Raw genomic sequence first — 57,086 nt, forward strand, 5'->3', positions numbered from 1 at the left:
AATATATTATATTGGTTTAATATAATTTGGTTAGGTGTTAACAGTAAGGGTGAAAATGTACTGATTTTCAAATCATGATTATTATTTGTATTATTAGGTGTTGCGGTCATAGCATGGGGGTTATACCTGGTCTCGTTTCGATCCCAGTAGTGAAGTCCTTTTGTGTTTTGTTTGTGTACTATGGTTTTCTATGGGAATTTCATTTCGCTGCAAGCCTTTTATAATACAAATTTACTTATTTACTTATTATTTTTATCATTCTCATAAATATAATGAGTTTTGCGGTCATAGCATGGGGGTTATACCTGGTCTCGTTTCGATCCCAGTAGTGAAGTCCTTTTGTGTTTTGTTTGTGTACTATGGTTTTCTATGGGAATTTCATTTCGCTGCAAGCTCATTATAATTATATACTTATTGAATTATCTTTATTTTTATTAACTAATTATTTTTTGATTTTTTCTTAATAGTGGAAAACTTATTTTTGTATTTTATTTCATATCTCTTAAATGGATATAAAAGTATTAGCTGAGCAATCAATTTTTGATTGATTTTTTTTTATTTTTCGAGTTAAGCAATGCTCAAAGTAGGGAATTGTTTTTAATCAATTTTATTTTAAGAAATAGTTAAATAGTATTTTTTATATAGTAATTAATGTCGCATCATTTTTATGACCAATGCCTTCGGTCCTTTTATGAGGGAAGTTGATACTGTCTATGATTAGAAGAAACCCAGCATTGGATAGGCTGCCAGTTTCGAGGGTTGCTCGAGGAGCTAAGGGTATTCTAGCAATGATTCAAGAGAGTTAGTATACTGGCAAAATCTTTTATATCTCTTTTTTTTGTAAGTATTATTAGTTAGATTTAATGGTGTTTTTTTACACAGCCGCACTTTGAAAATATTTATTATTAATAAAATTGAAATTATTTAATCTAAATTCATTGCAACGAGGTGAGTTTTCCATGGTTTTCACTATTGGGATATCAAATAAAGAGTTCTTCCAAGTTATTAAGTAGGGTATTAATACTTTCAGTCTTTTCGGGTCTTATGCTCATGAGGCTAATGAAAATAGTGATTTGGATTTTGTAATGGATAAAGATGAGTTAAGATGCTTGCAGTATGTTTCTTTAGTTCAGGATTTGGAAAATGAGTTTGGGGGTCATGTGGAGGGGTCAGTAAAGGAAGTTCAAATAAAAAGTTTCTTGTATACTGATTTTGTTAACTTAATTATGAATTAAAAATTTATTATGTCTTATAATTTATTGAATGTTAATTTATATAATATCATTCAATATATTGAATAACTATTTATATAAAATAACTCAATATATTATCAAAGAGGTGAATGTCATGAATCCCGATAATGAAGATTCAGTTTATGATTTTTTACAAAGTCAAATTACGGACACTCCATTATCCCTAAACAGTGAATTATCCAATAATAGAGTCAAATTTAATCATAGGGATGATTTTGATGAAATAAAAGGGTTTATTGATGAATTTATTGATGGAAATAATGTTAATAGATATATTGTATTGCCCGGCCTTAGGGGTGTTGGAAAAACAACTATTCTATTTCAGGCATATGATTATCTTTTGAATCAGAAAAATATCAATCCTGAGCAGATATTATATTTTTCATGTGAAGAATTAAATAAAATAGAAGATTGCGATATCTATGATATAATCAAATATTATCTGAAGACATTCCATAATTCATCACTTCAGACACTTGATGAAAAAATATTTCTGTTAATTGATGAATCCCACTTTGACAGGGAATGGTCAATTTCAGGCAAACTGATTAATGATAAATCAAAAAATATTTTCATGATTTTCACAGGTTCATCAGCAATAAATCTGGAGTATAATGCTGAAGCTGCAAGAAGAATGATTAGGTATCCGATAACACCATTAAATTATTCACAACATCTAAAATTAAAATACAATTATCCAACTGATATTTCCAATGATTTGGTGGATTTACTTTTCAATGGTAATGTTGATAATGCAATCATAAAAGAAAAACAGGTAAATAAAGATTTGTTGAATTTAAAGAATTATAATTCAATGGATTGGGATAATTATTTTAAGTTTGGCGGATTTCCATCAGTTATGCATGATACAAATCACAGAAGTGCATCAAAAAAATTATATTATTCTGTTGAAACGGTTGTGACAAAGGATCTGGGAACAATGAGTAACTTAACTGCCAATATGCAAACTAATGCATTGAGGTTAATGAAATTTTTAGCAGAGAAATATCCTGGTGACATTTCACAAAATGCACTTGCAAATAAAATCAAAACATCAGCAGGAAGTGTAAATACAATAATGGACTTGCTTGAAAAGACTCATTTGATATTTCATATAGAGCCGTATGCAGGTGCAAATGCAAGAGCAAAAAAATCATGGCAATATTTTTTTGCAACACCGAGCATAATGCATGCAATTAATCTTAAATTCGGATTTTCATCTATACAACAGAGTGAATATGAAGGAATAATGCTTGAGACATTAGTTGGATCAGGTCTGGTCAATCTGAAAAATAGTGAAAGGTTCTTTGATTTTGGCATATTCTATGACACGCATAAAGTGAAAAAACAACGTGTTGATTTTATAATAAAAAAAGATTTTGATGAGGTAATTCCAATAGAAGTTGGCCATGGTGATAAAAGTACCAGTCAGATTAATGATGCAATAAGGCGATATAAATCTCCGCATGGGGTTGTCATATCGGATACAACCAAAACAATTAAAAAAGTGGATAATGTAATATTTGTTCCAATAAAAACTTTTTCATTAATGTAAAATGTTAATTTGGGAAATATTTTGTATTTCCCAATTCCATTTTTATATAGTATATTATGGTATCGTGCTAAAAGTACTAAATATTTTGTATAGTATACGGGCAAAATCCCTTTTTACTATCTAATTTTACTTTTCAAATGTTTATTATTTATGAAATTAATTAATGATGATGGCACTTAGAAATCTGGTTTGTACGGTGATTTGGAAATAACTGTGAAAGCTGAATAACTTGGTGAAGAAATGGTTGAAGTGAAAAGTTCACTTGAAACAGTATTTTCCTGATAGACCTTAAAAAACTAAAGAAAAGGATATTTTTTAATATGCATTCATGTTCTGAGATAAGTAAAGAACATGCCAAAACCGGATTTTAGAATTTTTCTAAAATTCTAGCATATACTGCCTTTAAATCGTCGTCTGATTTTTCATAAATTCTTTTTAAAATTAATTCCGGAGTACTTTTAGCGAGGAAATTCATTTTAGGGGTTCTATCTACGATTAAATTATAATTTTCATCTAATCCTTTTGCCTCGATACCGTCAACTCTAATGTCAGTATAGTTCATGAGTTCTCTTGCCATATGGGTAACAATTATTCCATATGAATCTGATTCTTTTATCATATCTATGAATGTGGATATGATTTTAACTGCAGCATCCAGTTCGGTTATTCCTTCCAATTCATCTAACAGTACTAATTTTTCACTTTTTGTGGTAACGATTGGTATGAATACATTTAAGAATGATTCGAATGCTCCGGCATCAAGTGATCTTTTTTTAGAGAAATGATAAATCTCATCAAATAATTTGATTTTCGCACTTTTTGCACTTACTGGAAGTCCCATTTGGGCCATTATGGATATTTGTGTTAAGGTTTCAAGAAGTGTTGTTTTACCTCCGCTGTTGGCCCCTGTCAATAGTGCGATATTTTCGTCTTGTGTTAGCTGATAATCAATTGTTTGAACAAAATTTTCATCTTTTTTAAGTGCAAGTTCTAAATGCAACGCTCCATTTAATTCTATTTCTTCACTAAATTCTGGTCTGCATAAATCATATTCGTATGCAAAGCTGCCTAAACTAAATTCATAGTCAAATTTAATTGCATCTCTAACTTCTTCAATAGCTTTATTTTTAATAGAATTTAATTCTATGGATGCATTTCGTTTAATGTCAAAAATATCATTCTCTTTTTTAGATGATTGTTCAAGCGTTACTCTTTGAATTTCATCATCATCAATTTTAATCGGGTATGCTCTTAAAAATGGATCAAAACTTAACCCTGTTTTTTCATGTATGATTTCTTTTCTTTTACTTATAATCTCATCAAATATTTTACTAATCTTTGGCGGGAAGTTGTTGTTTAATAAGTTAAGAATTTCATCTCCTTCAAGGTCTACTTGTTTAATTGAATTTTCCAATTCGTTATCCATATCCTCTTTTAGAGAATAAACAAGTTTTTCAACATCCACTTCTCTTTTATCAATAATATTTAGTTCATCAATAATCGGAATAATTTCTCCCAGTACGCTTTTTTTATTCCTGATTTTTTGTATTTCATGAACTCTTGAAAACAAATCTTTATTTTGTATAAAAAAGTTTATTGTCTTTTCTGGAACGATTTCATAATCATTATCTTCAATATTTATCATTACAAGATTTGGCATACCTTCAAAATCGAGTATTCCCTGTGAATAAACGTAAAATACCAAATCATAATTCATAAGTTCTTCTCTAAGTAAAGGTGAATCGTTGGCAGTAATGATTGGATAATATTGATTCAATCCTAAATCCGTAAGATATAAATTGTCCTCGTCTGTTTCAACAAGAATGACTTTGCTTGGATCATATTCTGGTTTCGGTTCTTCGATTTCTTTTAAATTTTTCATTAATCCTTTTAATTTTATTATTGGAAGCTGTGAGACGTGCTGTTTTGCCTTCATCACAAAATCGAGCTGTGAATTTATTTTTTCAATATCTTTTGATGGTGAAAGCAATAAAATTCTATTTTTTGAATATGAAGTGTTGGAATATGCCAGCATTTTATTGATAATATCTTCATAAAGCTCTATTGCCCTGTCACTTTTTATAAATTCGCATTTGGGATTGTTTAACAATTGATTCATTATGTCGATGGCTTTCCTCTGACTTATTCCTTCGATATTAATTATTCTTTCAACATCAACATTATCAACAATTTTTTGGAGTTCTTCTTCACCTCCAACACTGTTTATAATCTTTTTTGAGATTTTATCTCCAATTCCTTTAATATTTTGCAAAGACATTTTTTCCATTTGCATATTCACCAAACCCTTTTTTTATATATGATATTTTTTTTAATATATATTCAGCATTGCCAAGAGCATTTGAAAAGTAATATCTAATAGTTGGCAGTCGTGTTTTTAAGACTGTGTTTTTTCAATTCTTTCTCATAGATGCTGCCGTTAAGTGCATTGTTATAGATATCAATCATTTTGCAATAATCATCGTCTTTGTATCTTCCATCAATTGCAAAATTATTGTATCCGATGTTTTTTAGATGGTTTATTTCATTAATCAAACAAAGTTCTCTGTCGTCAAATATAATCAATTCTTCTGAAGAAATACTTTTATGAATAGGATATTTGCTGCCTTTCGAATCTATTAAATGATTCTTATAATTTTTTTCATGTTCATCTCCATAAAGCAGAGGATATCTTGTTTTCATAAGTTCAACAGAGCCCTGAACCAGTATCTCAATTTTACTGGGTGATTTGCAATGTCTGATTATGTCTTCATAATCTTTTTTAGACAGCTCCGGCGATAATGTTACGATTTTATAATTTCTAAGGCTGTTTATTGTTTCATTATTTGCAGTGTTCATAGAATAGGACGAATATTCTCCATTAAAATTATTGCTCATAACGGGCAAATTATAATGCATCTTTTTTAATATGCTTTTTACTTTATTGAATGCTTTAACTAATTTGTCATGGGTGATATCCGGCCATTTCCAGATTAGCTCATAATTTTTATCATGGGATATTTCATAGGCTTTTTTAATAAAATTAATCATGTAATTAAGGTTATAATTCTCATTTGAAATAATCAATGAATCGTTTTCATTTGGGATTTCCAAATAAACTCTTTTCACATTTTCAATATTCTTTAAATGGTTTAGATTATTTGTATAAAAAGAAATATTGTGGCCTGAGTTCTTGTGTTTGTTTTCAGATGTTTTTAGCTTAATTTTTTTATTTTCGTGTTTGTATGAGCTAACAACTTCCAATTCTAATTTTTCAAATAAGTTTCTTCTAAGTTCATTAATCTTGCTGATTGGAATAAACAAGGTTCCGTCATAATTGATATTGGTCTGGATAATTTCATATGGGTAGTTGTCAGTTTTTTGAAGCTGTTTTTTAACGGTATCTGCAGAAACACATTTTTTAAGAGGCTTTTCAAATGGAGTGTTTCCAACAACCTCGCATTCAAACTGCTTTCTATTGGCAAGGGTTAATTTTCCTTTTAATAGGGGGAATTTATTTTTCATTGAAAATGTAATTATTAATTTTGATTTAACAAAACTTGATCCTTTATTTTCAATTTCTTTTGCTTTTTTAATTATTTCTTTTCTTTTTGTCAGATATACGTCAGATTCTGTTAAATCGAAAGTGCTTTTTTTATTTTGCCATACTTTTTTAACAACTAAAACTTTATTTTTTCGTGTTAGGTCTTTAACTGGTTTATTTTTACCGTTCTGGTAATGATTTAATGTTGTAATTAATGGATTTTGGGATATTTCAAATCCGTAATCTTTATTGTTTTTAATAAGGAGTAAACCGTCTCCATTTCCAGGAATGTCTTCAATTGAATCATTTAACCTGATTGCTATTTGGTTTTTCTTTGAGTCTATTACATGACCTATTTTTAATCCAATATGTCCTGCTTTAAGGCTTCGTTTTGGCGAATTGTTGAAATGCCCTTCGCAAAGTCCTCTATTAAATACAAGGTTTATTTCTTCACTTCTATGTTCCTTGCCGCTTTTTAATTTATTCAACGCTTTTCTGTAATTGCTGATTACAATGGCTAAATATTCCTTGTTTCTCATTCTGCCTTCAATTTTAATACAGCTGATATTTAGCTCTGAAAGGTCTTTTAATCGATTAAATAAACTCAAATCGCAAGGGGATAAATAATAATCTTCTTTTTTAATTCCCTCTATTTTGTATTTTTGTCTGCAGGGTTGTGCACAGGTTCCTCTGTTTCCGCTGCGCCCTCCTTTGAAACTGCTCATTAGGCATTGGCCTGAATAGGAATAGCATAATGCTCCATGAGCAAATACTTCAAGTTCCATATCTGTGTTAAGAGATGCGATTTCTTCTTTTCTCATCTCGCGGGGAAGCACTATTCTTTTTATTCCTTTGCTTTCAAGATAGTCCAGTTTCAACTGATTTTCACAGTTCATTTGCGTTGACGCGTGAACTTTCAAGTTTGGCAAATATCTGTTAATCAGTTCAATTAATCCTAAATCCTGTACTAAAACGGCATCTACTCCAATTGCATATAACTTTGAGAGATAATTAATCACATCTTCCAGTTCATCTTCTTTTATTAATGTGTTTACAGTAACATAAACTTTCACATTATGCATATGGGCCATATTTACTGCATCGTTAATTTCATCTAGCGTGAAGTTGGTGGCGTATTTACGGGCTCCATACTTTTTTCCAGATAAATAAACAGAACTGGCGCCGGCGTTTATCGCCACTTTCAAATTATCCATTGACCCAACAGGTGCAAGTAATTCGGGAATTCTCATTGTTAATCCTCGTGTAATCTGCCTTCAATATAATTGCCTTTGTTAATGTAGGATTGTGAAAAGTCCATTATTTGGTATTTGTATTCGCTTAATTCTTCCGGAGTTTTATTTTTAAGGCTTTCGTTGTAAATTGACAATATCTGGCTTGTATATTTTTCATCAGAATATCTGCAATCAAGAATTAATGAATCAAGCCCTAAGTTTTTAATTTCATTCATTTCTTCAATTAAACATAAACAGTCCTTGTTGATAATGTGGCTTTGTCTATTGTAGTCGAAAAATACTTTGTATTTGAATTTTTTCCTTTTTTTATCTTCTAGAATTGCATAATCAGCATCATTTGAAATTATAAAGTCTTTTCCATCATTTAAATTAGTAAAATCGTCTTTACTTACGATTACTTCTAAATTTCCATTGACAATCATTTCCAAATCAATATTTCTGTCATGGTTTTTAAGTACTAATTCTTTAATTTCATCACTTGAAAGTTCAGATGATAAAATTAATGATTTAAATCCGGCTTCATTTAAATTGCGAACACAGAAACTGTTCCACACATTCAAATTATGATTTCCATAAATAGGACAATCAAATATTTCGCTCATTGCCGGAAAATCCCCCATTACAGAAATTATTATGCCTTCATCTTCAAGCTCTTTTATGATTTCACTACATCTTATTGCGTCTTCTTGTGAAATAAATGATGATAATACCCAGACAAATTCAGTTTGCGCAGCCATCAAACTTCCTTTCTTTAAAATATCTTTAATATTTTTAAAGTAATCCTCAGGGTTATTGTAATGGCAGGTTCCATCAAAATAAATTCGCTTCAACTCAAATCCTGATGTGGCTTTAATCTGTGAGAGGCTATCAATGAATATGGATAACTTCGGTGTTTTCTGTTTAATTTTGCCTTTGTCATTTTCATAGTCCTCTATAAACTTAGTCAAATTTTTTCTCACGGATTTTACTGATTTCTTTGTTGGAGTATAGTGATTTTTTAACATTTCAGTTGCAGTATTTAATATTTCTCGTCTGATTTGATTTATTTCACTAATCGGTATGAAAATGTCATTCGGCATATTGTTAAAACGGATATTTTCAATATAAAATGGGGTTTCACCAGTTTTTTTAAGCTGTTTTTCAATTGTTTCCTTGGAAACAGGTTTATTTTTGGCTTTTTCAAATTTATCCAATGTTTTGTGTCTGAAATTAATTAATTCATCATTCAGGTAATACTCAACTTTAGTAAATAGGTTTAGCTTTTCATCCCATGTTAGGGATAAGTTAATTCCGATATTATTTTTAACGGTTTCCTTTTCAAATTGTTTTAGATACTCGTGTGTTGATTTTGAATAGCTTATAAATACTTCAGTTCCGATTTTGACAAGACGTGTTGTGTCTATTATGATTTCATTTTCGTCCTGTTTTATGATATTTTCTAAATAAATGCCTTTAATCTTGCCATTGTATTTAAATGCAATTCCATCTCCAGGTTCTAAAATAACTGGGATTTCTTTGTTTTTAATTTCAATTGTGACTTTTGTACCATCTATATTTGTTATATCTCCGATGTATAATCCTTCATGTCCTGAACTGCCTCTGCCCATTACATCTCCTGGTTCATCTCCCATCACATATCCGTTTGTGAAGTTTCTGTTAAATACGAGGTGTAGATCTTTTTTATAGTCTCCGGGATTTCCGTCGATGAGGTTTCTGTAACTGTTTACAATGGTTCCGATATAGTCTCCAGACTTCATTCTCCCTTCTAATTTGAGGGATTTGACTCCTGCATTGGAAATTGCTTCTAAATTATTATATGTGGCTAAATCATGTGTCGAAAGCAAATATCCGTTTCCGATATTGTATCCTCTGTATTTTAGACGATATTCTCTTCTACATGGCTGAGCGCAAGCTCCTCTGTTTCCGCTTCTTCCGCTATTGTAAGATGACATGTAACATTTTCCACTAACGCAGTAACATAATGCTCCATGACCAAATATCTCAATATCCATATCGATATTGTCTTTTTTAAGCTGATCATGTGTTTGTCTTATTTGTCCAATATTGATTTCTCTTGGCAAAACCACTCTTTTTATATTGTTTTTATAGGCCCATTTAATCGAACTGTAATTGTTTAAACCCATTTGTGTTGATGCATGAACTTCCAAATCAGGAATTAAAGTTTTTAAAAGCCAAATCAATCCGAAATCTTGTACAATTACTGCATCAACTCCGATTTGATATAATTTAAACAAATAATTTAATACATCAACCACTTCAAAGTTATTTACTAATGTATTAACTGTTACGTGGACTTTGACACCATTTAAATGAGCATATTCAACTGCTTTTTCTATTTCTTCCATTGTAAAGTTCTTAGCATATGCTCTTGCCCCATAATTTTGCCCGGCAATATAAACTGCATCTGCACCAGCATTAACTGCGATAACTAATACTTCATATGATCCGGCGGGAGCCAATAATTCTTCTAAAACCATTTTATTTTTACACCTTGTGTTTTATTCATTGATATCTTTATAATTAATTATATATTAAATTTAAAACATATTCTATTTTATGTATATTGTATTTGAAGGAATTGATGGTGCTGGAAAATCAACTCAAATTCAATTATTAAAAGAATGGCTTGAAGCTAACGGATTTAGAGTTGAAACATTAGTGGAACCAACAGATTCTGAAGTTGGAAAACTAATTAGGAAAATATTGCAACGTCCAGACGCAACAACAGACAGGGTTCAAAAAACATTAGGTCTTCTTTTTGCAGCGGATAGGATGTTAATTATGGACAAATTCGATGATAAATCGAAAATCATTATTTCGGACAGGTCATTTATTTCAAGTTTAGCATATCAAAAACCTGCTGATTGGATTGAAGTTTTAAATAAGTATGCTAAAAAACCGGATTTATTGATTTTGCTTGACTTGGATGTTAAAAAATCAGTTGCCAGAACCTCTGGTGAGGATACCTTTGAAAATGAGGAGTTTTTAGTTGAAGTTAAGGATAATTACTTAAAACTGGCTGAGAATTATACTCATGAAATAATAAATGCGAATAATGGTGTAAATAAAGTCTCTTCCGATATTAAAAAAACTGTGGCGCCATATGTGGGGTTATGCCCTGACTGTATACAATAAATAAAAAATAAAAGAGTTTAGTCTCTTTCTAACTCTTTTAATCTTTCACGAATTGCATTTTCTAAGAATTCTTTTGCTTTTACAAGTTCGTCATATTCTCCGATAATTTTAGGTCCGAATTCGGTTTGTTCTAATTTTATATCGAATTTTTCGAATGCATGAGCAAGCATCTGTTCGCCAACACCATTTGGCAAACCCATTTCAAATTCTTCTTTTTCTTCAACCATTTAATTTTCCTCCATGTATTTTCTTACAGGGGCAAAGAATTCAATTAAGAAATCTTTTATCCCGTTTTTCAAATCCATCGGATGTAAGTTGCCTTCACCAAAGTCTTTAATCAGTTCGTCATGAGTAAGTTCTATGTCTCCACCAAATTTTTCAGGTCTTTTGATGAGCAGCTTTTCCTGATTCGGATAAACAAAAGTTTCTGCAATTTCAATCATAGGATTTCCTTCAATTTCACCCTGAGGGCAGTAGCTTTTATTGATTTTTTTAGCAATTTCTTCAGCGGAGTCATCTACTGCAATATAGTTTCCTTTACTTGAAGACATTTTTGCATCTCCGTCAAGACCGTGCAATAATGGTGTGTGAATACAGACCGGCACATTTTCACCAATTTTTTCTAAGTTTTCACGTGCCAACATCTGAATTTTTCGCTGTTCCATTCCTCCAAGGGCAATATCTACATTAAGTGCCGCCATATCGACAGTTTGCATAATTGGGTAAACTACACTAGCTACTTTAGGATTGTCGTCTGCACGACTTACCTGATCCATACTTCTCCTTGCTCTTTTTAAAGTAGTCATAGTGGCCAGTTTATAAACTTTATCAGTATAATCAGGGTCTAGCTGGAATGTTGAACCGTAAACATATTCTGTGGTTTCATCAAGACCAAGAGCTTGGAAACATTTTTTATTGTACTCTGCTGTTTCTGCAATTTCTTCAACAGTTCCTTTTTCATTTAAAAATGCATGGTAATCTGCTAAAAGGATTTTAATTTTAAATCCTAATTTTTGCAACTGTTTAAGTTTTTGTACAGTTACTGCATGTCCTAAATGTATTTTTCCGGAAGGTTCATAACCTGTATAAGCTATAGGTTCATCTTTACTGAGCACTTCATTTAGTTCTTTTTCATCTATAACTTCCAAGGTTCCTTCTTTGATTAACTGAATTTTTTCTTCAATATTCATTTTATCACTTAGTTTAGTAAATATGTGCAATTATCAATTTTTATAAGTTTTATTTCATCTCCAATATTATAATCTGCGAATTTTTCTTTCATTTCTAAATCAACAGCCCCATAATCGGCAGGATCTAAGATTTGGATAATGCTTGGAGACATTGAGATTATTGTTGTTGTTTGAATATCTGACGCTTTTTTGACAAGTGAAATTTTTTCTATATTCTTTAAAGGAATATTCTGCTTTTTGTTTGTATCAATATCTTCTCCAACAATCCTGTTTTTATCGATATTGTTTACTTGGATTATCTTATTTTCATATTTAACAAAATCATTAATTTCAAATTCAGGAATTCTAACTGAAATCCAAATTCTGTAAAGTCCTTTTCCGGTAGACTTATCTTCGCTAATAAGTCTTGGTGATTCCTTAATTACTCCACCAAACTCTTCTTTTAAAGCTTCAGCAACCTTTCTGCCGCTCTTTAAAGAACCGATGTAATAATCATAACCTTCTTTGAGTTTTGCAATTTGAGGACAGTAAGCCAGTTTGTCGCTTTTGTATTGTTTTATTAAGGTTTTTTCAACAATATCATCAGCTTTTTCATATTCTTCTTTTTTTATTTCTCTTTTATCTGCTCTAAATTGAATAACTGATTCGTAATAGCCGGACTGCAATTTGCTGCATGTAGGACAAACTGTTTTTAAGATTTTAACTTCAGTTTCTTTGGTCTCTTCAATTTGAGTTTTTTGAACTTCACCAACAATCTCTACGTAACATTTTGCTATCGTACCTTTCATCTGATCGATTTCAAGATTAATAATTTCATTTGAAACTTCATCAGCAATTTTTATGTTTCTCTCAAGTGCTCTGTAGATTATTTCTTCTTCGGGAATGTTTTCTTCACTCCATTTTCCCTCTTCAAGTTTACTGTTGCAATGGCTGCATATTTGAACTTCAATTCTTTTTGGCAGTTCAATCATCTGGAAATCTTTTAAAAAGCAGTCAATACAGATGTTGCCGACCATTTCTTTATCAGTACTTCCGCACTCCGGACAAAACATGGTATCAATAAAAATAAGTAAAAAAAGGTAAATTATAATGTTTTTAAAGGCGCTGTAGCACCGCATGCAGCACATTTAAGTAGGAATATTCTACCTTCTCTAATAATTCTTGTATCTGGTCTGTTACATTCGTGGCAAATTACGTATTTGTCCACATAATCTTCAATTCTTTCATTAATTAAATAATGAGTAAATTTACCTTGCAAAATTGCTCTTTGACCTTCAATATTTCCTGCTGTACCTAATTCCCTCATTATGAATTTTAATAGGTGTTGAGGGTCTCTATTTAGGCCTTCTGCAACGTCTTTAAAGTTTTTAATAAATGTTCTATTACCTTGGATATCTGAATAAGCTTTAGGAATTTTGAATCTTTTGTGTTCAAATACTTCAGGAGGTAATTGGTCAATTGCTCTTTCTAATAAATCTTCGTATTTTTCCATTTTATCTCTCCGTGAAAATTAGTATAGGTATAATATATTAAATTTTATTTTAATCCTTTATTAATGTATTGTTGGTTGGGTCTTGTTGAAGTTTCATCTTCGGAATTTGGTCAATTAATCGATGTTGTAAACCAGTGTTTTTTTGTCTTGTTTATTTATTATGTGGTCTTAAGCATTTTATTTTATTTCTTCATGAACCTTTTAGTTTTATTGTGCTGAATAGGATTTTTATATTATTCTCTTTTAAATGAATTTCTTTTTGATATGTTTTAAGACTTAATCGTTACTGTCTGCAGTATTTGAAGAGGGATTTGGGAAGTATCTAATCTGGCGATTTCCTTCTTCTCCCATCAGGGTTATTTGTACTGTATGTTTTGTATGTTATTGTGGATTGGTGTTTGCATTTTTTTTTTAAGATTCTTATTGGTGTTATTTCAATTTTCAGGTTATTTTTAAAGATTTTTGCTTATTATAAATGGAGCATTATTGCCGTCGAAGTAATATGAATCAGGTTATATTGAATTTTATAAAAAAAGAATAGGTTTTTAGACTGGACGTCTAAAAATCCGTTATTTGATTATGTATTTATGTTTAGTTGTCTACGAGCCTGAAGTATCCGTTAGTCGGCTGGTAAATAACTCCTTTCTGGATTAGGTTTTTAATAATCTGTTCGGTTTTATCTTCACTTAATCCATATTTGTCGCTCATATTGGATATTAATACATTTGAAGGAGCTTGTCCAGCATATTCTTCCTCAAGAAGTTTGATTTCATCAGTAACTCTTTGTATTTTGTCCCTATCTGATTTAGGTGTTCCTCCACTTACGATATCTGCGTCGATTTCTCCAGTTTCAGGATCAACACCAACTTCTTTAAGACATGCCATTTGCAGTCTCACAGCTTTTTCAGCATCTTCCTTATCAACAGTTTCTTTAAGTTTAATTTTAGCGCTGGCTTCTGAGAGACGGATAATAGCTTCAAGTTGTCTTGCAGTAATTGGAACCGGGCCCTGTTCATCAGGATTGCTGTTCCTTGTGCTTACATAGAACTCTTTTAAAACTTCATTTGCTTCATCAGTTAATTTTGGATTGATGTTCTTACGGGCATATGCAATGTATTTTCTAAGCAATTCAGGTTCAATTTCATAATTAACAGTATTTTCCTGGTGAGTTTTTAAAATGTGTTCTGCTAATTTTGAATCGTTTTCTCTGCTTGGCTTATCTTCAATTACAAAAATTAAATCGAAACGGGAAATAATCGGAGCAGGAAGATCAATCTGTTCTGCAAGAACTTTGTATCTGTCAAATCTTCCAAATTTAGGGTTTGCAGCAGCAAGCACGGAACATCTGGAATTTAATGTTGCCATAATTCCTGCTTTTGCAATACTTACTGTTTGCTGTTCTAAAGCTTCGTGAAGTGCAGACCGGTCTTCGGACCTCATTTTATCAAGTTCGTCAACACAAACGTTACCTTGGTCTCCAAGCACTAATGCACCTGCTTCAAGTGACCATCCGCCAAGCTCGTCTCTTACAGCGGCAGCTGTTAAACCTGCGCCGGTTGTACCTTTACCACTTGTATAAATACTTCTTGGCGCTAATCTTGAGACATATTTTAATATTTGTGATTTACCGATACCCGGGTCCCCAACAATAAGAATGTGGATGTCTCCTCTTAATTTAGTTTCATCTTCAAGCTGTTTTGCAGATCCTCCGAATAATTGCAGAGCAATAGCTTCTTTTACATCCCTGTAACCTCTGATTGAAGGGGCCGTTGATTTGATGATTTTATCGTAAATGTTGGAGTCTTTTGATAATTCAATAATTTTTTCCTCATCTTCTTCTGAGAGGTGCAATTCTTCAAATTCCTGTTCAAGAGGTTCAATGTAATTTACATAAATATAATTTTTAAATTTGCCGCTTCTCTCTTCTCTAAATGTTTTTAATGTCCCTGTGATTCTTACTTTGTCTCCGGGATTTAATTTATCTACTAAATCGTCTTCTAAAATCATTAACATTTGTTTAGGCTCAGTTCCTCCGGATAAATTCTCTAACGGTTCTTGCATTCTTGCAGTTTGTGTGTCAATGTATCGGGATTCCTCTTGAAGCAGCCTAAATGACCTTCCACCACATTCGCTACATAATGAAGGTTCTATTATTTTATTCCCTGAGCTTTGTTCAACTTCATGCAACCTCATACATCCTCTACATTCGAAAACACCGGTTTCAATACGTGGTCTTATTTCATCGGTTTTTCTCACAATTCCGTCTGCTGAAACAAATGTTCCAATATATTTGCTTAAAAGATTTTTTAATGGGATGATGTTACTTAGATTTTCAAAACGAATGTTGATATCTGCGTCCTTAACAAGAGGGTCAATATTTTTTATAGCTATTTTGGCAGCTTCCATGACCTCTTCCGGTTTGTCGATTAATAAATCAGCCAAGTCGGGATCAAATATTTCCAATGTCCTGTAATCCACATTTAGCGATCGTTCATCAGGATATTTCTCAAGTATTTTAAATACATCATCTTTATAAGATGTGGCAAAAAATTCTTCAAATTTTGCAATTGATGTTTGTGATTTAGTAGTCGAATTCATTATCATATTATTTTTTTTTCATTGTTAAAAAAAATTTTGTTATTGGTGTTGCATCAATAAAAATTTATATACTAAGAATTTATATACTATAATCTGATAATTTTATTAAATTATGTGAGGATAATATGAGAAAATCTAGACTAAGTTTATTTAAATCTACTTCTATGATGATTTCTGTTGTTGGAATCATAATGATAATATCAACAATTATTGTAGTGGCGTATGTAGGATATAGTATAGTTTCATCCAGCATTACAAACGATATATCCTCTGGAACACAGTATGATGAACTTGCTCAGCTTAAATCAGAATATCAGAATTTGTCTGTAAAATTTGATGATATTAAACCAACTTATTATGCTGGCGGTTCTGATGATGTGAAAGTTTATAATGATGCTAAATTGGAGCTGACACGGGCAAATTCAGCAATTGAAAATGTTCAAAGTGCTTTAGATGCAAATAAACCATCCAACGATGTTGACAGCAGAATTGTTTTTGCTAAAGAAAAACTCAAAGCAGCTCAAGATGCTTACAATACTTTATAATATTATTTTTTTCCTCTTTTTTTATTAGGCATATATTCTAAGCCCACAACATACATTTCAGAACTTTTTTTACGTGATGATGCAGGTTTGGTTGTTCGCACATGTCTGAATTTGCCTTTAATGGAATCCAGCATGTTTTTATATTCTGGCCCCTGAAATACTTTCATTACAAGATTTCCTTTTTCCTCCAGGATATTTTCAGCTATTTCAATTACAACATTAACTAAATCAATTGATCTGAGCTGGTCAATATTTTTGATTCCGCACAGTGAAGGTGATGCATCAGACATTACTACTTTGGCCTTTCCTCCAATAATGTCCATAATTTTTCCCTGAACTTCGGGGGTTGTAAAGTCTCCCCTAATTCCATAATAGTTTTCTTCATGGAATTTTCTAAAGCTGTTTAAGTCCACTCCTACAACAATTCCTTCTTCGCCAACTTTTTCCAGGGCAACTTGTGACCATCCTCCGGGTGCGGCTCCAAGGTCAACAACCGTATTTCCTTCTTTTATGATTTTGTATTTTTTATCAAGCTGTTTGAGTTTATATGATGCTCTTGAACGGTATTCCTCTTTTTTAGCTTTTTTATAATAAGGGTCATTATGTTTTTCCATTTGCCATTTACTTCCCATTCTAATCCCTCTCATATTGGTCAAAATCAAGGGCACTGCAGACAGGTGCTCCAATTTTAACTATGTCTACATCCACTTCTTTTTCATTAATTTCAAGTAACATTACAGTCCTATCTGCAAGTCTCGGCACAATAGGGCTTCCAGGATTTAAAAGCAAAACATTTTCAATCTGTTCGATTTTTGGCTGGTGTGAATGTCCTGAAACTAAAATGTCCGCATTTAGTTCTCTTGCAAGATACAATAATTGTTGAGTATCTGCTCTTGGATAAACTTCTCCATGTACCAAACCGATTCTCAATTCTTCCACTTCAATTATCCTGGCTTTTGGGAGTTTAATTCCATTCACCCTATCCATATTTCCCTGAACTGCCATAACTGGAGCTATTTTTTCTAATTCTTCTATAACTTCCGGTGAAGTTAAATCACCGGCATGTAATATTAACTCAACATCTTTAAATGAATCAATTACTTTTTGGGGAATTTCTTTTGCCCTGTCTGGAATGTGTGTGTCTGAAATTAAACCAATTAACATTATTTTTCAATCCTTTTTTTTAATTTATCTATTTGTATATTATCCTTTTTAATTATATTTAATTTGTACAATAAAGTTCATGCTAAATTCAAATACAAAATATTATAAATTCAGTTAAATATATATAATATTATCATTCTTTTTAGGAGAACGATAAAATGGGCAAAGTTAAAAAGGAAGATATATTGGATATTTTGGCTAAGTATGACAAAAACGAAATAACAATCGCTACTCTTGGAAGCCACACTTCATTACATATTTTGCAAGGCGCAAAAGAAGAAGGATTTAGAACAGCTATTGTTTGTGAAAAAGGAAGGGAAGTTCCATATCAAAGATTTGGAGTTGCCGACGAGTATATCATTGTCGATGAATTTAAAGACATTGTAAACGAAGATGTTCAACAAAAACTTAGAGACATGAACGCTATTGTAATTCCTCATGGATCTTTTGTTGCATATGCCGGTTTGGATAATGTCGAGGACAAATTCAATGTCCCTATGTTTGGAAACAGAGATGTACTTAGATGGGAGGCAGAAAGAGATAGGGAAAGACAATTGCTTGTTGAGGGGGAAGTGAGAATACCATTCAAATATGACAGTCCTTCCGATATCGATAGGCCGGTAATGGTCAAATTCCCAGGTGCAAGAGGTGGAAGAGGTTACTTTGTTGCATCTTCTACTGAAGAGTTTTATGAAAAAATCGAAGCTATGAAATCACGCGGATGGTTAGATGATAGTGATGTAGAAGCAGCTCATATTGAAGAATATGTATCTGGTTGTAACTACTGTATACATTATTTCTACTCAGCATTGGATGATACTGTTGAGTTAATGGGTATGGATACAAGATATGAATCCAGCATTGACGGTTTTGTCAGAATGCCTGCTAAAGATCAATTAGACATTGATTTAAGCCCATCTTATGTTGTTACTGGTAACCACCCTGCTGTTATCCGTGAATCTTTATTGCCTCAAGTATTTGATATTGGTGATAAATTAACCGAAAGCGCTAAAAAATTAGTTGCTCCTGGATTAAACGGTCCTTTCTGTATGCAAACTTTGGTAAATGATAATTTGGAAGTAATCTGTTTCGAAATTAGTGCAAGAACTGATGGTGGTACAAATACATTTATGGATGGATCTCCTTATTCATACTTAACTTATGGAAAACCTGTAAGTATGGGTAGAAGAATTGCTATGGAAATTAAAAACGGAATAGAAAGAGATGAATTGGAAAAAATAATAACATAAAACTGTTATTATTTTTTATTTTTTTATTTTGGCGTTGTAAAAATCCTTATTTTCATTGAATTTGAGTTAATCTGTAGATATATTTCTTTATGTTTCTTATTGCGGCGATCGCAATTTGTGTGTCGAATTTTGGACCTCATTGAGCTGCGAAATTGAGCATAAATTTGCTGTTTACATCAAAATTAAAATATAGTTTTTTACGTGGATTTTTCGTTCTTTTCGTCTTTTATTATGGAGTAATATTTGTCTGCGTAGTCATTTGTGAAGCCACTTCTGTCTAAGGCTATTATTTTGCCATTTATTTGATGATTTTGTAATATTAATTTGTTTAATTCTTGTAATATTGATGTTGGTAGTCTTTGAAAGAAGTTTTGGAGTGTTGTATGGTGTGAAACCTTTTTTAAGTGTATATATTTATGTATTTTATCAGAAAGTTCTAATAAATCAGTCATTTGTCGGTATGTGTTTTTTGTGTAGATTTTTACGGCTAAAATTGTGAATAATGCTGGTTGTGTGAAGTCATGCTTTGAAAAATGGTTTGAATACTTGTTTAACATCATTTTTGAGTATTTAAATGCATATTTAATGAGTTTTAACAGTATGTTTTGTTTTATCTCTTTGTTAATTTCTTTAATTTTTTTGAGTGCCGGCTTTTCAAAACCAAAATCCGAAAGAGTTAATTGCTTTGAAAACAAACTACTAACTCGAGAATAGGTATTTTTGCAGTTAATAATAATATTTATTTTCCGTTTTACTATATATGACTATATATTGCTCATTTTTTTTTTTTCAATCGATGTGGAATTTAATGTGTAAAATAAAATACAGAGATTAAGATTATTTTTTGAAAATAAAAGTAAAAATAGAAAAGAAAAATGTTTTGTTAAAATCAAATAGGATTTCTACAAAGCCTTTATTTTTTTAAAATTTTATTTAAAAAACCGGTTTCAGGTTCTGTTTGTTTGTCATTCTTTTTCTTTTTCTTGTTTTTACCAATATTCTGTTTTTTTTCGTATTCTTCAATTGCTTTTACACGGTTTCTTTTAGTCCATGCACCAACAAAACCAACAAATGCACCTACAGCAATAACCACAAGTGTTACTGCCATTATTCCGTTTTCAGTTGTAAAAAATCCTTCCTGAAAAGTTCCCATATAACCTTGCAATGTTAGCACTACAATTGGTGTTGAAGCAAGAGCTCCCATTACGGTACCGGTTTTAATATCTGGTTGTCCGTATCCTGCATATAGAAGTCCCATTGCTGCAAACGGATAAAACCAGTCCCAATATTGAAATCCAAATAGTATAAATGCGGAAGCTATTGCTGCTCCGAAAATCAATGATTTCACGTTTAATTCTGATAATAAATTCATGCTTTTTCTCCAACTTATTTTTTAGAAGCTATTGCTCCTCCTACTGCTCCAGTTATTCCCATTACGATTCCATAGTATATTAAATAACCTAGGACTATGATTATACTGGCAATTCCTGAAATGGTAAATCCAGTTAATCCTCCGAAAATACTGAATAAACTTCCACCTAATGTTGCAATTAAAACAAATAATATTGCGCTAACTATGGTTCCTAGTGCTCCTGCGACTGAAGCATTCCAGAATCCTCCAATTGTCCCTTCACGTGCAATGAATCCTGTAATAAATCCGACAATCAATAATCCGACAAATTCATATTGTGCAAAAAATGATTTGACCATTACGGCCAGTATAAAACCTGTTATTATTGCGCTCCATTTAGTCATAATATCACATTCTATATAATTATTTGATATTAGTAATAAAAGTATTTATTTTTTCTTGGGGGTTTTCAATATCTTTTGATGTTAAAAACATTGTTGTAACTGGTTTTTTGCCAGTTACTTCGGAGATGTTTTCAAGTGCTGAGTCGTATCCTCCTCTGATGCATGTGCAGAATGATGCCATTTTTTTAATTTCCTTATTGTATTTCATTAAATAAGTATAAATTGGTGTTGCCATATTTGAAGCCCAAACAGGAGTTCCAATAATTACTAAATCATAATCTGAAGGATTTTTTGAAATAGGATTGATTTCACTTGTTCTTCTCATGGCAGCATTCATTCCTCCTTTCAAATATCCGATTGCACCTTTGTACCTGTTATTGTCGGTTATTTCTTCAATATCACAATTTAGTTTTTCCTGAATGATTTCAGCTATTTTTTTAGTTACATCGGTTCTTGAGTAGTAAACTAGTAATGTTTTCATATTTCCACCTAATAAATGTCTTTTAATTTGTCTTTAATTTGTTCAAGTATTGCTTTGTGCATTCTTTTAGTAAATTCTCCACGGTCATTTTGATTTAAAACATCTAAATATCCCTGTGAAACCAGATTAAATGCAAAGGGGCTTGGTATTACAGTATTTATGGTTTTTATTTCCAATTCTCCTGCAGCAATCATGTTTATTACTTTCAGAGCATTTTTAATATCCATATAATCTTCAAGGGCTTCTCTTCTTGCTTCTTTTAAAATTGAAAAATTATCATCCATGTCCTGAATAAATTTTAATAAGATTTTTCCACGAACCTGCTGGCGGCCTACAGACTTTGATTCTCCTTTATATTTTCTCAAAGTCATAAGAGACCTTCCGGCACAATGTCTAAACCTTGAAGCTAATGTTTCGGTTTTATTTAAGGATTTAATTAATATATTTTCAAAATTTTCAGGAGTCAATTCTTTAAATGATTCCAAACCCCCTATCTTTCCATCTGAACTTAAATAAAATCCATTGTCGGTAACTGAAATTGTTACATTGGTATTGTATTTATGTGCAACAACATAGGCAACAGCACGGGACAGTGCATCATTGACTTTTCTTCCGAATAATGAATGGAAAATGACAAAATTCCTGCCCCCAAATCCTTTATAATATTCAATTAGTAGGAGGCGATTGCTTGGGATTTTGGCATATTTGTACTGCTCTACAAAATACTCATAAATTGAATTGGCTGCAAAGTCATCAACATATAAATAATCAAATATAAATTCCATTATTTCTTCTTTAGTTCTGCGATACTCGAATTTAGTCTCCATATGGGATCTGAAGCGTTGAATGTCCATTGCAAGGTCAAAAGATAAAGGCAGTTGCTGTGAGAACCATGAGGGTATTGTCGGAGGTCCACTTGCAGGAGTGACATTGATTGTCATTCCTTTCCCGTAATTGAATCTATATGTTCTGCCTCCTAAAACAAAGACATCTCCTTTTTTTAACCGCTCTAAAAAGCTTTCTTCAATTTTTCCGACTGTTTCTCCATCACATTTAACCAGAACTCCTGAAGTATCAGGTATCGTGCCAATATTTGTGGAATAAATCATTCTTGCCAGTTTGCCCCGTTTTCCGAAAGTATTTTCTTTATAGTCTACCCAAATCTTTGCATAAACATATCTCTCTTCAAGTTCAGGATATTCTCCTGCCAGATAGCTCAATACGTCTTCGTAGTCATCTTTTGTGAGATTTCTATAACAATAGCTTTTTTTAATCACATCATAAGCATAATCAATATCCCATGGGTTTTCAATACTCATTCCATAAATATGCTGGGCTAAAACATCTAAACAGTTGGTGGGAATATTTATTTTATCTATTTTTCCTTCCTTCGCGTTTTTAAGCAAAACAGAACATTCGACTAAGTCGTCACGATTTGTCACGATGATTCTGCCTTTGGACTTTGCCTGCAACTTGTGTCCGCTTCTTCCAATCCTCTGAAGGGCTCTTGCAACAGATTTGGGAGAATTTATTAAAACAACCAAATCAATGTATCCAATATCTATTCCAAGTTCAAGAGAGGTGGATGAGAATACTGCTTTAAGTTTTCCTTCTTTTAATTTGTTTTCCGCTTCCAGGCGAACTTCTTTTGAAAGTGATGAATGGTGAGCCATTATATTTGAATCATTATAATTCATCGGATACATCTTCTTTAAATTATAAACAAACCGTTCTGTTCCGCTTCGGGTGTTTGTAAAGACTAATGTCGTGTTGTTTTCCTGAATCAGATCATCCAACAAATCATACATTCCAAGACGGGTATCCTCTTCATCTGCAAGCACAATATCACTTACCGGAGACATTACTTCCATATCAAGATCTTTTAAGTAATCAATATTGACGATTTTGCAATTGCGCCCGACATTGTATTCATATCCGACAAGAAACTTTGCAACTTCCTCAAGAGGACTTACAGTTGCAGAAAGTCCGATTCTGGTGAACTGGCCAACTAAATGCTGCAGCCTTTCTAAAGATAAACTTAAGTCAACTCCTCTTTTATTTTCGGCAAGTGAATGTATTTCATCAACGATCACGTATTTAACGCCACTTAATTTCTCCCTGAACTTCGGAGCAACAAGTAGGATAGATAATGTTTCAGGTGTTGTAATTAATATGTGGGGTGGCTTTTTAAGCATTTTCTGTCTTTGATATTGTGTGGTGTCTCCAGTTCGTACAGCTTTTCTAATTCCCAATTCTTTTCCAGCAGCTTTCTCAATTCCCCTTAAAGGTTCTTCTAAATTTTTTTCAATATCATTATCTAATGCTTTTAGAGGGGAGATATAAATGCAGTATACTTTATCTTCCAATTTGTCTTCTTCAGCAAGGGTTGCTAACTCGCTAATGACTGATATAAAAGCAGTTAATGTTTTTCCAGACCCTGTCGGTGATGAAATCAGTATATTGTTCTTTTTGTGAATATCAATGATTGATTTTTTCTGTGAAGGTGTAAAATCTTTGAATTGTGAGTCAAACCATTTTCGTATCCAGGGATGCAACACCTTAAAAATTTCTTTTTTGGAATAACTTTTAGTCTGCTCTTCAATCATTATTGTTCCTCATTCTTATTAATGTTTTAGTCTTTTAATTTTCATATTATTTAATGATATTTGCCAGGAATGGTGATGAGTGTAATTTAAATAATGTTGAGGGGTCTTTTTTTAAAAGATTATATACTACTTTAAATCTAAATTATTAACATGTCTAATTTAAGTTTTGATGAAGCTCTTTTGAACTTGTCAGATGAAGATGTTAAAGTTAGAAAAGAAGCTATAGAATCATTAGTCGGAATCACTGACGAAAATGCTATTGAACCGTTAATTAAAGCTACTACTGATGATAATGCACAAGTCAGATTCAAAGCTGCTGAAATTTTAGGTAATATGGGTAATTTGGCAGTTGATAAGTTGATTGACGAATTTAGTAATGCCGAAGGTAAAGATAAAAGATTTTTAACATTTGCCCTTAAAGAAACTGAAGATGATAAAGTCATCCCTTATTTTGTTGAAGCAACAGATGATGATGATTTCGGAGTCCGAAAAGTTGCCGTACGTGCTTTGGGTGAACTTCAAGTTGCTGGTGAAATTGAATCAATTGCAAAATGTCTGAATGATGACGACTGGGGTGTTAGATTAGCAGCTATTCAGGCTTTGGGTGATCTTGCAACTGAAGAATCAATCAAATTAATTAAAGACGCTAGAAAAAGTGAAGATGATAAAGACTTTAAAAAATCATGCAATAAAGCTATTAAAAAAGCTGAAAAAAGACAAAAGGCAAAAGCCTCTGGAAAATCAATTGTTAAAGTCATTCCGATGAGCACAATTAAAGAAATGGAAAAAACTAATGTTCAAAAAGCAATTAAGGAATATGAACGTTATGTTGATGCAAAACAGGATAAAGATGCCGCGTACAAAAGATTATGCGTTTTATATAGGAAAGCCAATGACTATGATAATGAAGTTAGGGTAATTGAAACAGCAATTGAGGTATTTAAAGACAACGAGAAAAAATTACCTTACTTTGAAAAAAGATTGGCTAAATTAAAATAATTATTTTCGAATAACTTCATAGAGGTCTTTCCTTTTATTTTTTAAAAGAGGAAGCTCTTCTCTTATTTTTTTTATTTCACTTAAGTCAATCTCGGAAATAATCAAACCCTCTTTTTCACTAGCTTGGGCTATTACTTCTCCCCATGGATTTGTAATAATTGAATGGCCGTAACTGCGGTAACTTGCATCTTTGTTTAGTGCAGGTGCAACTCCTATGCAGAAAACTTGATTGTCCAGTGCTCTTGAGCGAAACAGCAATTCCCAATGTGCAGGGCCTGTTGTCATATTAAATGCACCGGGATAAATCAGCACTGATGCGCCATGCTCGACCATAACTCGTGCAAGCTCAGGAAAACGGATATCATAGCAAATTCCGATGCCGATTTTTCCGAATTCTGTTTTTGCAATTGTAAATTCATCGCCTGAGGTTAAAACATCAGATTCCCTGAAAGTTATTTTTCCTTTAACATCAATGTCAAAAAGGTGCATTTTTCTATGCTTTGCAATGATATTTCCCTTTTTATCAAAAAGATAACTGGTATTATATAACTTGTCTTTTTCTTTTTCGGGAATGGATCCTGCAAGAATATGTACATTGTTCTTTTTAGCTAATGATGAGATTTTATTTAAGGTAGGGCTATCGGATTCTTCTTCACCATATTCAATAAATTTATCGTTTGAATAAGGGCAATTGAACATTTCGGGCAGTATTATAAAATTAGCATTTTCAGATAGGCTTTTTTCAATCATCAAACTGGCTGTTGAGATATTTTCTTCTTTATTGTCTACAACATTCATTTGACAAAGCGCAAATTTAATTTTTGTCATTTTAACACATAAAAATAGAAAAAAAGTATGATTTAAACCATACTTAAACAATATCTGCAGTATTTATCACGGAATTAATTTCATCAGATGTAACTGAATTGTAAGAGTCTCCACTGATTTTAAATACGTATAATTTATTATTGCTGAGCATTGAAACAAATCTGGTGTAATCTCCATCAGCATTTTCTAAAACAATATTTGATGTGTTTCTTCCATCTAATGTTATTGTTTCAACAAGACTAATATAAGAACCTTTATTTTGAGCGTTAGTAATTCTATTTTGACTGATCTCTTTTAAAGATGTGGCGTCATTAGTAACATTGTAATACTCAAAAGTTATATTGTTTGCTGTTTTTAAGAATTTAGCTCCAGGATGATCTTCGTCAGTTAAGTTTATTTCTTGCCAATTGCTCGGATATTTAAATGAGAAATCTCCAGAATTATATTCTGATGTATCAATACCTTGAATTGTTGAAGAGTTATTGCCGGATCCAGTAAGTATAATTCCAAAAATAACGATTAAAGTTATAAGTAATATTGCTCCAATAAGGATTCTATTTTCTTTTATAATATTGAGCGTACTTTCATCATTGGAAGGTTTTTTAATTTTATCTTCTTTTTGGAAGATATTTTCCCTTTTAGAATTCTCAGATTTTGCTTTAGGGAATTTATATCCACAATTTCCACAAACTGGGGCACCATCATAACTTGGATTTCCACATTCAGGACATTTTTTCACAGCTTAACCTCCATTAAAGTTTATATTTATTGGTTATAATATTTATAATAATGTTTTTATTCTTATAAATAGATATTTACAAATGTGATAGAATGAACAGTGAAGAAATGATTAATGTTGACGATATAAATTATGCGGTTTATAAAATTGGTGAATGGAATGAAAAATATGAAGTTAATCAAATCGGATTGTCCAGTGAAATTCCAATTACTAAAAACACTTTAGACCATGTTAAAGCATCCATGGATGAGATTAGAAATGCCAAGTTCGAATCATCAAATAAAATGGTTAACGGGTTTGTAGCTATTGCAATGCATTTGAATCCTAAAGTTCAGGACATGCAATTGGAGGACTTGGTCGAACTTGAAGAAAGGGAATATCACAACATATTAAAAGAACTTGATAATTTGGAATTACTGGATGATGATACTCAAATTCCTTTAAATGGTGAGGATTATCTGATATACAAATTAGAAAAGGATTGTCATGTAGTTAAAGCTATGCCCGCTAATTCACACACAATTAATTATTATAATAATGAATTGAAAAAAATCGAAGATGCATTGGATTAGAATGCATCCAATGTTACTTTTTTATCTCTTTTTAACTCGCGGGGAGGTTTTACGGATACAAATTCAATGCATTCCTCCTCAAGCAACTCCAAGGCATCATCCATAATTGAAGGTGCAACAAGCAATCCCCTTATTTTTTTCTTTTGCGCCTTGCATTCTTTTAAATAATCATTATCTGTGTTTTCTAAATCATGAAGATATCTTCTAAGTTGTTTTACAGCAGCAACTCCTGCTTTGCGTGCTTTTAATTCAAGAACCATTAAATTATTGTCACTATCTTTTCCGATAATGTCAATAAATCCATGTTCTACACTGTATTCCCGTGCAGTAGGGGTAAAACCTTCTTCTATCATGTGAGGTTTTTCCATTATCATGTCGCTCATGTCCTTTTCATATCCTGCCTGTTCAAGCTCTTCAAAATCTTCAATATTGGCATAATTGATAAATTGGATTTGTCTGATTTCTGCAGTCAATAGCTCTTTTGGTGTTCTTCTGCGACTTTCTAAAAATAAGTTATCGTCTTTGATATAGCTTTTAGTCCTTGATTTCGGAGGCTGCCAGTTTACAGGCTCTACTTTTTTATCTTGATGGATTAGAAACGCACCGTCTGGTTTGATCATAATTATACGTTCTCCCCAGTTAAGTTCGCTTAATGCCCTTCCTTCATAACTGACTTTACAGCAAGCAAAAAGTAATATGGTTGCTCTTTTACGTAAACCTTCCTGAACTAGCTCATATGCATCTTCACAACTGGGATTTTCTAAAATTTTATATTTCATCACAATAACATTGTTTAGTTTAATTTAAATAATTTGTTTTTTAAACAATATTGTATTAAGTTTGTAGAAGGTGAATTAAAATTTACGACGAAGAATATTTCATATCTAAAAACGAATATTTTACTTTGGATTCATTTGAATTTGAAACCGGTGAAGTATTAAATGATGTAACTGTTGAGTATATGACCTTTGGAACTCCCATTTATGATGAAAATGGCATTATAAAAAATGCAATTATTTATTGCCATGGTTCCTTAGGCAACTATTCTTCTCTAAAAAAGATTGCACCATTAGCAAATGAAAATGGTCCTTTTGATGAAAACAAATATTTTTTCATTTGCCTATCTGCACTTGGCTCTCCAGGGTCCTGTTCACCTTCAAGTACGGATTTAAAAAATAAATTTCCGAAATACTCAATCAAAGATGTCGCAAACTTTCAAAAAAAGTTTTTAGCTGAAAAATTCAGTATTCGTCATGTTTTAGGCATGATCGGCAATTCAATGGGAGGATTTGTCTGTCTGACTTCTGCAATTAATTTTCCTGACTTTGCGGATTTTATCATTTGTGGAGTTAGCAGCTATAAGGTAGCAGGTCATGATTTCATTCTCTCAAAATTTGTCAATGAGATTATTGAGTCTGACCCTGATTATAATCGCGGTGAACTAACTTACTCTTTAATTAGGACATTAAGAATTGCCAGCTTGGCAGAATTTAATTTTGGATTGTCTAAAGAGGCTTTAAGGCAAATGTCTAATCTTGAATTAAGTGAGGAATTTGAGAATTTCGGCAATGAAAGTATTGAAACCGATATTTATGATTTAAAATATTGTAATAAGGCCTGCATGAATTTTGATGTTGAAAATGATTTGGATAAAGTTAAATCAAAAACCCTGATAATAGCTTCAAAGCAGGACCCTCATTTTCCTCCTGAACTGGACGCAATCCCTATGTCTAAAATGATTGAATCTTCTCAGATGATAATTATGGATTCTGATTTAGGGCATTTATGCTTTAATGAATTGGAAACCATTTCTGATGACCTAAATGAATTTATGGAGAATTTTTCATGATTGTTAAAATTTCAGATTACGGCGGGCAAAACAATTCCAAATTCATTGAATATGAAGTGTCCGGACTGTTTCCTAATCAAATAAAGTTTTTAGCCGATAATTTAAATGAAGAAACTTCAGTTAATGAGGAAGGTCTGATAATTAAAATGTATTTTGAAGATAGGTTATATCCTTTCCAAAGTGAGGTTTCAAAATTCAGATTAAATGATTTTATTGCCCGTGAAGAAATAGAAATGACCCTGTTTTTATCCAGTTTTTTGGAAGATATGTGATTTGGCGATAAATAAAAAATAAGAAAGTTAAGCTAATTTAAATTAGCCTTACTTTATTTTGATGCATCAAGCATGTGCTGGACTGCCTTTCTTGATTTGTCCGCAACATCTTTTGGCAGAACAACTTCCGGAGCCTCGTTTACAAGTGCATCTCTTATCTTATCAAGTGTGTGCAGTTTCATTGTTTCACAAATTGCCCCTTCAAGCAGAGGATATAGTTTTTTGCCTGGCGCTTCAGAATGGATTCTTGTAATCATGTCAATTTCAGTTCCAATTACAAATTCCTCTTTTTCGCTTTCAGCAACATATTTTAACATTCCTCCGGTGGACATTACTTTATCGCATGCTTTTTGAACTTTTATATCACATTCCGGATGGCAGATTATTTCTGCATTAGGGTATTGTTGTCTTTTAAGTTCAACATCTTCAACATGGAACAATCTGTGCACGTAGCAATGGCCGTCTTCCGGAACATGGATGATTTCTTTGTCAAGCTTGTCAGCTACATGGTTTCCCAGGTTTTTATCAGGTCCGAATAATATTTTATCATGGGGTAAACTTTCTGTAACTTTTACTGCATTGGCTGATGTGCATAAAGTATCTGCATGCTGTTTGGCTTCAGCAATACTGTTTACATAAAGAATAACTCCTGCATCAGGGTGTTCTTCTTTTGCTTTTAAAAGCACCTCTTCAGGTAGCATATGAGCCATTGGACATTCAGCTTCGAGGGTCGGTATGACAATTTTCTTATCGGGATTTAAGATATATGCAGTTTCCGCCATAAAGTCCACACCGCAGAAGATAACTAAATCTTTATCTTCAATTTTAGAAGCTTTTATACATAATTCTAATGAATCTCCAAGGAAATCTGCAATCTCTTGAACTTCTTTCGGCTGGTAGTTATGTGCAAGAATTATTGCATTTTTTTCCTTTTTTAATTTTAAAATTTCATCTTGAAGGGAATTATTCATTTTTTTCACCCATTTGTATATATTTTCTAATTTCATTAGTGATAATTAATTTATATTTACTTTTACTATTAATATCTTTCACCCAAAATGATACTTTCAGATTACTTTCTTCATTGTTGATGCTTATGGCGTTCACAACAGGTTCGGGATCTTTTACTATCCAGTCATACTCTGAAATTTTTTTGGTGATATATTCCTTAAATTCCTCAATGTCAATATTCAATGCCAGTCCGGTTTGTATGTCTATCCTATATTTTTCAGGAGCTCTATAATGTAAATACGGAGTGGTTATTAATGTTGAATTTGGAATAATTTCTTTAATTCCGCCATCATCAACAAGAATTGTTGATCTAAGATTGAGCATTTCAACAACACCTTTGTTGTTTTTTATTTCAATTGTATCTCCAACTTGAATGCTTTTCATAACAATTAAAATTATTCCTGAAAATAAATTTGATATTATATCTTTAGCAGCAAAACTCACGCCGATACCTACAATTCCTAAACTCAATAAAATTCCGGCAAGATTTATTCCAAAAAATTGTAAAATTGTCATTAAAGCTATAAAATAGATTACATAATTGATTATATCTCTCATTAGGTAAATTGCGGCTTTATTATCATGGAAACGCTTCATTCTATTCATAAGATATGCAATCACTCTTGTTGCAACGGATGTGCCGATTATGACTATTAAAATATAAATGAATGTAGCTGTTGGATTGGGGATTGTTATTGGAATATTCATAATAATCGGTTTAAATCTCTATTCTCATAAAATCTTTTGCTAATCTGGTTTTTTCAAAAATTTCTTTTGCTTCTTTAATTAAAGTGTCTGTTGTTGTGTATCTGGTGCTGAAGTGGGTTAGAACCAGCTGTTTTGTATTTGATAATTTGGCTATTTTTGCAGCATCTGCAGATGTTGAATGGAAATTCTCCTCTGCTTTGTCGGCATCTTCACTTACATATGTTGATTCATGAATAAGTAGTGTTGAATCTTCAGCAAATGAAATCATCTCTTCACAAGGGGCGGTGTCTCCTGAATAAGTTAATTTATTGCCTTTTCTTGGAGGGCCCAATACCTGTTCCGGTTTAATGATTTTTCCTTCAACTTCAATTTCCTCACCATTGTGCAGGCGCCCAAAATCAGGTCCTTCAGGCACGCCTAATTCAATAGCTTTTTGGCGAAGAAATCTGGGTTTTTTAATTTCTTCAAGGGAATATGCTAAGCTTGGAACATTGTGATTGACCATCTGGGACTTAATAATATATTCGTCACAGCTTTCAATGGTCTGTGAGCCAATTTCGATAAATTCAATTGGAAATTCAATTTTAGAATATCCCAGTCCAAATATCATATTTTTTAAGTTATCCAATCCTTTCGGACCGTATATAGTTAATTTATTCTCCCTTCCTCTAAAATTCATAGATTGCAGGAGTCCCGGAAGGCCTAAAATATGGTCGCCATGATAATGGCTAATAAATATTTTGGATATTTTCATAGGGCTTACTTTAGCAAAAATTAGCTGTCTTTGTGTTCCCTCACCACAATCAAATAACATGGTTTCTCCAAATGCTTTTAAAACAATTGCAGGATGATTTCTTGTATATGAATGCACTGCTGAGGATGTTCCTAAAAATATAATTTCCATCAAATCACTTATTTTATATTATAAAAATAGTATATATTAACTATAATAATTAAATTTATGGTGATTTTTTTGGATAAAATTATTGAATATATGCTTGATGAAGATAAAGGATTTGGAGATATTACTTCTGAAGCTATTGTAGAAAATGATTTGGAAGTTGATGCATATATTATTTCAAAAGATGAAGGTATTTTGGCAGGAATGGGCATTATTAAAGAATTATTTGAAGAACATGGGATTGAAGTCACATTCTGGTTAAATGACGGGTGTGAAATTTCAAAAAATGACTTATTGATGTCTCTAAAAGGTGATGCGCGAACTATTCTGCTTCTTGAACGAACTGCACTAAATCTGTCAATGAGGATGAGTGGTGTGGCCAGCGCTGCTAATTATTATTCTAATTTAGTTAAGGATTATGATGTTAGAATAGCTGGAACTCGCAAAACTTCTCCTGCAATAGCTAAATTTGATAAGTATGCTTTAAAAGTGGGCGGAGCCGATACTCATCGTTTTGGTTTGGATGATATGGTTTTGATTAAGGACAATCATATTGCAGTCTCTAAATCTCCGTTGGATGCTCTTTTAAAAGCAAAAGAAAACACTAGCTTTTCTAAAAAAATTGAAATTGAAGTTGAAACATTGTCTGATGCTGTTGAATGTGTAAAAAATAAGGCAGATATTGTCATGCTTGATAATATGGGTGGGGATGAAGTTAAAAATGTCATCAAAGAGCTTGAAAGATTAGACATTCGTCAAAACTCTTTAATTGAAGTGTCTGGCGGTATTACTGAAGATAATATTATGGATTATGTTGAATATGGTGTGGACATTATTTCAATTGGTGCTTTGACCCATTCATCAAGAAGTCTAAATTTCAGCATGAAAATTAAATAGGTAATTTGGATTTTATCCATTTTCCATTTATTTTTTTTAATCTTATTGTTCTGTTTTTTAGGATAAATTCGGATATTTTATTATTTTTTAATAATCGGATTTTGTCTAAAAACAATACCATTATAATATAGTAAAATAATATATATTAAAGATAGAATGTAATATTATTTTTTTATGATGGTGATTTAATGGTGAAAATGGCTAAATTAGCTTTGGAAGATGGTACTGTTTTAAGAGGAGAATCATTCGGTTATGAAACCACTAAATTAGGAGAACTTGTTTTTTCAACAGGTATGGGTGGTTATACTGAATCTTTAACTGATCCGTCTTTTAAAGGAGAAATTTTAATGTCCACTTATCCCTTAGAAGGTAATCATGGTGTAAGTGAGAAGTGGTATCAGTCAGATAAAATTCAAGTAGAAGGATTTGTTTGTCGTGAAGTCTGTCGTGAGGTTTCCAATTTCGGGCCTCAAAAAACATTGGACGATTTTTTAAAAGAATTTAAAACTCCGGGAATCAGCGGAATTGATACCCGTGATTTAACACTTAAAATTCGTGAAAAAGGTTCACTTAAAGCAGCAATAACAACTGAAGATATCTCTGATGACAAATTGCTTGAAATGGCGCGTGCACAACCAAGTATTGAAGATAAGGATGTTGTTCCTTTAGTTTCTACTAAAGAGATTAAAGTTTTCAATGAAGATGCTGATAAAAAGGTTGCTTTAATTGATTGCGGTGTTAAAAAGAACATTATTAACTCATTTTTAGAAAGGGATATTGGTGTTGTTTTATTCCCTTACGATACTGATTATAAAACTGTTTTGGATTATTCTCCAAGGGGATTAATGATTACCTCAGGACCTGGAAATCCTGACAGGGTGTCTGAAACTATTGAAACTATGAAAAAATTATCCAACAGACTGCCGATTTTCGGCATCTGTATGGGTCAACAGTTAATTGCTAAATCCTTTGGAGCAAAATCATATAAGATGAAATTTGGACACAGGGGAGAAAATCAGCCGGTTAAAGATTTAAAAACAGGAAAGGTATTTATTACTTCACAAAACCATGGATTTACCATAGATAAGCAGTCATTAAATGAAACTGATTTGGTTTTAACTCAAATTAACTTAAATGATGGAACTCCGGAAGGAATTTCTCATAAAGAATTGCCATTACATTGTATACAGTACCATCCTGAAGCAGGACCAGGTCCAAATGATACAAGAGATATTTTTGACAAATTTAATCAGATGATGGGTGAATATTAAAAAATTTAATGAGGATTATAATATGCCAGTTGATAAGGATATTAAAAAAGTATTAATTATTGGTTCTGGACCTATTCAAATTGGACAAGCCGCTGAGTTCGATTATTCAGGATCACAAGCATGTAAATCATTAAGGGAAGAGGGAATTGAAACAGTTCTTGTTAACAGTAATCCAGCTACTATTCAAACTGATATTGATATGGCAGATACTGTTTATACAGAACCATTAACTCCCGAAGTCGTTGCTAAGATTATTGAAGAGGAAAAAGTGGATTCCATATTGCCGACTATGGGTGGACAAACAGGATTAAATATTGCAACAGGTCTTGGAGATTTGGGTTTGCTTGAGGGAATCAAAGTTCTAGGTTCTGATGTTCAAACAATCAAAGATGTTGAAGACCGTGACTTATTTGCCAATCTTATGGATGAGATTGGTGAGGAAATCCCTAAATGTCATGCAGTTGAAAGCGTAGAAGAGGCTCTTGAATCAGTTAAAGACATTGGTTATCCGGTTATTGTAAGGCCGGCATTTACATTGGGAGGTACTGGTGGAGGAGTGGCTCACAACGAAGAAGAATTAATTGAAATTGCCACTCATGGATTGGACATGAGTTTCATTAATCAGGTTCTCATTGACGAATCCGTTCTTGGTTGGAAAGAAATCGAATTCGAAGTAATGAGGGATAAAGAAGACACCTGTATTATTGTGTGTACTATGGAAAACATTGATCCTATGGGAATTCACACAGGAGACAGTGTAGTTGTTGCCCCTATTCAAAATTTGTGTGATGAAACAATTCAGGCAATGCGTGACGCATCAATTAAAATCATCAGGGCTTTGGGAATCAGAGGTGGATGTAATATTCAATTTGCGCTTAACCCTGAAACTGATGAATACAAAGTCATTGAAGTAAATCCTCGTGTATCCAGAAGCAGTGCGCTTGCATCTAAGGCAACCGGTTATCCTATTGCTAAAATCTCTTCTAAAATAGCTTTGGGTTTAACTTTGGATGAAATTAAAAATGATATTACAAAAGAAACACCGGCTTCCTTTGAACCGGCTATTGATTATGTTGTTATTAAAATTCCAAGATGGCCATTTGATAAATTTAAGGGTGTAAGCCATGAAGTCGGAGTTCAAATGAAGGCGACAGGTGAAGTGATGGCTATTGGAAGAACTTTTGAAGAAGCATTCCAAAAAGCAATCAGATCTCTTGATATGGGCTTTGACGGTTTGGAGTATATTGATTATACTGAAGAAGACCTTGCACATCCTACCGATGAGATATATTTCCAGATTTATTCTGCCATTAAAGATGGAATGGATATTGATAAAATAAGGGAACTCACTCATATCGATAATTTCTTCCTATACAAAATAAGAAATATTGTTGAGTTTGAAAATGACGTAACTGCTGAAAAGTTAAATGACAGAGATTATTTAAGAAAAGCTAAACAATTAGGTTTCTCCAATAAACGCTTGGCCGTTTTATCAGGTCAGACTGAAGAATATATTGGAAATTTACTTTCAAGACACAACATCAAACAGTCATATAAAATGGTAGATACCTGTGCTGCTGAATTTGAAGCAAAAACTCCTTATTACTACAGCAGCTACGATGTAGGTAATGAACTTACATCTACAAACAAGAAGAAAGTCGTAATTCTTGGAGCAGGACCTATTAGAATTGGTCAGGGTATTGAATTCGATTACTGTTGCGTACATTCTTCACTGGCTTTAAAAGAAGAGGGCATTGAAACAATTTTAATCAATAACAACCCTGAAACTGTAAGTACTGATTATGATATTTCCGATAAATTGTTCTTTGAACCACTTACATTTGAAGATGTAATGGGCGTAATTGAACAGGAAAAACCGGACGGGGTCATAGTTCAGTTTGGTGGTCAAACATCCATTAATCTGGCGGTTCCTTTAGCAAATGCAGGTGTTAAAATATTGGGCACTCCATATGAGAGCATTGATAGAGTAGAAGACAGGGAATTATTTGCAGGGCTTTTAGAAAAGTTGCACATTCATCAGGCTCCCTACGGAACAGCCAATTCTTTTGAAGAGGCAAAGGAAATTGCAGAAAAAATCACATTCCCAGTACTCGTTCGTCCGTCATATGTGATTGGTGGCAGAGCAATGGAAATTGTTTATGATAATGCTGAGCTTGAGGAATATATGAAAGAGGCTGTAAAAGTATCTCCGGAACACCCGATTTTAGTTGATAAATTCTTAGAAGATGCTGTTGAGCTTGATGTGGATATTCTATGTGATGGTGAAGACGTATTTATTGCAGGAATCATGGAACACATTGAAGAAGCTGGTGTCCACTCAGGGGATTCGGCTTGTGTAATACCTCCTCAAACTATTCCGGAACATATTTTAGATACTATTCGTGAACATTCCACCAAATTGGCTCTTGAACTTGATGTTAAAGGTTTAATGAATATTCAGTATGCGGTTAAACTTGATGAAGAGATGGTCTATATCATTGAAGCAAATCCTCGTGCAAGTAGAACAGTTCCATTTGTAAGTAAGGCTATTGGAGTTCCATTAGCCAAAGTTGCAACTTGGATTATGCAAGGTGCTAAATTAAAAGACTTCGATTTAACAAAAGAGATTAGAATTAATCATGTTGCTGTAAAAGAATCTGTATTCCCATTCTTAAAACTTCCAGAATCTGATACTGTCTTAGGTCCTGAAATGAAATCTACCGGTGAAAGTATAGGTATTGATGAAAATTATGGAATGGCATTTTACAAATCACAGCTTTCAGCAGGAATGGAATTGCCTAAAAAGGGTAAAATATTTATCAGCGTTAAAGAAAATGATAAAAAGAAAATCCGACCTATTGCTGAGAAAGCAGCTAATTTAGGATTTGACCTTATAGGAACTAACGGTACTGCTGATGCTACAGGTCTTGATTCTATTGAAAAAATCTTAAAGGTATCTCAGGGATCTCCTAATATCAGGGATGCTATTTTAAACAATGAGATTGATTTGATTATTAACACTTCAGAAGGCAAACAGTCCGCTCAGGACGGTTATATTATTAGACGTTTGGCTATTGAACTTGGCATTCCATATGTTACTACCTTGGCAGGAGCAAGAGCAGTTTTAAATGCTATTCAGGCTGTTCAAAATAATGAAATCAATGTTAAATCTTTAAATGACTATGTTGATGGAGAATAATAACTTATCTCTATCATCTTTTTAATTTTGATACAAATATTCTTCTATGTTGATTCCACATGAAGGACATTCTTTTACACCAATTTTAAGCCTGCTTTTACATTTTGGACAGAAGTTTAATTCTACTTTATACTTTGTTGCCGAGTCAATAACTGTGTTAACTTCAATTTTTTCAGTTATATGTGATTTTAAGATGTTTTTGTCCCAATCATTGTCCATCAACAACTTTTTGTAGTAGAAAGCTTCAGTCATTGTATCATATTGGCCGATGATTTCTTCACCTTTTTGGATGTAGAATTTTTTAAGTTTATGGTTAAATAGGATTTCGCCTTCTCTTTCATTTTTATTGAATTTTGTCCCCTTAATTCTGCCTTTCGGTCTTTTTTCTGGAAATGGTGGCAAATCCATATGTTCATACTTGTTTTCTAAGTCGCATTCAACAAGCAAATCATAATCAAAATTACAAAAAAACAGGGCATCTCTTTCATATAATGCATCCGATAACTTCTTAAACTCACCATAATCTTTATTATTATATTTAACTCTGTACACTTTACCAGTTTTTATAATGTTCCTGTAAAAGTACCGTATTTCATTGGTGTTAATAATATCACCTTGTTTGTTTAAAAAGTAATATCCTGTATGAAAGAAATTTTATATTTCTTACAGTTTTATATTTAATTTTTAATTTAATAAATCTAATGAATGCTAAAATTTATTAATAAAAAAAATTAGATTTTCCTTTAATGTTTACTATATCTAACGGAATCATATTAAAAGGCAGAGATTTAATTCCTTCCCGTGAAAATATTGTTGTTGATGATGGAAAAATCATTGAAATTGGAAAGGAATCTGCTGAAGGCAAAATTATCGATGTTGAGGGTGCTGTTGTTTGCCCGTCTTTTATAAATGGTCATGTTCATATTGGCGATTCTATTATTAAAGATGAGGGGTATGGTTTGTCCTTAAGTGAAATGGTTAAACCTCCTCATGGTGTTAAACATGTTGCCTTAGCCAATGCAGAGGATGATGAATTAACAGATGCAATGAAGTCTTCAATGTGGGATATGGTTTATAGCGGCACTACTCATTTTATTGATTATCGTGAAGGCGGAATAAAAGGAGTAAAACTTTTAAAGGAAGCTTCTAAAGACATTCCGATAAAACCGATTATTTTGGGCCGTGACGATAGTTTTTACGGTGAAGATCCTGATTTGCATAAAGTCAGAATAGCTATTCGCAAAATTCTTAAAGTTGCCGAAGGTATTGCGCCAAGCGGTTTTGGCGAAATCACAGCTGAAGTTGGCGAAATAATCTCCGAGGAATGTGAAAAGGCAGGTAAAATTTCATCAATTCATGTAGCGGAATCCGAATCTAATCAAATAGAATCTATTAATTGCTGCGGATTAAGTGAAATTGAAAAAGGAGTTGCAAGCAACTTTTCCCAATTGGTTCACCTTACCAATCCGAAAAATAATGACTTGGAGTTGGTTTCAAACTCAAATCAAAATGTTGTTGTATGTCCGAGAGCTAATGCATCATTAAATGTAGGCATAGCTCCTTTAAATAAAATGATTGATTTGGGTTTAAGGCCGCTTCTTGGAAGCGATAATGTAATGCTCAATTCACCGAATATGCTTCGTGAATTGGAATTCAGCTTAAAAGTGATGTCGGTTTATTATAAAAACTATATTGATCCCTGTGAACTTTTAAAAATGGCTACAACAAATATATCTGACTTTGGAATTAACAACATTATTCAAAAATCCATGATAGCTGAAAGTCATTTTGCCGAATTTGCAGTGTTTAAATCATATTCAAAAAATCCTTATTTGAACATTATAAACAGGTGCGAAACAAAAAATATATTATGTATGATTAATAAAAAAGACCATCATATAATATAATGGATATGAATCTGTATATTATGGGAGATGTTAATAATGTATAAAAAAATATTGGTTCCAACTGATGGTTCCGAATTTGCAAAAAAAGCTCAAAAACACGCTTTGTTTTTATCAAAGATGACTGGAGCTGAAATAATAGCGCTGAGCGTTACAGAAAATAATTTTGTTAACGGACTTCCATTAGATGATGAAGTATACCAATTAAATCAAGTTTTAAAAGAAAGATCTGAAGAAAATCTTAAAGAATTTGATAAATTAAACGAAGATAATTTGAAAATTACTCATGTGGTTAGAGAAGGTTCACCTGCTAAAATTATTTTAGAGGTTGCCAAAGAAGAAAATGTTGATTTGATTGTAATGGGTAGTTCAGGTAAATCCGGATTTGATAGATTTATTATGGGCAGTGTTGCAGATAAAGTTGTTAATTCAGCTAAATGCGCAGTACTTGTAATTCATTAATCTTATTTGCCGATTATTATTGTATTTTTTATAAAAGGTGTTTTTTATGTTAGTTAAAAGAACAATGTCTAAAAATGTAGTTACAGTTTCTGTTCCGGGCAACAGGGATAAAGTTTTAGACTTAATGAGAAAAGAAAAAAAAGCAGTATTGCCGGTTGTCAAAGGAGACACTAACATTTTGGTAGGTGTAGTGACCAGGTCAGATTTAATTAATAATCCTGATGAAGAACAAATTGCAATGTTGATGAGCAGGGATTTGATTACTGTTAGTCCTGGTGATGATGTTGTTGTTGCCGCTCGCAAAATGATGGAAAATAATATTAGACGAGTTCCTGTAGTGGATGATGAAGGGGAATTAGTAGGTATTATTACCTCTTTTGACTTGGTATCTAATGCTTTGACCAAGACTGAAATCAGTGACGCTGTTGAAGATTATATGATTACAACCGTTCCAACTACTTGGGAGAAAACCCCATTAAACGTTGCATTTGAAACTATGAACCAGTTTGGTTTAAAATCAGTTTTAGCGCTTGACGACGATGCTAAATTATCCGGAATTTTAACTGAAACAGATTTCATTTCTGAAATTGAAATTATATCTGAAAGAAGTGAACACAGTTCCACTGTAGGTACTGAAGGAGACAAATGGTCCTGGGACAGTACTTCAGTTTTATACATCGAGAAAAACCGTTTAAAATTCACTGATAAGCTAGTTTGTGATGTTGCAATAAATAACGTCGAAGTAGCCAATTCAAAAACTAAAGTTTCTGACTGTGCTAAAAAGATGAAATCTTTAAACATTGAACAAATTCCAGTTATTGGTGTTGAAGGCGAGTTAGTTGGTCTTGTAAGAGCTAGTGATTTAATTAAAGCATTAGTTCCTCACGAATAGTGGTATAATGGCGGTTAGTCCAGTATTGGTAATTAAAGTTGTTGATGATGCAAGTGTAGGTGTTCGTGCAAGATTATATGATGATTTTTCAGAACACCACATTGTTTTAAACTCGGTTCTTACTTATTGGTGGGCTAATGATATGCCTCCTGCCGTCAAATTTTTGGAGCTATTTGATTCAGTTATCAAAAGAACAATTAATGAAATCATGCCTCATAAAACCTTAAATCTGACCTATGAGGTTAAAGCAGACGAAGTCCTTGAAAAAGCTTCAAAACTTGAGATAAATCTGATTTCTGTTTCGGCTGATGATGTTGGTTTTAAAATTGATGGTAATTCTCTTTATTTGGAGAATTTAAGGAAAGTCGATGAAGGTTTTGAACCTAAAGAATTCTCAACAACATTTAATCAAAGTATTGAAACTCCGGATATTGTTTTAAAAAAATATAGGGAAATGAGAAACTAAATGTTTCTTCTTAAATTAGGCAAGATTTCCATAAATCTTTCTAGTGCATTTTCATAACTATTAAAGTGTTTTCCTTCAATTAGTCCGCTGTCAAATATTTCAATATTTTTCACTTCTATTTTTTCATCTGTTTTAAAGATGATTTCATTTTCCAGCTGTTTTTCTGTATCTTCAATATTTATTGTGAATGGTAGTTTGTATGAGAAGTCGCCCTCATTTAGGCCGAGAATTATGTCTTCATTATTTTTAATTCCTGATAAATTTAAAGCTATTTTTTCATAACCCTTGTTTTTTAATTCATCGTTAATTTGTTTATATTTGTTCTCACCAATTATTTCATCTACATTGTCAACTTCACATAGACTAAAGATTCCATGATCTCTAACTTTAACAATTTCGCATCCTGTATTGGATAAGATATAATCTTCGCAATAGCTGATTTTTTCGATTTTTTCTTGTGTTATTGGAGTATTTGTAGGAATTCTGGTTGCAAGACAGGTGGTTGATTTGGAATAAGGAATGTTGTTTTTATCTAAATATTCATGAATCTCTCGTGAGGTCAGTTTTGCTTTGATTAGGGGGGTTTTAAAATCATTTTCATAAGTAACTAATATTCCTGGGCGGTCATCAACTAAATCGCTAATGTTGTTGCCGTCACAGATATAATCAAATCCCCTATCTATGGCAAGCTTTTTAATTGTGCTATACATTAGGCTGCGGCAGGTATGGCATCTTTTGGAGGTATTTTCTAAAAAATCAGCATCTCTGTAAAAATCAATGTCAATAACTTCATGTTCGATTCCAAATGATTCTGCCATTTTTCTTGTATGTTCAACAAAACCTGTAGGCATCAGATGATTGTCGATTGTTATTGCAAGAGTGTTTTTTGCGATTTGTGAAGCTAAATAAACAATCAGTGTGGAATCGCTTCCTCCCGAAAAGCCGATTGCAACATTTCTATCTTTTAAAATGTCTATGACAATATTGATTTTATCATTTAGTCTCATTCTATCAGTTTTTTAATATGGAGGATTAATTCTTTAGCATCTTCTTTTTTAATATCCTTGGAAGTTCGAATAAAATCAACAAGTTTAGCTTTTTTATTCTCGTTTAAACCTGATTCGGATAAAGTTTTAGCGTAGTTTCTCTTAGGATAATAGGTTTCTTTGGTAATCCTGATTAATTCCTCTTTCTCATCAGGGGTTATGATATTTTCCCCAACTGCATTTGTAAATACATAGTCCATACTTATTAGCGGAACTGAAAGGGATTCCAAGGTTTCTGAATCAAGCATTACTGCAACATCATCATCTGAAGTGATATTTCCGCTTGCATATTCATTATAACAATAACCAATGCCTTCCATTCCTAAGCTATCCAGTTCCGATGCTCTAAGCGCGCCCATGCTGGAAGCGCCAAATACCTTAATTCCTCTTTTCATCACATCAAGAATTTCCCTATGTCCGACAGCGGAATTTTGATGGAATACTCCGTCAATTATTCCTATTATGTCAGGATTTTCTTTAATGTCGTGGATTAAGTCTCCCCGCTTTATAGGTCTTTTATAAATTACTTCGATATCTCCGTTGGAATCCAAAATACTTTTGGCTTCATCAAAAGAAAGGGATAATCCGGTGTAAATTATGACTTTAACCATTTTATCATACTCTCAAGAATCTGTATCCTGCACGGCTTTGGTCAAGTGCGTACAATTCCATTCCTGGAATTATGACTCTAACAACACTCACATCAAGTTCGGGTCTTGTTAAATCAGTGTATAAAATTTGTTTAATGTCATTAGCCATTAATTCTTCTTTTACAATATCAATATCTTCATTAATTGATGTTGCGGATTTATTTTCAATATCCTGAAGGTTAATTTGCTTTTCTTCTTGTTTAAAGTAATATTTATTGATTCTTTTCATTCGCTCATAACCTGCTTCACGTGCAAAATCAGCTCTTACAGTATCTTCGCGGGCACCGTTAATCTGTGTTGCTCTGCTTTGCGCAACTTCGGTTAAGGCTCTTAGGATTGCAACTTCCGGATCAAGGTGTGTTCCCATACCCAATGTCAATAAACCGGCATCTTTTGTAACGGTATCATCTGCTGAAGCAGCTATTGTTGGAACCTTAATGTCTGCTGTGAAATCCATTAACTTGATTTTAATTCCGTTTGATTCGAATTTATCAAGAATATTATTAATCAGTTCACTTTCGATGCTGTCCAAATTAATTTGTGAATAATTTTTATGTGTCAATTCAAAGATGCTCCAGGCATCTCTTTCAATCACTTCGAATATTCCATGTAAAATGGCTTCATCTAAAATATTTCCTGAGGCAAGTCCATTTGTGTTTGATTTAAAGAAGCTTTCAACATTGTTATCATGGTTATAGGGATGGAATACTGCATTTGAAAGAACATAGTATTCATCGCCGGATATCAAATCATTGGACAAACTCCATTCTAAAGGTGTCTGTGCAATATCTTCTTTCTCATATTTTTGCGGCAAATTCAAAGATTTGGGATCAATATACTTTCCTTTCTGACTTATCTCTTCAATTGTTGCAATTATGGTTTTATCGTTTTCCTGCTTTTCAGCAGAATATCTCTCAAAACCTTCCATCATTGCTGAAGCTTTCGCATGGTCTTTTGAAATTCCTTTTCCACCATAAATGCTAACTGCACCGTCTTCTGCAGTGGGCCTTATTGCACTAAAAATAGGCATTCCAATTCTGTCCAAATCTGAAATATCTGCAATACGGGTAATTCCCGCAGTTTTTAACTTGTTCCAGTTAATTTCAACTGTTTTTTTCGGAGCGATAACCCGGTGTGTTCCTTCAAAGTAAGTTAGTTTTTCAGTCATTTTATAATCCTATAATTAATCTTACAATACTTTCAACACCTACTGTCATAGACATTAATGTCATAATGCCTGCAATTGCAATTGTAATAATCCAGATTCCAAAGTTCCATGTTAATACTTTAGATCCGTCCAAGTTTCCAATCGGAATTAAATTAAACGCAGCAAGGAAACTGTTAATGGAATAACCGACAGAACAAATGATAAATATTAATGCGGAAGTTTCAAAGTACAATGCAGATGGATACATTGCCACTGCTATTGCTAAAAATATTAATGCAAGAATAATATTGACAATAGGTCCTGCAATTGATATTTTACCGTTAATCTCATCAGTCATGTAATCTGCATAGGTATATACAGCACCTGGAGCTGCAAACACAAAGCCTAGAAATGAACTGACAAGTGCAAATATTAATCCTTCAGGCCAAAGTTTAAATTCTGCCCAATATCCGTATTTCATTGAGACAAATTTATGTCCAAGCTCGTGTAAAATAAACCCTGCCCCCACACCAACCATAACAATTGGCAAAATGGCGAGAACTGCGGAAGTATCTCTTCCACCATTTACTATTGCAAAACTGAGAGAAATGACGATAAATGCAATTATCAAATCTCTTACTTCACTACTTGTAAATTTAAACATGTTCTTAAAATATCTAATTTAACTTTAATAAAATTATCCTTTATTTTTTTATAATACTTTTTTCTAAATTATTAAACATGGACTTACATGTAAACAATATTTTAAAAGACCTGGAAAAAGATGATATTCAAGCTTATTTAATTACACAATTCACAAATGTTGAATACATTTCCAAATATAAACCGACAAGTTTTGCTTTTTGCATTATTAAAGAAAATCCCATAATTTATGTATCTGAAATGGATATGGAATTGGCAGTTCGCGATTCAACAATAAATGTTAAACAATATGAATCATATGATGTGATGATACAGGAGTTGAAAAAAGAAGGTATTGAAAATCTTGCAATTGAGCCGGCACTGCCTTACAGCACCTATGCTAAGTTCAAGGACGATTTTGAAATATCTTCACAAACATACATTGATAAGCAGCGTATGATTAAAACAGATTCAGAGATTGAAAAAATCACAAAAGCGACTGAAATTGCCCAAAAATCTTTTTTGCAATTGGATATATTGAATAATAAAAGCACTGAAAAAGCGGTGGCATTTGATCTTGTTCGGCACATGATTGAAAATGGTGCTTCAAGAGAATCATTTGACACAATTGTAACAAGCGGACCTAATTCAAGCCTTCCTCATGCAATTCCCCAGGCTAAAAAATTAGGCCGGCCAGTCTTAATAGATTGGGGTGCAATCTTTGAGGGATACTGTTCGGATAATACTCGTACGGTGGTTTATAGTGAATCCCAACAGGAAATTTGGGATATCGTCGCAGAAGCTCATGATAAAACAGTTAAAGCAATCAGACCAGGTTTAAAATGTTGTGAGGTGGATAAGGTAGCTCGCGACATCATTGCTGAATATGGTTACGGTGATAAATATATTCACTCAACCGGCCATAGTTTAGGTTTGGATATTCATGAAACTCCAGTATTTTCATCCCGTGATGAAACAATAATTGAAAAAGGCATGGTTATAACAGTTGAACCTGGAATATATCTGGAAGGGAAATTCGGAGTGCGCCTGGAAGATACGGTTGCTATTTCAAAAAAAGCTGACGTTATCGGTGATTTGCCATTAAAAATTGATTAATCGATTATTATTCTATTGTTTTGTGTAAATCATGCAAGTCTTTAGGAATGGTTAATCTCGAAGTGTTTTTCTAAAGCTAAAAACTAAGGTATTTTATTTTATCAATTTTTTTTAAATCTATAATGTTGCTTTCACGAAAGGTTTATAAATAGTTATGAATATATATTCATAATACCTAACATGTATTGGGGAGAATATTATGGTAAGGCCCAGAAGAATGAGAAGAGTAGTTGAATGCCATAGGTATAATTTGAATAAAAATGAAGTGCCGATTGAATTATCTGTTGATGAATTTGAAGCTATAAGGTTTAAAGACTATCGCAATATTAAACAGGTAGACGCCGCGGAATTTATGGGTATTTCTCAATCAACATTTCATAGAATTTTAAATTCTGCAAGGCATAAACTGGCCATTTCATTAATTGAAGGCAAAAAAATTGTTGTAGTTAGAGGTGATATTATGATAGATCAAAATAAATATTTGTGCCAAGATTGTGGATTCCAATGGTCAAATCCTGAGAAGATATATGAATCTTGTCCTGATTGCGGATCTGAGAATATTCAAAATTTAAATTCAAAGAATATTCGTGGAAATTCACCGAACAAATGCAAATGTCCTAATTGTGGTTATGAAGAACCTAAAATCAGAGGTATTCCTTGCAGAACTAAAACATGTCCAGAATGCGGATCTCCCCTACAGGGAAGAGGAATGTGCAGAATTTAAGGAGATGATTAAATGGCAGATAATTTAAAATATGTTTGCAAAGAATGTGGTTTCAACTGGATAACCTTAAATGGTGAACATGAAATGTGTCCAAAATGCCACAGCAAAACAATAGAACTCATGGGGGAAGTAAAGAATTTAGATATAGATTCAATATTAAATCACAATAAACGAATGGGCGGATGTTGTGGTTCTGCTCGTGGAAGGGGTCCGTTGACATGTGGAAAACCTTATCCTGACCATCATGACCCAAACGTTCCACATGATCCGGAAAAATGCTGCGGACATAAAGTATGTTAAAAAACATACTTTTTTTTTTTTTTTTTTTTAATTGTTTTTAGGAGGTTAAAAAATGGCTGAAATTACAATAAACTTTAATGAATGTGACGATTGTGGAGACTGTACAGATGTGTGTCCGATGGAAGTTTTAATTCTTGAAGACGGAAAATTAAAAATCAATGATCCTGAGGAATGCAGCTACTGTGAAACCTGTGCGGATGTCTGTCCTAATGAATGCATTACAATAAAATAAAAATTTAAATTATTTCTTAATTTGTTGTATTTGTTTAACAAAGATTTAGTAAGCGTTTTACAAATGAAAAAGCAATAAATAAAAAAAGTTGGGATTAAAAAAATATCTAATAATATGGGGTTAATTGATGTTCTTTAAATAATTTTTATCATTGTATTTGAGGTGTTGCTGCTTTCAAGCAATGAATTTTCCCATTCTTTTTTAATAATTAATATATTTTTGAATATTTTAATCTTTCATAAAATTTTTTAATGGATTTTTCTTTTGTAATTTTGATTTTTGCTCTAACTGAGTTTTTATGTTTTTTTAAAGTCTGATTTTGTTTCATGAATTTTAAAATAATTAATTATTAGCTTTATTTTTAGACACTAATGTTTTTTGAGAGGTATTTGTCTAAATTAAGTGAATTTTTATTAAGAAGTGTTATTTCTACAGATGTATGTACTGTTTTAGCTATTGCAGTAATTTTTATTCTCGCAACAGAAATTTTTCTAGTAATTAGTTTAACTCGCTTCAATTTGACATTACTTTTGTAGTTTTTCCCATTTTTTACAATAATCATGTTTTTTACATATGTTCATTTACAACAAGAAAAAATAGTTCAGGAAATTGGCCATTAGTGTCTGACTTTTTAAGATAGCTTTTAAGCACACGGCAAAGGCATCCTTTTTGAATACGACGAAGACATATCACAGTACGGAGAATGGTAACTGTAGGATGAGATGATGCTATGGTTCTGCATATTTCAATTTTTACAAAACTGTTAAAAAATTTACTACAAAATATTCAAGTAAATTACTACAAAATTATTTAGAGGGGATTTTGCAGTTCCTTTGAGGGATTGGAGATATGGATTAATTGAATTTAAATTAGGTGTTGGAGAAGAAGAAAAAGGGGCTTAAAATTTACTAAATAAATGATTTGATTAATAAAAAGAATTTGGAAAATGGAATGGGAAAACTTATCTTTTTATCAATAATTACTGGGGATAATTTGATTATACTCGAAAGGATGGAGTAAAGATTATTCCAATTTGTTGTCTAAGATAATAAAAAGATGCTATTTCTTTGTTAGAGTTGAAATTTCCCATTCATATTTTGGTGAAATTGGCTATAATGGCAATAATGATGATTTGGATGAAAAACTATTGAATGCACTGGTGCAAACTGATAATTTGTTTGAGATTAACATAGATTTTGAGTTTTAATTTGTAATCGCTGTAACTCTTGTTTTCACCTTGTAAAATTGTTTTAAAATATAACCATCACTTTATATGTTTCAAAATTTAAGATTATTTCATGAAATTCAAAATAATTAATGATTTAGCAATATTTTTTGACAATTTTATACCTGAAAAGTATTTATCTAAATTGCAGGAATTTTTGCTAAGTGGAGCTATTTTTACAGATGCAAATAAAGTTTTAGCCATACTTATTATTTTTATTTTGCTGAGTGAAATTATTTTGGCAGTAACATTAACTATTCTAAACTTGCCGGTTTCAGTATTGATTTTGCCATTTTTTGTTATTCCTAGTCTTTTCACACATGTTATTGTCCAACAGGAAAAGCGAGCACAGGAAATAGAACGAACTGCACCTGACTTTTTAAGACAACTCTCAAGTATGCTGCAGGCAGGACTCAGTTTTGAAAATGCAATGGAGGACATGTCACAGTACGGGGAAGGTCCGTTATATGATGAGATGAGAAGAACAATCATTGAAATCCGCATGGGCAGGAATTTTGATGAATCATGGGGAGCAATGGGAAGGCGATTAAAATCAAAGGAATTGGAGAGGGTATTTGGGATTATTCTTGATGGGAGAAAAAGCGGGTCAAGTATTTCAACAGTGCTGTCAGATGTTTCTGAAGATTTAAGAGATTTGATGGCACTTAAACGCGAGCGAAAATCTGCAGTGATGATGTCTGTGATGTTTTTATTAATTTCGGCTATTGTTGCAACACCCTTTGCAATGGGTATGATCAGTGTTTATTCTAGCTTCATGCAAAGTTATGGGATGGAATCTGAAATTATCCTGTCTGCTCCGATTGTGGGGAAGATTTATCTGATGATTCATTCGGTATTGGTGGGATTCATTATCAGTATTGTAATGTATGGGAAAATCAAGAAAGGAATTAAGTTTTCCATACCTCTTGTTGGAGCTTCTTTTGGAATATTCTACATTATCTCTACTTTTGGCGCAACATTGATGGGGGGATTTTAATGGATGATAATGCTCAGGCATCAGCAGAATTCATTTTACTTTTTGGTGGAATATTCGTTGTTGTTTTGATGGCCATCTATATGTATAATAATTATATAAATGATTTAAGCGGTCAAATTCAGTCAAAAGAAGTCAATGAATTCAATAATCAATTAATGAACCTTAAAACTTATTTTAAGTAATCTTCCACTTCAAAAGACCTGCTTAAATATTAAATTCTTTTGAGGTATTGTGGATATTGCATCAAATCTTTCAAATAGCTAGTTTCCATAGGAGAATATTTTATATTCCGAATATAAAATATTAATTAAGGTGATAGAATGGATATGTTAATTGGAGGAAAACACGTTTCAAGTGATGATGTGGAGGAAGTTAAAAATCCGTACAATGGGGAAATAATTGACACAGTTCCTATCGCACATTTGCAAACTGCTGATTTGGCCATTATGGAGGCAAATAAAGCTAAAGATGTTTTAATTGAAATGTCAGCTTTTAAAATTTCAAATAAACTTTATAATGTTGTTGAAAAATTAAAAGAAAAGCGTCAGGAATTTGCAGAATTATTGACATTGGAAGTTGGAAAACCGATTAATGAATCTTTGATGGAGCTGGATAGGTCAATTGAAACATTAAAACTTGCTGCAGAAGAAGCAAAGAGGATATATGGTGAAAGCGTACCTTTGGATGCGGGTCTTAACGGTAAAGGATTTTTTGCATTTACACAGCGTTTGCCGTTGGGTGTTGTTGTAGCAATTACTCCATTTAACTATCCGTTAAACTTAACAATACATAAAATAGCTCCTGCAATCGCATGTAAGAATGCTGTCATTGTAAAACCACCTACTGAAGCTCCATTAACGGTTATGAAATTTTGCGAACTTTTAAATGAAGAGTTTCCTGGGGCAGTAAATACCGTAACAGGATACGGTTCGGAGGTTGGAAATTATCTTGTATCTTCACCAGATGTTGATAAAATTTCATTTACTGGAAGCATAACAACAGGTCTGATGATATCTCAGAGAGCAGGCATGAAAAAAGTCACTTTGGAACTTGGAGGCAATGACCCGATGATTGTATTAAATGATGCGGATATTGATAAAGCAGTAACCGGTGTTATCAACGGAGCATTCTTAAATGCAGGTCAGGTGTGTATGGGTGTTAAAAGAATAATAATAGATAATGGCATTGCTGATGAATTCTGTGAAAAATTAGTAAAAGAAACTGAAAAATTGGTTATGGGCAATCCTTTGGATTCTAAAACTACTCTTGGAACTTTGATATCTGAAAAAGCAGCAATACAGGTAGAAGAAACGGTTAATAATGCAGTCAATGACGGCGCAAAAATATTGGCAGGAGGAATTCGTGAGGGGGCATTTTATCATGCTACTGTAATTGATAATGTCACATCCGACATGGATCTGGTTGTAAATGAAACATTCGGTCCTGTTGCACCAATCATTCGTGTTAACAATTTAGATGAAGCTATCGGCATTGCCAATAATACAGATTACGGCCTGCAGGCTGGAGTATTTACAAATGATTATTCGGCTGCAATGAGGTGTGCTAAAGAAATCGAAGCAGGAACAGTATTTATAAATAAACAGTCCACATTTAGAACTGATAACATGCCATTTGGCGGATTTAAAAACAGTGGTGTTGGAAAAGAAGGAATAAAATATGCAGTGGCTGAAATGACAAAAACAAAACTGATAGGTTTAAATCTAAGATAATTGAAATAAAAAAATAAGTAATTAAACTTATTTTAAATAGTTTTCAACAAGGTTACGTGTTTCGTTAAGGGATTCCATAGGGATTCCTTTTGGCATCTGGCCAAGTTCTCCATCAACATCTTTGAGGATATTTCCATCCATTCCAAGAAACATTCCTTCACTTACAATATCGCTGAATGACTGTGGTGGAAGTAGGGAAACACCAACTTTGTTATCCTCTTTCACGTTCAAATCATTGGTAATAACCGTAATGGCACGTTTTCCAAGATTCACATTACAGATTAATAGCTTGTCATTTTTCGGATGTTTTGTAACACTCATTACTTCTCCAACTTTAATGTCGACTCCCATTATTGGATCGTTAATCGGGCCTAAGGATAATCGGCCTTTTAGTCCTATTATTGTGTCTAAGAAAAATCTAACTTTTGCAATATTTTCCTGGGTTTTTTCCCGGTCTTCCTTAGGAGCATTACTTAAAAATTTTTTATTCCAGTCAGGACCACCTAAATATTCAATAATTTGTTCCGCTTTTTCTTTTAATGACGCAACATCTGGAGAATTTGTCAATTCATCTCCTTCTAAATAAGAATAAATTAATGATTGAAAATCACTGTTCATTTGCTTTCCCAAATCGATTGACTGTTTTTTATTCCAACTTCCTCTAAAAGAAGCTGTTGGAATAAGATTCAGGTAATTTTCCCTTGCTTTACTTGCCACTAAAATTCTGTAGTCTTTTGTTGTATCCCACATTTGAAGTCTCCTTTTAATCTAAATAATAAATTTAAATTTATAATTTAATAAATTTTTTGCAAAAAAGCTTTTTCCATACTCAAAAACAAAAAATATTTATATTAACATTAAAATAAGATAATACATATTTAATTTAATTAGCAGTATATTGTGGTGTAAAAATGGTAAAAGTTTCAAAATTACGCAGTTTAGATATTTATACAAACACAGGACATTATGTCGGTCGTGTAGAGGACATTATTCTTAATATTAGGTTGGGAACTATTTCCAAATTACAGGTAAGAGCTATTGAACATGAAAGAAAACCTGCCGGTGTTATCAATTCATTTTTAGGAAGCATTCGTGGAGAAGTGCCTGAAGAAAATGACATGAAATCTTTCCAAAACGATTTATTAACTGTGGACTTTGATAAAGTTCAGGCTATTGGAGATATTATGTTAATCAATCCAAGAGATATGAAAAAAGTAAATCATGAACCACAAATTCCTAATGCTGTAACTCCAGAACCTGAAACTCATTCCCAAGCAGAAACTCAAGTTCAATTTGACTCTGAAAGATTATAATTAATCTTTTACCTATTTCTTTTTTTTTAAACATTTTTTTCGGGTGATATTTATGAAAGTAGGTATTATAGGATGCGGAGCTATTGCCAATATTATTACAAATAGTATAGTTTCAGAAGAAAACGGCATTGAAATTGCATACTTTTTTGATAAGGATGTTGAAAGAGCAGAAAACCTAGCAAGATTTGCCGGTGGTGTGGCGATTATTAATTTTAATGACATGCTGAATGATGTGGATTTAATTTTAGAATGTGCTTCGCCGGATTCTGTTAAGAAGTACGCTCCAATTGTTTTAGAAAAAGGTATTGATATGGTTATCATGAGTATTGGGGCATTTATGGATGCTGAATTTCATAGCAATGTTTTAAAAATAGCTAAAAGGAATTGCGCTAAAATACATTTGCCTTCAGGTGCCGTTGTTGGTTTGGATGGAATTAAGGCCGTTGCGAATTTCGGTCTTAAAGAGGTTAATCTTGTAACCCGCAAATCTCCAAAATCACTTGGAAAAGATATTGATGGTGAGGAAGTTTTATTTGAAGGAAAAGCTTCTGAAGCGGTTAAGCAGTTCCCATTAAACATTAATGTTGCAGCAACAATAAGTATGGCATGCAATTCCGATATTCATGTAAAAATCATTGCCGATCCGAAAGTCGACAGGAACGTTCATGAAATCACTGCAAAAGGGGACTTTGGTGAATTTAAAACAACAACTATGAATTTCCCTTGTGAAGCTAATCCTAAAACAAGCATGCTTGCAGCACTCTCAGCAATTAAATTGCTTAAAAGTTTTAATGAAACTATTAGTGTGGGAATCTGATGAAGGATTATGAAGTCTATTCTTCTTTGAAAGTTCCGAAAAACTCTAAAATCATCATTCGTTTAGATGGCAGAAGTTTTCATCAGTTGGCCCGCGATTTGAATCTGGCAAAACCTTATGATGAGAATTTCTATAAAGTTATTTCTGAAGTATGTGAAGATTTGTTTAAGGAATTTTCACCTATTTTTGTTTATGCATTTTCAGATGAAATAAGTTTGCTTTTTGATAATGTCCCTTTTAACGGGAGGGTTGAGAAAATAAATTCTGTAATTGCCAGCTTTGCGGCCAGTTCCTTTGTTATCCATTACAATACTGTATTTAAAAAACCTCCTGCTTTCGACTCAAGGATCATTCCGATTTCAGATGATGATATTTTGAGTTACTTCAAATGGAGGCAGGACGAATCCTGGAGAAACTGTGTCAATTCACATGGCATTGTATTTCTGAAATCCAAGTATTCCGATGATGTGTCGAATGAGAAAATAAAAGGCATGAATTTAAGCGACATACACGAATTATTGTTCAAAAAAGGAATGAATTTAAATGATGTTGATGCATTTAAAAAAAGAGGAATTGCAGTATATAGGAAAAACAAGAAAGTTGTAGGTTTCAACAAAAAAGAAAATAAAAATCAGGTGTCATATAGAAGTTATGTATATACAGATTGGCAGCTTCCAAATTTTAGTGAGGAATTCTTCAGACAGACAGGTGTGATTAAATGAGTTTTATTTCAAAAATATTAGGCAATAACGATGAAGAATTTAATGAAGTTAGGGTAAACAGGGATGTTTTGGAATCTGCAATCTATTATTCAAAAGAAGCATATCCTAATGAGTTTTTAGCTTTTTTTGACGGTCAGATTAAAGATAAGATTTTATATATTACCGGTTTGATTTTTGTTCCAGGTGAGACTTGTGAAACCGGAGCTGTTGTTCACACGGAAATGGTTCCGATTAACACAAAATACTGGGGATCCGTTCACTCACACCCCGGGCCAAGTGCAAGGCCTTCTGAAGCTGATTTGATGACTTTTTCAAAAAATGGATATTTTCACATGATTGTATGTCTCCCCTATTCTTTTGAAACCTTTAAATCATATAATCGGTACGGTGAGCCTCTTGATTATACTGTAGGGGATTACAGCTATTTGTTTGATGATGACTTTGAGGACTTTTTTGATGAGGAGGATGTCATAACCGATAGTGATGAGTTTAAACCGGGATTTTTTGATGAAGATGATGATGAATTTTTCAGAAGTCTTGATGAGGAACGCTCCAGTCATCAGAATGAAAATCAAGTTAGTGAACTGCCCAATCAGGTAATAAAAATAGAGATTAATCCGGACGGCAGTATTAAAAAAACTTCAAGAGAATTTAAAAAATAAAAAAAACAATTATGGTGAAATTGTTTTTTTAATTATAATTCTAATCCATTAGCTTCATAAACATTATCTAAAGCTTGGATTTCGTTAATTACATCTTTTGGAATTGCTTTGTCTAAAGTTAGAACCATGATTGCTCTTCCGCCTTTTTCATCTCTTCCAACTTGCATAATTCCGATGTTTACTCCATGCTCTCCTAATTTTGTACCGATTTTTCCGATACTTCCAGGAATATCTTCATATTTTGCAATAAACATATGTCCTTTAGGAATAACGTCAACCCAGTAATTGTTTACTTTTAAAATTCTTGCTTCATGTAACTGAGTTCCTTCAGCTGTGAAAATATCGTCTTCACTTTTTGCGATAACCTTAATTAATGATTCATATCCTTTTGCGTTATTTTTCCTGCCTTCAGTAATGCTGAGTCCTCTTTCTTTAGCAACCAATGCAGCATTAACAGCATTTACAGGAGAGCTTAAGTATGGATTTACAGCGCCCTGGATAACTGTTCTTGTTAATATTTCAAGGTTGTCAATTTCAGCAAGTTCTCCGCTGTAGATAATTTCAATTTCTTTAAGTTTGCCGTTAATTCCCTGTGAAACGAAACATCCTAATTTTTCACATAATTCCATGTAGGGGGATAATTCCTGATAAGTGTTTTTATCAATGCGGGGCATGTTCAATACGTTTTTAGGAGTATTTCCTTTTGCCAAATCGATAATTTCATCAGCTACGATGATTGCAGCATCCCTTTGAGCTTCTTTAGTTGAAGCAGCAATGTGGGGAGTTAATACTATATTGTCAAGTTCAAATAATTTTGAATCGTTAGCAGGAGGTTCTTCTTCGTATACATCAAGTGCAGCACCTCCGATTTTATCATTAACTAATGCATCGTATAATGCGTCTTCATCAATAATTCCTCCACGGGCACAGTTTACAATAAATGCAGTGTCTTTCATCAATTCAAACTGTTTTGTGGAAATTGAATGTTTGGTTTCCGGTGTAAGGGGTACATGAATTGTAATGAAGTCTGAATTTTTAAGAACAGTATCCAAATCGGTCAAATTCACGCCCATTTGTTTTGCAACTTCTTCTGGAAGGTACGGATCATAAGCCATTGCATCCATTCCGAATGCTTTGCATCTGTTTACAACCTGTGAACCGATTCTGCCCATTCCGATAACACCGAGAGTCTTGTTTCTGAGTTCCACTCCCATGAATTTTTTCTTTTCCCATTTTCCTTCCTTGACAGATTTATCTGCAATGGAAATTTTACGGGCCATACTTAAAATTAATCCCATGGTATGTTCTGCTACAGTAACGGATGTTGATTCAGGAGAGTTTACAACCATAATACCTTTTTCAGTTGCAGCATTTAAATCAATGTTGTCTACTCCAACACCAGCTCTTGCGATAATCTGCAGGTTGTCTGCCTTTTTAATAATGTCTGCAGTTAATTTTGTACGACTTCTTACTACAATTCCATCATATTCATGGATGGTATTTGCCAACTCTTCAGGAGTAATGCTGGTATCAACAACAACATCAGCTATTTCCTTTAAATTTTCAATACCCTTTTCATTGATAGCATCAGCGATAAGCACTTTCATATTTTTTTCACCATAATCATGTTAATTTAAAAAGAATATTTAATAATAAATACTGTTAATAATTATATATTTTATAATATTTAAACGATGTTATTTTTAATGAAAATTATCTAATTATTATCTTTTTTAAAAATAACTGTTGATTTTAACTTATTCTTCATAAATGTTGATTTTTCTTATAAAAAATTATTTATGTTTTAAAATTAATTATAACATTAGGTGATACTTATGGTAAGTATGGAAGAATTTCCAATGTCTAGTGCAAATTTTATCTCAGGATATAAAATTGTTGAAAATAAGGGTTTCGTTTATGGTTTGACAGTACGTGCAAGAGGTGTTGGCGGAGACATTGGTGCTGGTATTAAAGGACTTTTCGGCGGCGAAATTAAACAGTATGTTGCTATGATGGAAGATTCACGGGAGGAAGCTATTCAAAGGTGTATTGATCATGCAAAGGAACTGGGTGCAAATGCCATAATCTCTGTCAGGATGGATTCCGACAGTATTTCTCAAAGCATGCAGGAAGTTTTAGTTTATGGAACTGCGGTTGTAATTGAAAAAGAATAGTGTTTTTCATGTTTTCAGATGATTTAGTATATAAAGGAAAATCAATTCCCAAAACAATACTCGGCCATGCTCCCTTTGTTGCCGAACCATATCTGGGCCATCGCTCCATGCTATATCAGAGGGATTTATATGAAAATCCCCAAAATATAGCTGATGTCATTGTCGAATCATATGAACAGGGTATTAGAGCCATTAACTTATTCAATGATTCAAGATTGCTTGAAGCTTATGATATTTCATGTAGTATGGGCTGTGAAATGAAAGTGATAGCCACAATAGGCAAAAGCGACATTGATTATTTAAATCCAAACTATGAAATTGCAAAAGAAGCAGATTGGGAAGGGGATATTGAGTTATTCAGCAGTTATGACTGTCCGTTGATGTTAATTGATGAATTTATTGTTGATGCATATGATTGGAAGTTAACTTCAAAGATTTTATCGGAAATCAACAGAACAGATTCACTTTCGGGATTAATTACTGCATTTCCGCTAAGAACAACTGATTTAATCCCTGAAAATTTAGACATGGATTTGTTTGATTTCTACATGGTCCCATTTAATTCAATTTCATATATGATGGATATAACTGCATTTAATGCATCTCAAAGAGAGGAATTCAAACAGAAATTAATTAATTTAAATAAAAAAATAATAGCTACTAAAATCCTGGCGGCAGGAGTTTTAAAGCCTGAAGAATCATTTACATTCTTTAAAAAAATAGATTATGTTGATTTGATTTCAATTGGTGTGGCAAAGGTTGAAGAAGCCCGTGAAGACT

At 32.6% G+C, this 57,086-nt stretch carries 58 protein-coding genes and 2 rRNA genes (1 of these 60 running past the window's edge); 32 read left to right on the forward strand and 28 right to left on the reverse strand.

The features are described 5' to 3' along the window. Positions 1 to 98 precede the first annotated feature (98 nt). The 4 genes from rrf (Q4Q16_RS00005) to Q4Q16_RS00020 all read left to right on the forward strand — a co-directional run bounded on the left by rrf (Q4Q16_RS00005) (position 99) and on the right by Q4Q16_RS00020 (position 2,808). Positions 99 to 216 (forward strand): 5S ribosomal RNA (rrf, locus tag Q4Q16_RS00005). Between the two features lie 61 nt (positions 217 to 277). Next, positions 278 to 395 (forward strand): 5S ribosomal RNA (rrf, locus tag Q4Q16_RS00010). Positions 396 to 1,085: 690 nt separating this feature from the next. Further along, complete coding sequence (locus Q4Q16_RS00015) at positions 1,086 to 1,235, forward strand: hypothetical protein (protein ID WP_303345338.1); 150 nt, start codon at positions 1,086 to 1,088, stop codon at positions 1,233 to 1,235. Positions 1,236 to 1,347: 112 nt separating this feature from the next. Further along, positions 1,348 to 2,808: an ATP-binding protein gene (locus Q4Q16_RS00020; protein ID WP_303345339.1), complete on the forward strand. Its 1,461-nt coding sequence runs from the start codon at positions 1,348 to 1,350 to the stop codon at positions 2,806 to 2,808. A gap of 367 nt (positions 2,809 to 3,175) precedes the next feature. On the opposite strand, the gene Q4Q16_RS00025 is transcribed toward Q4Q16_RS00020, so the two are convergent. From Q4Q16_RS00025 to Q4Q16_RS00035, 3 genes are all read right to left on the reverse strand, one after another. Continuing rightward, the gene (locus Q4Q16_RS00025; RefSeq protein WP_303345340.1) at positions 3,176 to 5,101 is read right to left on the reverse strand and encodes an endonuclease MutS2; all 1,926 of its coding nucleotides are present in this window, start codon (positions 5,099 to 5,101) and stop codon (positions 3,176 to 3,178) included. Positions 5,102 to 5,181: 80 nt separating this feature from the next. Next, complete coding sequence (locus Q4Q16_RS00030) at positions 5,182 to 7,599, reverse strand: U32 family peptidase (protein ID WP_303345341.1); 2,418 nt, start codon at positions 7,597 to 7,599, stop codon at positions 5,182 to 5,184. 2 nt (positions 7,600 to 7,601) lie between these two features. Beyond that, positions 7,602 to 10,100 carry a U32 family peptidase gene (locus tag Q4Q16_RS00035; RefSeq protein WP_303345342.1) on the reverse strand — a complete coding sequence of 833 codons (2,499 nt, stop codon included), beginning with the start codon at positions 10,098 to 10,100 and terminating at the stop codon, positions 7,602 to 7,604. Between the two features lie 79 nt (positions 10,101 to 10,179). On the opposite strand from Q4Q16_RS00035, the gene tmk reads away from it, so the two are divergent. Next, positions 10,180 to 10,758 (forward strand): dTMP kinase, encoded by a 579-nt coding sequence (tmk, locus tag Q4Q16_RS00040; protein WP_303345343.1) that lies wholly within the window; start codon positions 10,180 to 10,182, stop codon positions 10,756 to 10,758. Between the two features lie 17 nt (positions 10,759 to 10,775). On the opposite strand, the gene Q4Q16_RS00045 is transcribed toward tmk, so the two are convergent. The 5 genes from Q4Q16_RS00045 to mcm all read right to left on the reverse strand — a co-directional run bounded on the left by Q4Q16_RS00045 (position 10,776) and on the right by mcm (position 16,038). Further along, complete coding sequence (locus Q4Q16_RS00045; protein ID WP_303345344.1) at positions 10,776 to 10,985, reverse strand: hypothetical protein; 210 nt, start codon at positions 10,983 to 10,985, stop codon at positions 10,776 to 10,778. Then, a complete protein-coding gene (locus tag Q4Q16_RS00050) occupies positions 10,986 to 11,948 on the reverse strand; it encodes a tyrosine--tRNA ligase (protein ID WP_303345345.1) in 963 nt (320 codons plus the stop codon). An 8-nt stretch (positions 11,949 to 11,956) separates the two neighbouring features. Further along, positions 11,957 to 13,000, reverse strand: coding sequence for a 60S ribosomal export protein NMD3 (locus Q4Q16_RS00055; protein WP_303345346.1), 1,044 nt, complete (start codon positions 12,998 to 13,000; stop codon positions 11,957 to 11,959). Between the two features lie 32 nt (positions 13,001 to 13,032). Beyond that, complete coding sequence (locus Q4Q16_RS00060; RefSeq protein ID WP_303345347.1) at positions 13,033 to 13,440, reverse strand: translation initiation factor IF-2 subunit beta; 408 nt, start codon at positions 13,438 to 13,440, stop codon at positions 13,033 to 13,035. Positions 13,441 to 14,031: 591 nt separating this feature from the next. Then, the gene (mcm, locus tag Q4Q16_RS00065; RefSeq protein ID WP_303345348.1) at positions 14,032 to 16,038 is read right to left on the reverse strand and encodes a minichromosome maintenance protein MCM; all 2,007 of its coding nucleotides are present in this window, start codon (positions 16,036 to 16,038) and stop codon (positions 14,032 to 14,034) included. Positions 16,039 to 16,163: 125 nt separating this feature from the next. On the opposite strand from mcm, the gene Q4Q16_RS00070 reads away from it, so the two are divergent. Continuing rightward, positions 16,164 to 16,583 (forward strand): hypothetical protein, encoded by a 420-nt coding sequence (locus Q4Q16_RS00070; RefSeq protein WP_303345349.1) that lies wholly within the window; start codon positions 16,164 to 16,166, stop codon positions 16,581 to 16,583. A gap of 2 nt (positions 16,584 to 16,585) precedes the next feature. On the opposite strand, the gene Q4Q16_RS00075 is transcribed toward Q4Q16_RS00070, so the two are convergent. Continuing rightward, positions 16,586 to 17,215: an RlmE family RNA methyltransferase gene (locus tag Q4Q16_RS00075; protein ID WP_303345350.1), complete on the reverse strand. Its 630-nt coding sequence runs from the start codon at positions 17,213 to 17,215 to the stop codon at positions 16,586 to 16,588. 1 nt (position 17,216) lies between these two features. Further along, positions 17,217 to 17,747, reverse strand: coding sequence for a metallophosphoesterase (locus Q4Q16_RS00080; protein ID WP_303345351.1), 531 nt, complete (start codon positions 17,745 to 17,747; stop codon positions 17,217 to 17,219). A 158-nt stretch (positions 17,748 to 17,905) separates the two neighbouring features. Between Q4Q16_RS00080 and Q4Q16_RS00085 the strand changes: the two genes are divergently transcribed. After that, positions 17,906 to 18,997 carry a formate--phosphoribosylaminoimidazolecarboxamide ligase gene (locus Q4Q16_RS00085; RefSeq protein WP_303345352.1) on the forward strand — a complete coding sequence of 364 codons (1,092 nt, stop codon included), beginning with the start codon at positions 17,906 to 17,908 and terminating at the stop codon, positions 18,995 to 18,997. A 197-nt stretch (positions 18,998 to 19,194) separates the two neighbouring features. On the opposite strand, the gene Q4Q16_RS00090 is transcribed toward Q4Q16_RS00085, so the two are convergent. From Q4Q16_RS00090 to Q4Q16_RS00110, 5 genes are all read right to left on the reverse strand, one after another. After that, positions 19,195 to 19,692 carry a hypothetical protein gene (locus tag Q4Q16_RS00090; RefSeq protein WP_303345353.1) on the reverse strand — a complete coding sequence of 166 codons (498 nt, stop codon included), beginning with the start codon at positions 19,690 to 19,692 and terminating at the stop codon, positions 19,195 to 19,197. Positions 19,693 to 19,910: 218 nt separating this feature from the next. Further along, entirely contained in the window at positions 19,911 to 20,369 is a 459-nt protein-coding gene (locus tag Q4Q16_RS00095) for a hypothetical protein (protein ID WP_303345354.1), read from the reverse strand. 14 nt (positions 20,370 to 20,383) lie between these two features. Then, a complete protein-coding gene (locus Q4Q16_RS00100; RefSeq protein ID WP_303345355.1) occupies positions 20,384 to 20,752 on the reverse strand; it encodes a DUF5518 domain-containing protein in 369 nt (122 codons plus the stop codon). 19 nt (positions 20,753 to 20,771) lie between these two features. Next, positions 20,772 to 21,233: a flavodoxin gene (locus Q4Q16_RS00105; RefSeq protein WP_303345356.1), complete on the reverse strand. Its 462-nt coding sequence runs from the start codon at positions 21,231 to 21,233 to the stop codon at positions 20,772 to 20,774. 8 nt (positions 21,234 to 21,241) lie between these two features. Continuing rightward, positions 21,242 to 23,839: an ATP-dependent helicase gene (locus Q4Q16_RS00110; RefSeq protein ID WP_303345357.1), complete on the reverse strand. Its 2,598-nt coding sequence runs from the start codon at positions 23,837 to 23,839 to the stop codon at positions 21,242 to 21,244. A gap of 150 nt (positions 23,840 to 23,989) precedes the next feature. Here Q4Q16_RS00110 and Q4Q16_RS00115 point away from each other — a divergent pair, with 150 nt between their 5' ends. After that, positions 23,990 to 24,838, forward strand: coding sequence for a HEAT repeat domain-containing protein (locus tag Q4Q16_RS00115; protein ID WP_303345358.1), 849 nt, complete (start codon positions 23,990 to 23,992; stop codon positions 24,836 to 24,838). Here Q4Q16_RS00115 and Q4Q16_RS00120 read toward each other — a convergent pair whose 3' ends face one another. Together Q4Q16_RS00120 and Q4Q16_RS00125 are read right to left on the reverse strand one after the other, a co-directional pair. Then, on the reverse strand, positions 24,839 to 25,666 hold the full coding sequence (locus tag Q4Q16_RS00120) for a carbon-nitrogen hydrolase family protein (protein WP_303345359.1): 828 nt from the start codon (positions 25,664 to 25,666) through the stop codon (positions 24,839 to 24,841). It lies immediately after the preceding gene. 43 nt (positions 25,667 to 25,709) lie between these two features. Beyond that, a complete protein-coding gene (locus tag Q4Q16_RS00125) occupies positions 25,710 to 26,405 on the reverse strand; it encodes a PsbP-related protein (RefSeq protein ID WP_303345360.1) in 696 nt (231 codons plus the stop codon). 92 nt (positions 26,406 to 26,497) lie between these two features. On the opposite strand from Q4Q16_RS00125, the gene Q4Q16_RS00130 reads away from it, so the two are divergent. Beyond that, positions 26,498 to 26,977, forward strand: coding sequence for a hypothetical protein (locus Q4Q16_RS00130; protein WP_303345361.1), 480 nt, complete (start codon positions 26,498 to 26,500; stop codon positions 26,975 to 26,977). On the opposite strand, the gene nucS is transcribed toward Q4Q16_RS00130, so the two are convergent. Continuing rightward, the gene (gene nucS, locus Q4Q16_RS00135; protein ID WP_303345362.1) at positions 26,974 to 27,756 is read right to left on the reverse strand and encodes an endonuclease NucS; all 783 of its coding nucleotides are present in this window, start codon (positions 27,754 to 27,756) and stop codon (positions 26,974 to 26,976) included. The two genes, Q4Q16_RS00130 and nucS, sit on opposite strands and share 4 nt — an antisense overlap. A gap of 125 nt (positions 27,757 to 27,881) precedes the next feature. Here nucS and Q4Q16_RS00140 point away from each other — a divergent pair, with 125 nt between their 5' ends. Then, a complete protein-coding gene (locus Q4Q16_RS00140; RefSeq protein WP_303345363.1) occupies positions 27,882 to 28,826 on the forward strand; it encodes an alpha/beta fold hydrolase in 945 nt (314 codons plus the stop codon). Next, positions 28,823 to 29,098 carry a DUF5750 family protein gene (locus Q4Q16_RS00145; RefSeq protein ID WP_303345364.1) on the forward strand — a complete coding sequence of 92 codons (276 nt, stop codon included), beginning with the start codon at positions 28,823 to 28,825 and terminating at the stop codon, positions 29,096 to 29,098. The genes Q4Q16_RS00140 and Q4Q16_RS00145 overlap by 4 nt, the downstream gene beginning before the upstream one ends. A 53-nt stretch (positions 29,099 to 29,151) precedes the next feature. On the opposite strand, the gene nadA is transcribed toward Q4Q16_RS00145, so the two are convergent. Genes nadA through rnz form a run of 3 tightly spaced genes read right to left on the reverse strand, consistent with a single transcriptional unit; the run spans position 29,152 to position 31,721 of the window. Next, on the reverse strand, positions 29,152 to 30,069 hold the full coding sequence (gene nadA, locus Q4Q16_RS00150; protein ID WP_303345365.1) for a quinolinate synthase NadA: 918 nt from the start codon (positions 30,067 to 30,069) through the stop codon (positions 29,152 to 29,154). Then, entirely contained in the window at positions 30,062 to 30,817 is a 756-nt protein-coding gene (locus tag Q4Q16_RS00155) for a mechanosensitive ion channel family protein (protein ID WP_303345366.1), read from the reverse strand. Before Q4Q16_RS00155 ends, nadA begins: the two co-directional genes overlap by 8 nt. 10 nt (positions 30,818 to 30,827) lie before the next feature. Next, positions 30,828 to 31,721, reverse strand: coding sequence for a ribonuclease Z (rnz, locus tag Q4Q16_RS00160; RefSeq protein ID WP_303345367.1), 894 nt, complete (start codon positions 31,719 to 31,721; stop codon positions 30,828 to 30,830). Between the two features lie 69 nt (positions 31,722 to 31,790). Between rnz and nadC the strand changes: the two genes are divergently transcribed. From nadC to carB, 3 genes are all read left to right on the forward strand, one after another. Continuing rightward, complete coding sequence (nadC, locus tag Q4Q16_RS00165) at positions 31,791 to 32,615, forward strand: carboxylating nicotinate-nucleotide diphosphorylase (RefSeq protein ID WP_303345368.1); 825 nt, start codon at positions 31,791 to 31,793, stop codon at positions 32,613 to 32,615. A gap of 188 nt (positions 32,616 to 32,803) precedes the next feature. Next, positions 32,804 to 33,886, forward strand: coding sequence for a glutamine-hydrolyzing carbamoyl-phosphate synthase small subunit (gene carA, locus Q4Q16_RS00170; protein WP_303345369.1), 1,083 nt, complete (start codon positions 32,804 to 32,806; stop codon positions 33,884 to 33,886). 22 nt (positions 33,887 to 33,908) lie between these two features. Continuing rightward, positions 33,909 to 37,085 carry a carbamoyl-phosphate synthase large subunit gene (carB, locus tag Q4Q16_RS00175; protein ID WP_303345370.1) on the forward strand — a complete coding sequence of 1,059 codons (3,177 nt, stop codon included), beginning with the start codon at positions 33,909 to 33,911 and terminating at the stop codon, positions 37,083 to 37,085. Between the two features lie 21 nt (positions 37,086 to 37,106). Here the strand turns inward: carB and Q4Q16_RS00180 are convergent, their stop codons facing one another. After that, positions 37,107 to 37,637, reverse strand: coding sequence for a zinc ribbon domain-containing protein (locus tag Q4Q16_RS00180; RefSeq protein WP_303345371.1), 531 nt, complete (start codon positions 37,635 to 37,637; stop codon positions 37,107 to 37,109). A gap of 194 nt (positions 37,638 to 37,831) precedes the next feature. Between Q4Q16_RS00180 and Q4Q16_RS00185 the strand changes: the two genes are divergently transcribed. Genes Q4Q16_RS00185 through Q4Q16_RS00200 form a run of 4 tightly spaced genes read left to right on the forward strand, consistent with a single transcriptional unit; the run spans position 37,832 to position 40,809 of the window. Then, positions 37,832 to 38,992: an amidohydrolase family protein gene (locus tag Q4Q16_RS00185; RefSeq protein WP_303345372.1), complete on the forward strand. Its 1,161-nt coding sequence runs from the start codon at positions 37,832 to 37,834 to the stop codon at positions 38,990 to 38,992. Between the two features lie 36 nt (positions 38,993 to 39,028). Further along, complete coding sequence (locus Q4Q16_RS00190) at positions 39,029 to 39,451, forward strand: universal stress protein (RefSeq protein WP_303345373.1); 423 nt, start codon at positions 39,029 to 39,031, stop codon at positions 39,449 to 39,451. A 46-nt stretch (positions 39,452 to 39,497) separates the two neighbouring features. Next, entirely contained in the window at positions 39,498 to 40,343 is an 846-nt protein-coding gene (locus Q4Q16_RS00195; RefSeq protein ID WP_303345374.1) for a CBS domain-containing protein, read from the forward strand. 7 nt (positions 40,344 to 40,350) lie between these two features. Next, entirely contained in the window at positions 40,351 to 40,809 is a 459-nt protein-coding gene (locus Q4Q16_RS00200) for a hypothetical protein (RefSeq protein ID WP_303345375.1), read from the forward strand. On the opposite strand, the gene Q4Q16_RS00205 is transcribed toward Q4Q16_RS00200, so the two are convergent. From Q4Q16_RS00205 to Q4Q16_RS00220, 4 genes are read right to left on the reverse strand one after another with little or no spacing between them, the layout of a single operon-like run. After that, positions 40,806 to 41,816 carry a 7-cyano-7-deazaguanine synthase gene (locus Q4Q16_RS00205; protein WP_303345376.1) on the reverse strand — a complete coding sequence of 337 codons (1,011 nt, stop codon included), beginning with the start codon at positions 41,814 to 41,816 and terminating at the stop codon, positions 40,806 to 40,808. The two genes, Q4Q16_RS00200 and Q4Q16_RS00205, sit on opposite strands and share 4 nt — an antisense overlap. Next, positions 41,813 to 42,466: a TfuA-related McrA-glycine thioamidation protein gene (locus Q4Q16_RS00210; RefSeq protein ID WP_303345377.1), complete on the reverse strand. Its 654-nt coding sequence runs from the start codon at positions 42,464 to 42,466 to the stop codon at positions 41,813 to 41,815. Before Q4Q16_RS00210 ends, Q4Q16_RS00205 begins: the two co-directional genes overlap by 4 nt. A 4-nt stretch (positions 42,467 to 42,470) precedes the next feature. Next, the gene (locus Q4Q16_RS00215) at positions 42,471 to 43,673 is read right to left on the reverse strand and encodes a YcaO-related McrA-glycine thioamidation protein (RefSeq protein ID WP_303345378.1); all 1,203 of its coding nucleotides are present in this window, start codon (positions 43,671 to 43,673) and stop codon (positions 42,471 to 42,473) included. Between the two features lies 1 nt (position 43,674). Continuing rightward, entirely contained in the window at positions 43,675 to 44,316 is a 642-nt protein-coding gene (locus tag Q4Q16_RS00220; RefSeq protein ID WP_303345379.1) for a site-2 protease family protein, read from the reverse strand. A 77-nt stretch (positions 44,317 to 44,393) separates the two neighbouring features. Between Q4Q16_RS00220 and Q4Q16_RS00225 the strand changes: the two genes are divergently transcribed. The 8 genes from Q4Q16_RS00225 to Q4Q16_RS00260 all read left to right on the forward strand — a co-directional run bounded on the left by Q4Q16_RS00225 (position 44,394) and on the right by Q4Q16_RS00260 (position 50,618). Next, entirely contained in the window at positions 44,394 to 45,410 is a 1,017-nt protein-coding gene (locus tag Q4Q16_RS00225) for an aminopeptidase P family protein (protein ID WP_303345380.1), read from the forward strand. A gap of 199 nt (positions 45,411 to 45,609) precedes the next feature. Continuing rightward, positions 45,610 to 46,134 carry a DUF134 domain-containing protein gene (locus Q4Q16_RS00230; protein ID WP_303345381.1) on the forward strand — a complete coding sequence of 175 codons (525 nt, stop codon included), beginning with the start codon at positions 45,610 to 45,612 and terminating at the stop codon, positions 46,132 to 46,134. Positions 46,135 to 46,146: 12 nt separating this feature from the next. Beyond that, positions 46,147 to 46,434: a DNA-binding protein gene (locus Q4Q16_RS00235; protein ID WP_303345382.1), complete on the forward strand. Its 288-nt coding sequence runs from the start codon at positions 46,147 to 46,149 to the stop codon at positions 46,432 to 46,434. 52 nt (positions 46,435 to 46,486) lie between these two features. Further along, positions 46,487 to 46,666 (forward strand): 4Fe-4S binding protein, encoded by a 180-nt coding sequence (locus Q4Q16_RS00240; protein WP_303345383.1) that lies wholly within the window; start codon positions 46,487 to 46,489, stop codon positions 46,664 to 46,666. A gap of 1,036 nt (positions 46,667 to 47,702) precedes the next feature. Further along, on the forward strand, positions 47,703 to 47,873 hold the full coding sequence (locus Q4Q16_RS00245) for a hypothetical protein (RefSeq protein ID WP_303345384.1): 171 nt from the start codon (positions 47,703 to 47,705) through the stop codon (positions 47,871 to 47,873). Between the two features lie 91 nt (positions 47,874 to 47,964). Then, entirely contained in the window at positions 47,965 to 48,888 is a 924-nt protein-coding gene (locus tag Q4Q16_RS00250; protein ID WP_303345385.1) for a type II secretion system F family protein, read from the forward strand. Then, positions 48,888 to 49,070, forward strand: a complete 183-nt coding sequence (locus Q4Q16_RS00255) for a class III signal peptide-containing protein (protein ID WP_303345386.1) — start codon at positions 48,888 to 48,890, stop codon at positions 49,068 to 49,070. The genes Q4Q16_RS00250 and Q4Q16_RS00255 overlap by 1 nt, the downstream gene beginning before the upstream one ends. A 138-nt stretch (positions 49,071 to 49,208) precedes the next feature. Beyond that, positions 49,209 to 50,618 carry a lactaldehyde dehydrogenase gene (locus Q4Q16_RS00260; RefSeq protein ID WP_303345387.1) on the forward strand — a complete coding sequence of 470 codons (1,410 nt, stop codon included), beginning with the start codon at positions 49,209 to 49,211 and terminating at the stop codon, positions 50,616 to 50,618. 27 nt (positions 50,619 to 50,645) lie between these two features. On the opposite strand, the gene Q4Q16_RS00265 is transcribed toward Q4Q16_RS00260, so the two are convergent. Beyond that, the gene (locus tag Q4Q16_RS00265) at positions 50,646 to 51,368 is read right to left on the reverse strand and encodes a tRNA-binding protein (protein ID WP_303345388.1); all 723 of its coding nucleotides are present in this window, start codon (positions 51,366 to 51,368) and stop codon (positions 50,646 to 50,648) included. Positions 51,369 to 51,529: 161 nt separating this feature from the next. On the opposite strand from Q4Q16_RS00265, the gene Q4Q16_RS00270 reads away from it, so the two are divergent. Genes Q4Q16_RS00270 through Q4Q16_RS00285 form a run of 4 tightly spaced genes read left to right on the forward strand, consistent with a single transcriptional unit; the run spans position 51,530 to position 54,132 of the window. Next, positions 51,530 to 51,931, forward strand: coding sequence for a PRC-barrel domain-containing protein (locus tag Q4Q16_RS00270; protein WP_303345389.1), 402 nt, complete (start codon positions 51,530 to 51,532; stop codon positions 51,929 to 51,931). Positions 51,932 to 51,983: 52 nt separating this feature from the next. Then, positions 51,984 to 52,748 carry an aspartate dehydrogenase gene (locus Q4Q16_RS00275; RefSeq protein ID WP_303345390.1) on the forward strand — a complete coding sequence of 255 codons (765 nt, stop codon included), beginning with the start codon at positions 51,984 to 51,986 and terminating at the stop codon, positions 52,746 to 52,748. Then, a complete protein-coding gene (locus Q4Q16_RS00280) occupies positions 52,748 to 53,470 on the forward strand; it encodes a tRNA(His) guanylyltransferase Thg1 family protein (RefSeq protein ID WP_303345391.1) in 723 nt (240 codons plus the stop codon). Before Q4Q16_RS00275 ends, Q4Q16_RS00280 begins: the two co-directional genes overlap by 1 nt. Continuing rightward, positions 53,467 to 54,132 carry a Mov34/MPN/PAD-1 family protein gene (locus tag Q4Q16_RS00285; protein ID WP_303345392.1) on the forward strand — a complete coding sequence of 222 codons (666 nt, stop codon included), beginning with the start codon at positions 53,467 to 53,469 and terminating at the stop codon, positions 54,130 to 54,132. Before Q4Q16_RS00280 ends, Q4Q16_RS00285 begins: the two co-directional genes overlap by 4 nt. 32 nt (positions 54,133 to 54,164) lie before the next feature. Here Q4Q16_RS00285 and serA read toward each other — a convergent pair whose 3' ends face one another. Then, positions 54,165 to 55,739 (reverse strand): phosphoglycerate dehydrogenase, encoded by a 1,575-nt coding sequence (gene serA, locus Q4Q16_RS00290; protein ID WP_303345393.1) that lies wholly within the window; start codon positions 55,737 to 55,739, stop codon positions 54,165 to 54,167. Between the two features lie 228 nt (positions 55,740 to 55,967). Here serA and Q4Q16_RS00295 point away from each other — a divergent pair, with 228 nt between their 5' ends. Next, the gene (locus Q4Q16_RS00295) at positions 55,968 to 56,306 is read left to right on the forward strand and encodes a heavy metal-binding domain-containing protein (RefSeq protein WP_303345394.1); all 339 of its coding nucleotides are present in this window, start codon (positions 55,968 to 55,970) and stop codon (positions 56,304 to 56,306) included. Between the two features lie 8 nt (positions 56,307 to 56,314). Continuing rightward, a protein-coding gene (locus Q4Q16_RS00300) for a hypothetical protein (protein ID WP_303345395.1) crosses the window boundary here: on the forward strand, positions 56,315 to 57,086 show its 5' portion. The gene runs 23 nt beyond the window's last position; the window shows 772 of its 795 coding nt (coding positions 1-772); its start codon is at positions 56,315 to 56,317; the stop codon falls past the right edge of the window.

The sequence above is a fragment of the Methanobrevibacter sp. genome, from assembly GCF_030539875.1.
GTDB lineage: Archaea > Methanobacteriota > Methanobacteria > Methanobacteriales > Methanobacteriaceae > Methanocatella.

Excerpts from the sequence above, each read along its gene's own strand:
- Q4Q16_RS00200 (WP_303345375.1), top strand. The coding sequence starts at position 40,351 with ATGGCGGTTAGTCCAGTATTGGTAATTAAAGTTGTTGATGATGCAAGT.
- Q4Q16_RS00265 (WP_303345388.1), bottom strand. The coding sequence starts at position 51,368 with ATGTGGGATACAACAAAAGACTACAGAATTTTAGTGGCAAGTAAAGCA.
- Q4Q16_RS00075 (WP_303345350.1), bottom strand. The coding sequence starts at position 17,215 with ATGGGAAGTAAATGGCAAATGGAAAAACATAATGACCCTTATTATAAA.
- mcm (WP_303345348.1), bottom strand. The coding sequence starts at position 16,038 with ATGAATTCGACTACTAAATCACAAACATCAATTGCAAAATTTGAAGAA.
- Q4Q16_RS00100 (WP_303345355.1), bottom strand. The coding sequence starts at position 20,752 with ATGACTAAATGGAGCGCAATAATAACAGGTTTTATACTGGCCGTAATG.
- Q4Q16_RS00070 (WP_303345349.1), top strand. The coding sequence starts at position 16,164 with ATGAGAAAATCTAGACTAAGTTTATTTAAATCTACTTCTATGATGATT.
- Q4Q16_RS00230 (WP_303345381.1), top strand. The coding sequence starts at position 45,610 with ATGGTAAGGCCCAGAAGAATGAGAAGAGTAGTTGAATGCCATAGGTAT.
- Q4Q16_RS00105 (WP_303345356.1), bottom strand. The coding sequence starts at position 21,233 with ATGAAAACATTACTAGTTTACTACTCAAGAACCGATGTAACTAAAAAA.
- Q4Q16_RS00260 (WP_303345387.1), top strand. The coding sequence starts at position 49,209 with ATGGATATGTTAATTGGAGGAAAACACGTTTCAAGTGATGATGTGGAG.
- nucS (WP_303345362.1), bottom strand. The coding sequence starts at position 27,756 with ATGAAATATAAAATTTTAGAAAATCCCAGTTGTGAAGATGCATATGAG.
- Q4Q16_RS00085 (WP_303345352.1), top strand. The coding sequence starts at position 17,906 with ATGGGCAAAGTTAAAAAGGAAGATATATTGGATATTTTGGCTAAGTAT.
- serA (WP_303345393.1), bottom strand. The coding sequence starts at position 55,739 with ATGAAAGTGCTTATCGCTGATGCTATCAATGAAAAGGGTATTGAAAAT.
- Q4Q16_RS00255 (WP_303345386.1), top strand. The coding sequence starts at position 48,888 with ATGGATGATAATGCTCAGGCATCAGCAGAATTCATTTTACTTTTTGGT.
- Q4Q16_RS00080 (WP_303345351.1), bottom strand. The coding sequence starts at position 17,747 with ATGTTAATTGGTTTAATTTCAGACACACACATTCCAGACAGGGCAAAA.
- Q4Q16_RS00295 (WP_303345394.1), top strand. The coding sequence starts at position 55,968 with ATGGTAAGTATGGAAGAATTTCCAATGTCTAGTGCAAATTTTATCTCA.
- Q4Q16_RS00115 (WP_303345358.1), top strand. The coding sequence starts at position 23,990 with ATGTCTAATTTAAGTTTTGATGAAGCTCTTTTGAACTTGTCAGATGAA.
- Q4Q16_RS00060 (WP_303345347.1), bottom strand. The coding sequence starts at position 13,440 with ATGGAAAAATACGAAGATTTATTAGAAAGAGCAATTGACCAATTACCT.
- Q4Q16_RS00190 (WP_303345373.1), top strand. The coding sequence starts at position 39,029 with ATGTATAAAAAAATATTGGTTCCAACTGATGGTTCCGAATTTGCAAAA.
- carB (WP_303345370.1), top strand. The coding sequence starts at position 33,909 with ATGCCAGTTGATAAGGATATTAAAAAAGTATTAATTATTGGTTCTGGA.
- Q4Q16_RS00210 (WP_303345377.1), bottom strand. The coding sequence starts at position 42,466 with ATGGTTAAAGTCATAATTTACACCGGATTATCCCTTTCTTTTGATGAA.
- Q4Q16_RS00240 (WP_303345383.1), top strand. The coding sequence starts at position 46,487 with ATGGCTGAAATTACAATAAACTTTAATGAATGTGACGATTGTGGAGAC.
- Q4Q16_RS00055 (WP_303345346.1), bottom strand. The coding sequence starts at position 13,000 with ATGTTTTGTCCGGAGTGCGGAAGTACTGATAAAGAAATGGTCGGCAAC.
- Q4Q16_RS00225 (WP_303345380.1), top strand. The coding sequence starts at position 44,394 with ATGGACTTACATGTAAACAATATTTTAAAAGACCTGGAAAAAGATGAT.
- Q4Q16_RS00185 (WP_303345372.1), top strand. The coding sequence starts at position 37,832 with ATGTTTACTATATCTAACGGAATCATATTAAAAGGCAGAGATTTAATT.
- Q4Q16_RS00015 (WP_303345338.1), top strand. The coding sequence starts at position 1,086 with ATGGATAAAGATGAGTTAAGATGCTTGCAGTATGTTTCTTTAGTTCAG.
- Q4Q16_RS00285 (WP_303345392.1), top strand. The coding sequence starts at position 53,467 with ATGAGTTTTATTTCAAAAATATTAGGCAATAACGATGAAGAATTTAAT.
- Q4Q16_RS00035 (WP_303345342.1), bottom strand. The coding sequence starts at position 10,100 with ATGGTTTTAGAAGAATTATTGGCTCCCGCCGGATCATATGAAGTATTA.
- Q4Q16_RS00275 (WP_303345390.1), top strand. The coding sequence starts at position 51,984 with ATGAAAGTAGGTATTATAGGATGCGGAGCTATTGCCAATATTATTACA.
- Q4Q16_RS00220 (WP_303345379.1), bottom strand. The coding sequence starts at position 44,316 with ATGTTTAAATTTACAAGTAGTGAAGTAAGAGATTTGATAATTGCATTT.
- rnz (WP_303345367.1), bottom strand. The coding sequence starts at position 31,721 with ATGGAAATTATATTTTTAGGAACATCCTCAGCAGTGCATTCATATACA.
- Q4Q16_RS00095 (WP_303345354.1), bottom strand. The coding sequence starts at position 20,369 with ATGAATTTATTATCAGAATTAAACGTGAAATCATTGATTTTCGGAGCA.
- Q4Q16_RS00030 (WP_303345341.1), bottom strand. The coding sequence starts at position 7,599 with ATGAGAATTCCCGAATTACTTGCACCTGTTGGGTCAATGGATAATTTG.
- Q4Q16_RS00050 (WP_303345345.1), bottom strand. The coding sequence starts at position 11,948 with ATGAATATTGAAGAAAAAATTCAGTTAATCAAAGAAGGAACCTTGGAA.
- nadA (WP_303345365.1), bottom strand. The coding sequence starts at position 30,069 with ATGAATAATTCCCTTCAAGATGAAATTTTAAAATTAAAAAAGGAAAAA.
- carA (WP_303345369.1), top strand. The coding sequence starts at position 32,804 with ATGGTGAAAATGGCTAAATTAGCTTTGGAAGATGGTACTGTTTTAAGA.
- Q4Q16_RS00195 (WP_303345374.1), top strand. The coding sequence starts at position 39,498 with ATGTTAGTTAAAAGAACAATGTCTAAAAATGTAGTTACAGTTTCTGTT.
- Q4Q16_RS00155 (WP_303345366.1), bottom strand. The coding sequence starts at position 30,817 with ATGAATATTCCAATAACAATCCCCAATCCAACAGCTACATTCATTTAT.
- Q4Q16_RS00280 (WP_303345391.1), top strand. The coding sequence starts at position 52,748 with ATGAAGGATTATGAAGTCTATTCTTCTTTGAAAGTTCCGAAAAACTCT.
- Q4Q16_RS00025 (WP_303345340.1), bottom strand. The coding sequence starts at position 5,101 with ATGCAAATGGAAAAAATGTCTTTGCAAAATATTAAAGGAATTGGAGAT.
- Q4Q16_RS00130 (WP_303345361.1), top strand. The coding sequence starts at position 26,498 with ATGAACAGTGAAGAAATGATTAATGTTGACGATATAAATTATGCGGTT.
- Q4Q16_RS00145 (WP_303345364.1), top strand. The coding sequence starts at position 28,823 with ATGATTGTTAAAATTTCAGATTACGGCGGGCAAAACAATTCCAAATTC.
- Q4Q16_RS00205 (WP_303345376.1), bottom strand. The coding sequence starts at position 41,816 with ATGAGACTAAATGATAAAATCAATATTGTCATAGACATTTTAAAAGAT.
- Q4Q16_RS00110 (WP_303345357.1), bottom strand. The coding sequence starts at position 23,839 with ATGATTGAAGAGCAGACTAAAAGTTATTCCAAAAAAGAAATTTTTAAG.
- Q4Q16_RS00045 (WP_303345344.1), bottom strand. The coding sequence starts at position 10,985 with ATGGTTGAAGAAAAAGAAGAATTTGAAATGGGTTTGCCAAATGGTGTT.
- Q4Q16_RS00215 (WP_303345378.1), bottom strand. The coding sequence starts at position 43,673 with ATGACTGAAAAACTAACTTACTTTGAAGGAACACACCGGGTTATCGCT.
- Q4Q16_RS00270 (WP_303345389.1), top strand. The coding sequence starts at position 51,530 with ATGGTAAAAGTTTCAAAATTACGCAGTTTAGATATTTATACAAACACA.
- Q4Q16_RS00250 (WP_303345385.1), top strand. The coding sequence starts at position 47,965 with ATGAAATTCAAAATAATTAATGATTTAGCAATATTTTTTGACAATTTT.
- tmk (WP_303345343.1), top strand. The coding sequence starts at position 10,180 with ATGTATATTGTATTTGAAGGAATTGATGGTGCTGGAAAATCAACTCAA.
- Q4Q16_RS00020 (WP_303345339.1), top strand. The coding sequence starts at position 1,348 with ATGAATCCCGATAATGAAGATTCAGTTTATGATTTTTTACAAAGTCAA.
- Q4Q16_RS00120 (WP_303345359.1), bottom strand. The coding sequence starts at position 25,666 with ATGACAAAAATTAAATTTGCGCTTTGTCAAATGAATGTTGTAGACAAT.
- Q4Q16_RS00235 (WP_303345382.1), top strand. The coding sequence starts at position 46,147 with ATGGCAGATAATTTAAAATATGTTTGCAAAGAATGTGGTTTCAACTGG.